This window comes from Frigoribacterium sp. RIT-PI-h (assembly GCF_001297205.1).
Classification (GTDB): Bacteria; Actinomycetota; Actinomycetes; order Actinomycetales; family Microbacteriaceae; genus Frigoribacterium.
This window is the reverse complement of sequence record NZ_LHOZ01000042.1, coordinates 1-56721: the sequence shown is the minus strand read 5'-3', so window position 1 is coordinate 56721 and position 56721 is coordinate 1. Positions and strand designations below refer to the sequence as shown.

59 protein-coding genes and 1 pseudogene (1 of these 60 only partly in view) are annotated in these 56721 nt (G+C 68.3%); 3 read left to right on the top strand and 57 right to left on the bottom strand.

What is annotated here, in order from left to right; genetic code table 11:
- On the top strand, window positions 1–854 hold the 3' portion of the coding sequence (coaA, locus tag AEQ27_RS03650) for a type I pantothenate kinase (protein WP_054145433.1). Its footprint begins 103 nt before the window's first position; only the last 854 of its 957 coding nucleotides appear in the window; the start codon falls outside the window, past its left edge; it ends in the stop codon at window positions 852–854.
- 96 nt (window positions 855–950) lie between these two features.
- Here the strand turns inward: coaA and glmM are convergent, their stop codons facing one another.
- The 11 genes from glmM to infA form a co-directional block, all read right to left on the bottom strand.
- A complete protein-coding gene (gene glmM, locus AEQ27_RS03645) occupies window positions 951–2312 on the bottom strand; it encodes a phosphoglucosamine mutase (RefSeq protein ID WP_054145432.1) in 1362 nt (453 codons plus the stop codon).
- Window positions 2313–2339: 27 nt separating this feature from the next.
- Complete coding sequence (gene rpsI, locus AEQ27_RS03640) at window positions 2340–2825, bottom strand: 30S ribosomal protein S9 (RefSeq protein WP_082059799.1); 486 nt, start codon at window positions 2823–2825, stop codon at window positions 2340–2342.
- 32 nt (window positions 2826–2857) lie between these two features.
- Window positions 2858–3304: a 50S ribosomal protein L13 gene (rplM, locus tag AEQ27_RS03635; protein WP_043593314.1), complete on the bottom strand. Its 447-nt coding sequence runs from the start codon at window positions 3302–3304 to the stop codon at window positions 2858–2860.
- 195 nt (window positions 3305–3499) lie between these two features.
- Window positions 3500–4399 carry a tRNA pseudouridine(38-40) synthase TruA gene (locus AEQ27_RS03630; protein ID WP_235450962.1) on the bottom strand — a complete coding sequence of 300 codons (900 nt, stop codon included), beginning with the start codon at window positions 4397–4399 and terminating at the stop codon, window positions 3500–3502.
- A 112-nt stretch (window positions 4400–4511) separates the two neighbouring features.
- Window positions 4512–7286, bottom strand: a complete 2775-nt coding sequence (locus AEQ27_RS03625) for an ExeM/NucH family extracellular endonuclease (protein ID WP_054145431.1) — start codon at window positions 7284–7286, stop codon at window positions 4512–4514.
- A 161-nt stretch (window positions 7287–7447) separates the two neighbouring features.
- Window positions 7448–8014, bottom strand: a complete 567-nt coding sequence (rplQ, locus tag AEQ27_RS03620) for a 50S ribosomal protein L17 (protein WP_054145430.1) — start codon at window positions 8012–8014, stop codon at window positions 7448–7450.
- Between the two features lie 49 nt (window positions 8015–8063).
- Window positions 8064–9059 (bottom strand): DNA-directed RNA polymerase subunit alpha, encoded by a 996-nt coding sequence (locus AEQ27_RS03615; protein ID WP_043593322.1) that lies wholly within the window; start codon window positions 9057–9059, stop codon window positions 8064–8066.
- A 191-nt stretch (window positions 9060–9250) separates the two neighbouring features.
- Window positions 9251–9649, bottom strand: coding sequence for a 30S ribosomal protein S11 (rpsK, locus tag AEQ27_RS03610; RefSeq protein WP_043593323.1), 399 nt, complete (start codon window positions 9647–9649; stop codon window positions 9251–9253).
- 45 nt (window positions 9650–9694) lie between these two features.
- Entirely contained in the window at window positions 9695–10069 is a 375-nt protein-coding gene (gene rpsM, locus AEQ27_RS03605) for a 30S ribosomal protein S13 (RefSeq protein ID WP_043593325.1), read from the bottom strand.
- A gap of 190 nt (window positions 10070–10259) precedes the next feature.
- On the bottom strand, window positions 10260–10376 hold the full coding sequence (gene rpmJ / locus AEQ27_RS03600) for a 50S ribosomal protein L36 (protein ID WP_043593327.1): 117 nt from the start codon (window positions 10374–10376) through the stop codon (window positions 10260–10262).
- Between the two features lie 68 nt (window positions 10377–10444).
- Window positions 10445–10666 carry a translation initiation factor IF-1 gene (gene infA, locus AEQ27_RS03595; RefSeq protein ID WP_043593329.1) on the bottom strand — a complete coding sequence of 74 codons (222 nt, stop codon included), beginning with the start codon at window positions 10664–10666 and terminating at the stop codon, window positions 10445–10447.
- 299 nt (window positions 10667–10965) lie between these two features.
- On the opposite strand from infA, the gene AEQ27_RS18235 reads away from it, so the two are divergent.
- On the top strand, window positions 10966–12162 hold the full coding sequence (locus AEQ27_RS18235) for an LCP family protein (RefSeq protein ID WP_054145429.1): 1197 nt from the start codon (window positions 10966–10968) through the stop codon (window positions 12160–12162).
- 56 nt (window positions 12163–12218) lie between these two features.
- Here the strand turns inward: AEQ27_RS18235 and map are convergent.
- From map to rpoB, 46 genes and pseudogenes are all read right to left on the bottom strand, one after another.
- Window positions 12219–13046, bottom strand: a pseudogene (map, locus tag AEQ27_RS18230) (type I methionyl aminopeptidase); the annotation flags it as partial.
- Between the two features lie 4 nt (window positions 13047–13050).
- Entirely contained in the window at window positions 13051–13671 is a 621-nt protein-coding gene (locus tag AEQ27_RS03575; protein WP_054145426.1) for an adenylate kinase, read from the bottom strand.
- On the bottom strand, window positions 13668–14990 hold the full coding sequence (gene secY / locus AEQ27_RS03570) for a preprotein translocase subunit SecY (RefSeq protein ID WP_043593336.1): 1323 nt from the start codon (window positions 14988–14990) through the stop codon (window positions 13668–13670). Before secY ends, AEQ27_RS03575 begins: the two co-directional genes overlap by 4 nt.
- A 72-nt stretch (window positions 14991–15062) precedes the next feature.
- The gene (rplO, locus tag AEQ27_RS03565; protein WP_082059801.1) at window positions 15063–15698 is read right to left on the bottom strand and encodes a 50S ribosomal protein L15; all 636 of its coding nucleotides are present in this window, start codon (window positions 15696–15698) and stop codon (window positions 15063–15065) included.
- Window positions 15698–15883: a 50S ribosomal protein L30 gene (gene rpmD / locus AEQ27_RS03560; protein WP_043593338.1), complete on the bottom strand. Its 186-nt coding sequence runs from the start codon at window positions 15881–15883 to the stop codon at window positions 15698–15700. The genes rplO and rpmD overlap by 1 nt, the downstream gene beginning before the upstream one ends.
- Window positions 15883–16623, bottom strand: coding sequence for a 30S ribosomal protein S5 (gene rpsE, locus AEQ27_RS03555; RefSeq protein WP_043593339.1), 741 nt, complete (start codon window positions 16621–16623; stop codon window positions 15883–15885). Before rpsE ends, rpmD begins: the two co-directional genes overlap by 1 nt.
- Window positions 16620–16991 (bottom strand): 50S ribosomal protein L18, encoded by a 372-nt coding sequence (gene rplR / locus AEQ27_RS03550; protein ID WP_043593341.1) that lies wholly within the window; start codon window positions 16989–16991, stop codon window positions 16620–16622. Before rplR ends, rpsE begins: the two co-directional genes overlap by 4 nt.
- Before the next feature lie 2 nt (window positions 16992–16993).
- Window positions 16994–17530 carry a 50S ribosomal protein L6 gene (rplF, locus tag AEQ27_RS03545; RefSeq protein WP_043593343.1) on the bottom strand — a complete coding sequence of 179 codons (537 nt, stop codon included), beginning with the start codon at window positions 17528–17530 and terminating at the stop codon, window positions 16994–16996.
- A 6-nt stretch (window positions 17531–17536) separates the two neighbouring features.
- Window positions 17537–17935 (bottom strand): 30S ribosomal protein S8, encoded by a 399-nt coding sequence (gene rpsH / locus AEQ27_RS03540; RefSeq protein ID WP_043593344.1) that lies wholly within the window; start codon window positions 17933–17935, stop codon window positions 17537–17539.
- Window positions 17936–18076: 141 nt separating this feature from the next.
- Window positions 18077–18664, bottom strand: a complete 588-nt coding sequence (rplE, locus tag AEQ27_RS03535; RefSeq protein ID WP_043593346.1) for a 50S ribosomal protein L5 — start codon at window positions 18662–18664, stop codon at window positions 18077–18079.
- Window positions 18664–19023, bottom strand: coding sequence for a 50S ribosomal protein L24 (rplX, locus tag AEQ27_RS03530; protein ID WP_043593348.1), 360 nt, complete (start codon window positions 19021–19023; stop codon window positions 18664–18666). Before rplX ends, rplE begins: the two co-directional genes overlap by 1 nt.
- A gap of 3 nt (window positions 19024–19026) precedes the next feature.
- Window positions 19027–19395 carry a 50S ribosomal protein L14 gene (gene rplN, locus AEQ27_RS03525; protein WP_043593350.1) on the bottom strand — a complete coding sequence of 123 codons (369 nt, stop codon included), beginning with the start codon at window positions 19393–19395 and terminating at the stop codon, window positions 19027–19029.
- A gap of 34 nt (window positions 19396–19429) precedes the next feature.
- Window positions 19430–19726 (bottom strand): 30S ribosomal protein S17, encoded by a 297-nt coding sequence (gene rpsQ, locus AEQ27_RS03520; protein ID WP_054145425.1) that lies wholly within the window; start codon window positions 19724–19726, stop codon window positions 19430–19432.
- Entirely contained in the window at window positions 19726–20049 is a 324-nt protein-coding gene (gene rpmC, locus AEQ27_RS03515; protein WP_054145424.1) for a 50S ribosomal protein L29, read from the bottom strand. Before rpmC ends, rpsQ begins: the two co-directional genes overlap by 1 nt.
- Window positions 20049–20468 carry a 50S ribosomal protein L16 gene (gene rplP, locus AEQ27_RS03510; protein WP_043593355.1) on the bottom strand — a complete coding sequence of 140 codons (420 nt, stop codon included), beginning with the start codon at window positions 20466–20468 and terminating at the stop codon, window positions 20049–20051. Before rplP ends, rpmC begins: the two co-directional genes overlap by 1 nt.
- 2 nt (window positions 20469–20470) lie before the next feature.
- The gene (rpsC, locus tag AEQ27_RS03505) at window positions 20471–21250 is read right to left on the bottom strand and encodes a 30S ribosomal protein S3 (protein WP_043593357.1); all 780 of its coding nucleotides are present in this window, start codon (window positions 21248–21250) and stop codon (window positions 20471–20473) included.
- Window positions 21250–21642, bottom strand: coding sequence for a 50S ribosomal protein L22 (rplV, locus tag AEQ27_RS03500; protein WP_043593358.1), 393 nt, complete (start codon window positions 21640–21642; stop codon window positions 21250–21252). The genes rpsC and rplV overlap by 1 nt, the downstream gene beginning before the upstream one ends.
- Window positions 21643–21667: 25 nt before the next feature.
- A complete protein-coding gene (gene rpsS, locus AEQ27_RS03495) occupies window positions 21668–21949 on the bottom strand; it encodes a 30S ribosomal protein S19 (protein ID WP_043593360.1) in 282 nt (93 codons plus the stop codon).
- 12 nt (window positions 21950–21961) lie between these two features.
- Window positions 21962–22801 carry a 50S ribosomal protein L2 gene (gene rplB / locus AEQ27_RS03490; RefSeq protein WP_054145423.1) on the bottom strand — a complete coding sequence of 280 codons (840 nt, stop codon included), beginning with the start codon at window positions 22799–22801 and terminating at the stop codon, window positions 21962–21964.
- A gap of 18 nt (window positions 22802–22819) precedes the next feature.
- A complete protein-coding gene (rplW, locus tag AEQ27_RS03485; RefSeq protein WP_043593363.1) occupies window positions 22820–23119 on the bottom strand; it encodes a 50S ribosomal protein L23 in 300 nt (99 codons plus the stop codon).
- Window positions 23116–23778: a 50S ribosomal protein L4 gene (rplD, locus tag AEQ27_RS03480; RefSeq protein ID WP_054145422.1), complete on the bottom strand. Its 663-nt coding sequence runs from the start codon at window positions 23776–23778 to the stop codon at window positions 23116–23118. Before rplD ends, rplW begins: the two co-directional genes overlap by 4 nt.
- Before the next feature lie 3 nt (window positions 23779–23781).
- Complete coding sequence (gene rplC / locus AEQ27_RS03475) at window positions 23782–24432, bottom strand: 50S ribosomal protein L3 (protein WP_167599061.1); 651 nt, start codon at window positions 24430–24432, stop codon at window positions 23782–23784.
- 16 nt (window positions 24433–24448) lie between these two features.
- A complete protein-coding gene (gene rpsJ / locus AEQ27_RS03470) occupies window positions 24449–24757 on the bottom strand; it encodes a 30S ribosomal protein S10 (protein WP_043593369.1) in 309 nt (102 codons plus the stop codon).
- A 397-nt stretch (window positions 24758–25154) separates the two neighbouring features.
- Entirely contained in the window at window positions 25155–25994 is an 840-nt protein-coding gene (locus tag AEQ27_RS03465) for a DarT ssDNA thymidine ADP-ribosyltransferase family protein (protein WP_054145421.1), read from the bottom strand.
- A 109-nt stretch (window positions 25995–26103) separates the two neighbouring features.
- A complete protein-coding gene (locus AEQ27_RS03460) occupies window positions 26104–27096 on the bottom strand; it encodes a DNA topoisomerase IB (RefSeq protein ID WP_054145420.1) in 993 nt (330 codons plus the stop codon).
- A gap of 90 nt (window positions 27097–27186) precedes the next feature.
- Entirely contained in the window at window positions 27187–27399 is a 213-nt protein-coding gene (locus AEQ27_RS03455) for an Rv0909 family putative TA system antitoxin (RefSeq protein WP_054145419.1), read from the bottom strand.
- Window positions 27400–27524: 125 nt separating this feature from the next.
- Window positions 27525–28715 (bottom strand): elongation factor Tu, encoded by a 1191-nt coding sequence (tuf, locus tag AEQ27_RS03450; RefSeq protein ID WP_054145418.1) that lies wholly within the window; start codon window positions 28713–28715, stop codon window positions 27525–27527.
- Window positions 28716–28843: 128 nt separating this feature from the next.
- Entirely contained in the window at window positions 28844–30958 is a 2115-nt protein-coding gene (gene fusA, locus AEQ27_RS03445) for an elongation factor G (RefSeq protein ID WP_054145417.1), read from the bottom strand.
- 87 nt (window positions 30959–31045) lie between these two features.
- Window positions 31046–31516, bottom strand: coding sequence for a 30S ribosomal protein S7 (gene rpsG / locus AEQ27_RS03440; RefSeq protein WP_043593378.1), 471 nt, complete (start codon window positions 31514–31516; stop codon window positions 31046–31048).
- Window positions 31516–31890 carry a 30S ribosomal protein S12 gene (gene rpsL, locus AEQ27_RS03435; RefSeq protein WP_043593380.1) on the bottom strand — a complete coding sequence of 125 codons (375 nt, stop codon included), beginning with the start codon at window positions 31888–31890 and terminating at the stop codon, window positions 31516–31518. The genes rpsG and rpsL overlap by 1 nt, the downstream gene beginning before the upstream one ends.
- A 209-nt stretch (window positions 31891–32099) precedes the next feature.
- Window positions 32100–32675 (bottom strand): DUF6121 family protein, encoded by a 576-nt coding sequence (locus AEQ27_RS03430; RefSeq protein WP_054145416.1) that lies wholly within the window; start codon window positions 32673–32675, stop codon window positions 32100–32102.
- Between the two features lie 41 nt (window positions 32676–32716).
- Complete coding sequence (locus tag AEQ27_RS03425; protein ID WP_054145415.1) at window positions 32717–33172, bottom strand: hypothetical protein; 456 nt, start codon at window positions 33170–33172, stop codon at window positions 32717–32719.
- A gap of 100 nt (window positions 33173–33272) precedes the next feature.
- The gene (locus AEQ27_RS17995) at window positions 33273–34058 is read right to left on the bottom strand and encodes a hypothetical protein (RefSeq protein ID WP_152970121.1); all 786 of its coding nucleotides are present in this window, start codon (window positions 34056–34058) and stop codon (window positions 33273–33275) included.
- A gap of 2 nt (window positions 34059–34060) precedes the next feature.
- Entirely contained in the window at window positions 34061–34723 is a 663-nt protein-coding gene (locus AEQ27_RS03415; RefSeq protein ID WP_054145413.1) for a hypothetical protein, read from the bottom strand.
- Window positions 34720–35769, bottom strand: a complete 1050-nt coding sequence (pilM, locus tag AEQ27_RS03410; protein WP_054145412.1) for a type IV pilus assembly protein PilM — start codon at window positions 35767–35769, stop codon at window positions 34720–34722. The genes AEQ27_RS03415 and pilM overlap by 4 nt, the downstream gene beginning before the upstream one ends.
- A gap of 28 nt (window positions 35770–35797) precedes the next feature.
- Window positions 35798–36637, bottom strand: a complete 840-nt coding sequence (locus AEQ27_RS03405) for an A24 family peptidase (protein ID WP_235450961.1) — start codon at window positions 36635–36637, stop codon at window positions 35798–35800.
- Window positions 36634–38439: a hypothetical protein gene (locus tag AEQ27_RS03400; protein WP_054145411.1), complete on the bottom strand. Its 1806-nt coding sequence runs from the start codon at window positions 38437–38439 to the stop codon at window positions 36634–36636. Before AEQ27_RS03400 ends, AEQ27_RS03405 begins: the two co-directional genes overlap by 4 nt.
- Window positions 38436–39128, bottom strand: a complete 693-nt coding sequence (locus AEQ27_RS03395; RefSeq protein WP_054145410.1) for a type II secretion system protein J — start codon at window positions 39126–39128, stop codon at window positions 38436–38438. The genes AEQ27_RS03400 and AEQ27_RS03395 overlap by 4 nt, the downstream gene beginning before the upstream one ends.
- Entirely contained in the window at window positions 39125–40465 is a 1341-nt protein-coding gene (locus AEQ27_RS17660) for a carboxypeptidase-like regulatory domain-containing protein (protein WP_054145409.1), read from the bottom strand. Before AEQ27_RS17660 ends, AEQ27_RS03395 begins: the two co-directional genes overlap by 4 nt.
- A 172-nt stretch (window positions 40466–40637) precedes the next feature.
- Complete coding sequence (locus AEQ27_RS18665; protein WP_054145408.1) at window positions 40638–41096, bottom strand: type IV pilin protein; 459 nt, start codon at window positions 41094–41096, stop codon at window positions 40638–40640.
- 295 nt (window positions 41097–41391) lie between these two features.
- Window positions 41392–42624 carry a type II secretion system F family protein gene (locus AEQ27_RS03380; protein WP_054145407.1) on the bottom strand — a complete coding sequence of 411 codons (1233 nt, stop codon included), beginning with the start codon at window positions 42622–42624 and terminating at the stop codon, window positions 41392–41394.
- Window positions 42624–44621 carry a PilT/PilU family type 4a pilus ATPase gene (locus AEQ27_RS18595; protein WP_304437568.1) on the bottom strand — a complete coding sequence of 666 codons (1998 nt, stop codon included), beginning with the start codon at window positions 44619–44621 and terminating at the stop codon, window positions 42624–42626. The genes AEQ27_RS03380 and AEQ27_RS18595 overlap by 1 nt, the downstream gene beginning before the upstream one ends.
- Window positions 44622–44667: 46 nt before the next feature.
- Entirely contained in the window at window positions 44668–46329 is a 1662-nt protein-coding gene (locus AEQ27_RS03370) for a GspE/PulE family protein (RefSeq protein WP_054145406.1), read from the bottom strand.
- A gap of 164 nt (window positions 46330–46493) precedes the next feature.
- Window positions 46494–47684: a GNAT family N-acetyltransferase gene (locus AEQ27_RS03365; RefSeq protein ID WP_054145405.1), complete on the bottom strand. Its 1191-nt coding sequence runs from the start codon at window positions 47682–47684 to the stop codon at window positions 46494–46496.
- Between the two features lie 276 nt (window positions 47685–47960).
- Window positions 47961–51842 carry a DNA-directed RNA polymerase subunit beta' gene (locus AEQ27_RS03360; protein ID WP_054145404.1) on the bottom strand — a complete coding sequence of 1294 codons (3882 nt, stop codon included), beginning with the start codon at window positions 51840–51842 and terminating at the stop codon, window positions 47961–47963.
- A 49-nt stretch (window positions 51843–51891) separates the two neighbouring features.
- Window positions 51892–55383, bottom strand: a complete 3492-nt coding sequence (gene rpoB / locus AEQ27_RS03355) for a DNA-directed RNA polymerase subunit beta (protein ID WP_054145403.1) — start codon at window positions 55381–55383, stop codon at window positions 51892–51894.
- A gap of 320 nt (window positions 55384–55703) precedes the next feature.
- Here rpoB and AEQ27_RS03350 point away from each other — a divergent pair, with 320 nt between their 5' ends.
- Complete coding sequence (locus tag AEQ27_RS03350) at window positions 55704–56561, top strand: spermidine synthase (protein WP_054145402.1); 858 nt, start codon at window positions 55704–55706, stop codon at window positions 56559–56561.
- Window positions 56562–56721: the final 160 nt, after the last annotated feature.

The following is a 56721-nucleotide window of genomic DNA, read 5'->3' as shown; positions in this document are numbered from 1 at the left end:
TGCCGCTGACCGAGACCGAGATCGTGCAGTTGCGTGGTCTCGGCGACCGCCTCGACATGCGCGAGGTGCAGGACGTCTACGTCCCGCTCAGCCGCCTCCTCAACCTCTACGCCGCCGGCGCCCGCAACCTGCACCGGGCGACGAGCGACTTCCTCGGTGAGCGCGCCCAACGCACGCCCTTCGTGATCGGCGTCGCCGGGTCGGTGGCCGTCGGCAAGTCGACCGTGGCGCGCCTCCTGCGTGAACTGCTGAGCCGCTGGGACGACACCCCTCGCGTCGAGCTGGTGACCACCGACGGGTTCCTCTACCCGAACGCCGAGCTCGAACGCCGCGGCATCATGAGCCGCAAGGGGTTCCCCGAGTCGTACGACCGCCGCCACCTGCTGCGGTTCGTCTCGCAGGTCAAGAGCGGTGCCGAAGAGGTGCGTGCGCCGTTCTACTCGCACACCAGCTACGACATCATGCCGAGCGCCGAGGTCGTCGTGCGCCGGCCCGACATCCTGATCGTCGAGGGGCTCAACGTGCTGCAGCCCGCCGTCGCCGGCCGGCTCGCCCTCAGCGACCTGTTCGACTTCACGGTCTACGTCGACGCCCGCACCGGCGACATCGAGAACTGGTTCGTCGAGCGGTTCCTCGCCCTGCAGAAGAGCGCGTTCACGCAAGAGCGCTCGTTCTTCCACCGCTTCGCCGACATGAGCGAGCCCGAGGCCAGGTCGTTCGCCTCGGGCGTCTGGAAGTCGGTCAACGAGCCGAACCTGATCGAGAACGTGCTGCCGACCCGGTCACGGGCGACGCTCGTCCTGCGGAAGGCCGCCGACCACAAGGTCAGCTCGGTCCTGCTGCGCAAGATCTGACCCGCGGCGACGACGCCCCGTCCCGATGAGGGGCGGGGTCCGGTCAGGAGGCGCGGGTGGCGTCATCGCGACGACGCACCCCGTCCGCCGCGCGGCTCAGAGGGCGAGTCGCTCACGGACGACGTCGGCCAGCGCGTGGGCGACGCGGTCGGCGGTCGCCTGGTCGGCGGCCTCGACCATCACGCGCACGACGGGCTCGGTGCCCGAGGGGCGGAGCAGCACCCGGCCGGTGTCGCCGAGCTCGGCCTCGAACCGGCGCACGGCCTCGGCCACGCCCTCGTCGGACGCGGCGCGCGAACGGTCGACGTCGCGCACGTTGATCATGATCTGCGGGAAGACCGTCATGACCGAGGCGAGCTCGGCCAGGCTCTTGCCGGTCGCGGCCATGCGGGCCACGAGCGAGAGGCCGGTGAGGATGCCGTCGCCGGTGGTGGCGTAGTCGGCGAAGACGATGTGGCCGGACTGCTCGCCGCCGAGGGTGAAGCCGTGCTCGTTCATGTCCTCGAGCACGTAGCGGTCGCCGACCTTGGTCTGACGCACCGTGATGCCGTGGTCGGCCATGGCACGGATGAGGCCGAGGTTGCTCATGACGGTCGCGACGAGGGTGTCGCCGACGAGCGCGCCGCGCTCTTTCTGGGCCAGGGCGATGATGGCCATGATCTGGTCGCCGTCGACCACCGCACCCGTCGCGTCGACGGCCAGGCAGCGGTCGGCGTCGCCGTCGTGCGCGATGCCGACGTCGGCACCGTGCTCGAGGACGGCCTTCGCGAGGTTGTCGAGGTGGGTGGACCCCACGCCGTCGTTGATGTTGACGCCGTCGGGGTCGGCACCGATCAGGGTGACGGTCGCACCGGCGTCGGTGAAGACCTCGGGCGAGACCGCCGAGGCGGCGCCGTGGGCGCAGTCGAGGACGACGTGGATGCCGTCGAGTCGGTTGGGCAGGGCACCGAGCAGGTGCAGCACGTACCGGTCTTCGGCGTCGGCGAAACGGCGGATGCGGCCGACGTCGCCACCGATGGGCATCAGCTGAGGATCGGCCATGGCGGCCTCGATGCGGTCTTCCACCTCGTCGGGCAGCTTCGTGCCGCCGAAGGCGAAGAACTTGATGCCGTTGTCGGGCGCCGGGTTGTGCGAGGCGCTGATCATCACGCCGAAGTCGGCCCCGATGTCGTCGACCAGGAAGGCCGCGGCGGGGGTCGGGATGACGCCGGCGTCGAGCACGTCGACGCCCGAGCTGGCGAGCCCTGCGCAGACGGCGGCGGTGAGGAACTCACCGGAGATGCGGGGGTCGCGCGCGACGACGGCGACGGGTCGCCGCCCTTCGGCGCGGCGGGCATCGGCGTGATGCCCCTTCGTGAGAACCACCGCGCTCGCCTGGGAGAGCCCCAGGGCGAGCGCGGCGGTCAATTCACGGTTGGCGAGGCCTCTGACACCGTCGGTACCGAACAAACGCGACATCGCGAGACCTGCCTTGTGTGGTGCTGGTTAGCGCTTCGAGAACTGCGAGGCCTTGCGGGCCTTCTTGAGACCGGCCTTCTTGCGCTCGATGACGCGGGCGTCACGGGTGAGGAAGCCGGCCTTCTTGAGCGTGGCGCGGTTGTTCTCGCGGTCGATCTCGTTCAGCGCACGGGCGATGGCGAGACGGAGGGCACCGGCCTGGCCCGAGGGGCCGCCACCGGTGACCTTGACGGCCACGTCGTACGAGCCGAGCAGGTCGAGGACCTTGAACGGGTCGTTGATCAGCTGCTGGTGCAGCTTGTTGGGGAAGTAGTCCTCGAGGGTGCGACCGTTCACGACGATCGTGCCGGAGCCGGGCGTGAGGCGCGCGCGGGCGATGGCCTCTTTGCGACGACCGACGGCGGAACCGCCGACGCTCAGCACGGGGCGGGGCGTCGCGGCGGCCTCGGGGGCCGAGCTCTCGGTGGTGAAGCTCTCGGGAGCCTGGTCGATGGAATCTGCGATCTGAGCCACTGTGTGGGGGTCCTTAAGTCTGAAGGCGGACGCTACTGGGCGACCTGGTCGAGGGTGTAAACCGTGGGCTGCTGAGCAGCGTGGGGGTGCTCGGCACCCGCGTACACCTTCAGCTTCTTGATCTGGGCACGGCCCAGCGAGTTCTTCGGCAGCATGCCACGGATGGCCTTCTCGACCGCACGGGTGGGGTGCTTCTCGACCATCTCGGAGTACGTGGTGGCCGTGATGCCGCCCGGGTAGCCCGAGTGACGGTAGTAGAGCTTCTCGGCCAGCTTGGAGCCGGTGAGGGCCACCTTGTCGGCGTTGATGACGATGACGAAGTCGCCCATGTCCATGTGGGGGGCGAAGGTCGGCTTGTGCTTGCCGCGCAGCAGGGCTGCCACGTGGCTCGCGAGGCGGCCGAGCACGACGTCGTTGGCGTCGATGATCAGCCAGTTCGGCTGAACGTCAGCCGGCTTGGGGGAGAAAGTGCGCGTCACAGTAGTGCTGCTTCCTGGTCGAGGTGAGAGGTTCGTGAATCCCGCTCCGTTGCCGTTGTCACCGCAGAGACGATGAGAACGAGTCAGGTGGAGGGCTCAACTTCGGGCGAAAGCGCGCAGTTGCGCAGACACCAAGAACCCACGATACCCGAGACAGGCGAGACGGTCAACCGCCGCCCGCCTCGCTCGAGGGAGTCACTCCCCCAGCTGGTCGTGTGACCGCTTCACCTGCGTCAGGGCCACCCGGGCGGCCATCTCGTCGTCGGGCGGGTAGCCGACCTCGACCATCGTGAGCCCGTGGGCGGGCACGACACGGAACTCGCCGTTGCGCTGGGCCTCGCGGCGCACGCCCACCGCACGATGCGCCTCCATCGCTCCCTCGCCGACGGCGACGCAGGCGCCCACCAGGTTGCGCACGAGGTTGTGGCAGAACGCGTCGGCCTGCACCGAGGCGACCAGCACGCCGTCGCCTTCGCGCCTCCACGAGAACACCTGCAGCTCGCGGATGGTGGTCGCGTAGTCGCGGTGCCGGCAGTAGGCGGCCCAGTCGTGCAGGCCGAGCAGGCCCGCGGCCGTGGCGTTCATCAGGTCGAGGTCGAGGTGCTGGTCGTACCAGAGCGTGTGGCTGCGTCGGGTGGGGTCGCGTTCGGCCCCACGGTCGGCGATGCGGTACTCGTACCGTCGCCAGAGAGCGCCGAAGCGGGCATGGAAACCGGGAGGCGCGACTCGCGCACCCGAGATCACGATCTCGTCGCTCGCGCCCGCCAACCCGTTCAAGCGACGGGCCAGCACGGTCGGGGCGTCGAGGGGCGACTGGTCACGCATGCCGCGGTGCGGCTTCTGCAGCTGGGCGATCTGGGCGTCGGTGAGGTCGAGGTGCACCACCTGCCCGCGCGCGTGCACGCCGGCGTCCGTGCGGCCCGCCACGGTCACGGTCGGCACGTCGCCCAGCCGGCGGAAGAGCGTCTGCAGCGCGGCCTCGATCTCGCCCTGGACCGTGCGACGGCCGGGCTGCTCGCTCCAGCCCGAGAAGCCGGTGCCGTCGTACGCGACCCCGAGACGGAGGCGCGTCAGGGCCGGGGCGTCGATCGTCACCCGACGATCCTACGGGGCCGACACCGCGCCTCCTCGGACCGCCGGGTGGCCGGACGACGACGGCGGTCGCGACCCGGTCACCCGGGTCACGACCGCCGTCCGGCGTGTCCGCCTAGCCCACGCGGGAGGCGCGGCGGCGGACCACGAGGACCGTGCCGCCCATCGCCAGCAGCACCAGGGCGAGCGCGAGCCACCCGGCCAGGGGCGCGGACCCCGTGAAGGCCAGCGAACCGTCCGCGGTCGGCACCGTCGTGCCCGGCGAGACGGCCCCGGGAGCACCCGGCGTGGTCGGGCCGGCGCCCGCACCGGGCGTCGTGCCCGGGTCGGTGACCGGCGGCACCGGGTCGACGGGAGCCTCGAGCAGCGACACCCCGACGACGACCGGGTCGTGGTCGCTGGAGCGGAACTGGTCGGCCTGGTAGAGCTGCTTCACGTTGTAGTTGAAGCGGCTGTACTCGAGGCCGATGCCCTCACCCGAGTTGATGTTCCAGATGTCCACGCCCGTGACGGCCTCCGCCGCGGCGGGCGAGGCGAGCACGTGGTCGAGCGAACCGCTGAGGCCGCTGAAGACGTAGCTGTACTCGTCGGTCTCGGTGGAGCCGAGGTCGACGTAGCCCGCGGCCCGCAGCACCTGGATCGGGTCCTCCTGGCTGTAGGCGTTGAAGTCGCCCAGCAGGAACACCTTGTCGGTGCCGGCGGCGGCCTCGCGTTCGGCGGCGAAGGCGACCAGGGCGTTCGCCTGGTTCACGCGCGAGCCGTTCGAACCGCCCTGGCCGTCGCCCTGATCGGCGTCCGAGCCCGAACCGCTGCCCTTCGACTTGAAGTGGTTCGCGATCGCGACGAAGGTCGACTCGGCGTCACCGCCGACGGGACGGAAGGCCTGCGCGAGCGGCTGGCGTGCGTTGCTGAACGCGGCGGAGCCGGTCAGGATCGTCGACCCGCCGACGGGTTCGGCGACGGCCTTCTTGTAGATGAATGCGAGACGGATGACGTCCTCGTTGGCGGGCAGCGCCTCCGGTGAGCGCGCGTAGTCCCAGACCTCGCTGCCGGCCGCGGCGTTGAGCGCGCCGACCAGGGTCGCGAGCGCCGAGTCGCGGTCGTCACCGAAACGAGCGGAGTTCTCGATCTCCTCGAGCGAGACCACGTCGGCACCCAGCGCGTTGATCGCCGTGACGATCTTCACCTGCTGGCGGGCGAGGTTCTCGGCGTTCGCGGCACCGCGAGCGTCGCAGCCGCTGTTCACGGTGAGCGGGTTCCCCGCCCGGTCGTCGTAGAAGGTGCACCCGGGGATCGAGTCACCCGTCGTCGTGAAGTAGTTCAGCACGTTGAAGCTGGCGAGCTTCACGTCGCCTCCCACCTCGCGCGGGGCGTCGGTGCGGATGTCCTCGAAGGTGACCGGCAGGTCGCCGTAGGCGGTGTCGCCGGTGAGACGGGCGGTCGGCTGGTACTTCCAGGCCGAGTTGCGGAAGTCGAACACGACCGGCTTCGTGAAGGCCACGGAAGCGCCCACCGTCACCGGGTCCTCGTTCGAGAGGTAGGGCACCGGGATCGACTGGTTGGCGGCCGTGAAGAAGTTCGTCGTGGCGCCGTCGTCGAGGGTCACGGCACGGGCCGCGTTGTCGGCGACCACCGCCGCGTAGCCGGCCGAACCCGGACGGGCGACCTCGGTGGGCTGGATCAGCGGCCGGTCACCCGAGGCGAGCTTCACCTCGCCGTACTGGTTCGTCGTGTAGGTGTCCGCGACGGTGAACTCGCCCTGGGGCAGCACGAGCATGCTCTCGAGCGTCTCACGCTGGGCGTCCGTGGCCGGCAGGCCGACGGTCGCCGCCTGCGGCGCCACGACGGTCGAGGCGTCGAGAGGCCGGAGCGAGGACGCACCCGTGACGGTGATCTGCGTCAGGCCGAAGAACTCGGTGACCGTCCCGTCGACCTCGACGTAGTCGCCGACGGCGACCGAGGAGGCGGTGCTCGCGGAGTACACGAACAGTGCGTCCGACGCGACGTGCGTCGACAGGTCGAGCGCGCCTCCGGTCCCCGGGGTCTGGATGACGTAGCCGTCCAGCCCGCCCGTGGGGTAGGTCGCCGTGACGATGCCGCGCGTGGTCACCGTGCGACCGCCGAGAGGACTCGCGCCGGTCACCCCTTGGATCTGCGCGATCGTGACGTCGGCCTCGGGGGTGGGCTCGGGCTGCGGCTCGGGTTCGGGGCCCGGCTCGCTGCCCGTGCCGCCGGAGTTCTGCGGGGTGATCTGCCCCTGCTGCGTGAAGTCGGCCGCGTTGTCGTCGGTGTCGACGCCGTCGGTCCGCACGTACGAAGTCGGCACGGAGTTCGCCGAGCCGATCTCGGCGGCCCGGGTCTCGAACGTGACGGACGCGCCGTAACCGAGGACGTCGACGACCCCGGGCGTGCCCGTCGGGACGGCACCGCCGGGCAGGGTCAGGCCCGTCGCCTGGTCGGACAGCACGAGGGTGCCGCTGGCACCGCCGGGGTTGAGGCCGGTGACGACGTCGGGCGTGGGGAGGGGGGCACCTGCCGAGACGCCGTTCGTCGCGTTGCCCGCGAGCTGGACGAGGAAGTACCCACCGGGAGCGACGGAGCCGCTGAGGGCGCCGATGCTCGTGAAGGGCGCCGAGTTCGCCGCTGCCCGGTACTGCAGCGACCATCCGGCCAGCGAGACCGACGCCGTCGTCGGGTTGTAGAGCTCGACGAACTTGTTCGTGTACGGCGCGTTCGCGCTGCCACCCTTGAAGTACGCCTCGTTGATGACGATGCCGGAGCCGTCGGGGGCGGCGACGGCCGCGACCGGCACGAGGGGGCCGAGCAGCAGCGAGAGTCCGGCGACGAGGGCGGCGGTGCCCGATGCGGTGTGTCGAGGTCGGGGTGACATGGGTTCCTTCGGTGATTCGTAAGAGGACCCTGTGAATCTAGAGCCCTCGTCCGCCCGGCGGGTTTCCCCCGTGTGTCCCACAGGTAAACGACACCCGTTGTGGGTACGACGGAGGGCCCGTCACCTCACGGTGACGGGCCCTCCGGGTGGTGCTGGTGGGGCTACTTGGCTGCTTCGTCGTCCGACTTGGCAGCGGCGTCGGCCTCGACCTCGTCGGCGGCAGCCGTCTCGGTCTCGGTCTCGACGGGAGCGGACTCCTCGACCGTCTCGGTCTCGTCGACGGGGGCCTCGGTGGGCTCGTCGTCGGCGGACTCGGCGACCGGAGCCGCCGTGGCGGTGGTCTTCGAGTTCTTGACCTTGGGGGTCACGGGCTCGAGGACGAGCTCGATCGACACCATCGACGCGTTGTCGCCCTTGCGGAAGCCGAGCTTCGTGATGCGGGTGTAGCCGCCGTCACGGTTCTCGACCAGCGGGGCGATCTCGGTGAAGAGGATGTGCGCGGCCTCTTTGTTGTTGCGCAGGGTCTGCATGGCGCGACGACGCGAGTGCAGGTCGCCACGCTTCGCGAAGGTCACGAGACGCTCGGCGACGGGACGGAGGCGCTTGGCCTTGGTCTCGGTCGTCTTGATCGTCTTGTGCTCGAAGAGCGAGGCGGCGAGGTTGGCCAGCATGAGGCGCTCGTGCGCCGGGCCGCCTCCGAGGCGGGGTCCCTTGGTGGGCTTGGGCATTGTCTGTTCCTAAGTGGTGTCGAGAGTGGAGGGCGTCGGGCGGAGAGACCTAGTTGGTGGTCTCTTCTTCGTCGTAACCGCTGTAGAAGTGGGCTCCGTCGAACCCGGGGACCGTGTCTTTCAGCGAGAGGCCGAGCTCGACGAGCTTGTCCTTCACCTCGTCGACCGACTTCTGACCGAAGTTGCGGATGTTCATCAACTGGGTCTCGGACAGGGCGACCAGCTCGGACACCGTGTTGATGCCCTCGCGCTTCAGGCAGTTGTAGCTGCGGACCGACAGGTCGAGGTCTTCGATCGGGGTCTGCAGTTCGCTCGACAGGACGGCGTCGACCGGCGCGGGGCCGATCTCGATGCCCTCGGCGGCCGTGTTGAGCTCGCGGGCCAGACCGAACAGCTCGGTCAGCGTGCGACCGGCCGACGCGATGGCGTCACGCGGCGAGATCGACGGCTTCGACTCGACGTCGACGACCAGACGGTCGAAGTCCGTCCGCTCACCGGCACGCGTCGCCTCGACACGGTAGGTGACCTTGAGCACGGGCGAGTAGATCGAGTCGATCGGGATCTGACCGGCTTCGCTGAACTCGCTGCGGTTCTGCACGGCCGACACGTAGCCGCGGCCACGCTCGATCGTGAGCTCGAGCTCGAACTTCGCCTTGTCGTTCAGCGTGGCGATGACGAGCTCGGGGTTGTGGATCTCGACACCGGCCGGAGCCGAGATGTCGGCGGCCGTGACCTGGCCGGCACCCTGCTTGCGCAGGTAGGCCGTGATGGGCTCGTCGTGCTCGCTGGCGACGACCAGCTGCTTGATGTTGAGGATGACCTCTGTGACGTCTTCCTTCACACCGGGGACGGTCGTGAACTCGTGCAGCACGCCGTCGATGCGGATGCTGGTGACAGCAGCGCCGGGGATCGACGAGAGAAGCGTGCGGCGCAGCGAGTTGCCGAGGGTGTAACCGAAGCCGGGCTCGAGCGGCTCGATCACGAAGCGGGAGCGGAACTCCGAGATGTTCTCCTCGGTGAGGGTGGGGCGCTGTGCAATGAGCACTGTTTATTCCTTTCGGCGAAGAGTCCGCTATATGACTCTTGGCGGTACGACAGGTGGCTGGCCCGTCGGGTCTGTTGAGTTGTGGGCACCTCGGGCGAACACGCGGGAGGCGGTGCTGACGCGGGGGTGCCCGCCGACCCGGCGGACCCCGATGACGGGGCCCGTGCCGGGTGCGGCGGGCGGGAACTCAGTTAGACGCGACGACGCTTCGGCGGGCGGCAGCCGTTGTGCGCCTGGGGGGTGACGTCGTTGATCGAACCGACCTCGAGGCCTGCGGCCTGGAGCGAACGGATCGCCGTCTCGCGACCCGAACCCGGGCCCTTGACGAAGACGTCGACCTTCTTGACACCGTGCTCCTGCGCCTGGCGGGCAGCGGACTCGGCGGCGAGCTGCGCGGCGAACGGGGTCGACTTACGCGAACCCTTGAAGCCGACGGCGCCGGACGAGGCCCAGCTCAGGACGGCGCCCGAGGGGTCGGTGATCGAGACGATCGTGTTGTTGAACGTGCTCTTGATGTGGGCCTGACCCACGGCGACGTTCTTCTTCTCTTTGCGGCGGGGCTTACGCGCGGCCGTCTTCGGTGCTGCCAATTTTTTCTCCTACAACCTTGAGGGGCGTACGGCGGGAGCCGAGGCCTATCGAGCCTTCTTCTTGCCGGCGACGGTGCGCTTCGGGCCCTTGCGGGTACGAGCGTTCGTCTTGGTGCGCTGGCCGCGGACGGGGAGGCCACGGCGGTGGCGGATGCCCTCGTAGCTGCCGATCTCGACCTTGCGGCGGATGTCGGCGGCCACCTCGCGGCGGAGGTCGCCCTCGACCTTGTAGTTGCCCTCGATGTAGTCGCGGAGCAGGACGAGCTGGTCGTCCGTGAGGTCCTTGACGCGGATGTTGCCGTCGATCTCGGTCTCGGCGAGAGTCTTGAGCGCGCTGGTGCGGCCGACTCCGTAGATGTAGGTCAGTGCGACTTCGACGCGCTTGTCGCGCGGGATGTCAACGCCTGCTAGACGTGCCATGATGGCCTCTTTTCAGAGATGGTGGAGGTCTGTCACAGCACCGGTGCCCGGGCCTCCGACCCGGGGTGTCCCCCGCCTCCGCCCACCCTGTCGGGTGGTCGTGACGAGTTCTGGTGCTGCTGGGAGGGTGTTGCTGTGTGACCCGGCTCGGCCGGGTCGGCATCGGCACGCCGCCGGAGCGGCGGACGAGTCAGCCCTGGCGCTGCTTGTGGCGCGGGTTGCTCTTGCAGATGACCATGACGTTGCCCTTGCGGCGGATGACCTTGCAGTGCTCGCAGATGGGCTTGACGCTGGGGTTGACCTTCATCGTTGTTTCCTTGATCTCGCTGGCTTCGTGCCCCACGGGTGCGTGGGGCCGTTCCTTTCCAGCACGCCCTACTTGTAGCGGTAGACGATCCGGCCGCGGGTCAGGTCGTAGGGGCTGAGCTCCACGATCACACGGTCTTCGGGCAGGATGCGGATGTAGTGCTGCCGCATCTTGCCGGAGATGTGCGCGAGGACCCTGTGTCCGTTGGTCAACTCAACGCGGAACATCGCGTTGGGCAGAGCTTCGATCACTGCGCCTTCGATTTCGATGACACCGTCTTTTTTGGCCATAGCCTCACTGTCGCTAAGAATAGGGGTGTTGGTCGTGCGGGGATGCGATGCCCAGGCGCGCAGAAACGCACATGGAACACCAAAGATCGATCCTAGGTGATGCCGGTATAGTTCAGCAACCCGGCCGGTCAACCCGACACGCCGGAGCACCCGTCGACCTCTGGCGACCACGTCGGTCGTCGTCTCGTCGGATACGCGTCACGACTGCCGGGAGCACCATGCCTGACCGCTCGACCACCCGCTCGTCCCCCCGGGGGGTCGCTCGCCACGGTCGGCTCCGCCGCCGGGGCCCCGTTCGCATGCTGCTGGCCCTGGTCGCGGGGGCCATGGCCGTCGTGCTCGTGAGCGGTGTGTCCATCGCGGCGATCGCGGTCCGCACCGCGACCTCCGGGGTGCAGACCGTCTCCCTGGGCAACGAGGACGAGGTCGCCGGCGTCGACATCTCGGCCATCGAGGGCGGCGCCAACATCCTGCTGGTGGGCAGCGACGAGCGCGACGACGGCAGCCAGGTCGACGCCGGCGAAGTGGACGGCGTCCGCAACGACGTGACGATCCTGGCCCACCTCTCGGCGGACCACACGCAACTGACCGCCGTGAGCTTTCCGCGCGACCTCATGATCGACGTGCCCGAATGCGTCGGCGACGACGGGCAGGTCTCCCCCGCCGAGGACCACGTGCAGTTCAACACCACCCTCGGACGCGGTGGACTCTCGTGCACCGTCAAGACGGTCGAGGGCATGACCGGCCTGGCGATCCCCTACGCCGGCAAGATCACCTTCGACGGCGTCATCGAGATGTCGAACGCGATCGGCGGGGTCGACGTCTGCGTCACGCGGACGATCCGTGACACCGACTCGGGCATCGACCTCGGCGCGGGCACCCACTCCCTGCAGGGCGCCGAGGCGCTCGCGTTCCTGCGCACCCGACACGGCGTGGGCGACGGCAGCGACATCGCGCGCATCAGCTCGCAGCAGGTCTTCCTGTCGTCGATGATGCGCGAGATCATCTCGGGCGGGACGCTCGGCGACGTCACGACGCTCTACAAACTCGCCTCGGCCGCCCTGAGCAACATGACGCTGTCATCGACCCTCGACTCCCCCGACACGCTCGTGCGCCTGGCCCTCGCGCTGAAGGACATCCAGCCCGCAGGGATCGTCTTCGTCCAGTACCCGGTCGTCGACGACCCGCGCGACTCCAACCGGGTGGTCGAATCCACGACCGATGCCGCAGCCCTCAATGCCGCTCTCAACGCCGACGAGAAGTTCCCCCTCGGCGACGACGGCGCGGGGCGCGGTTCGGTCACGGACGGTACCGCGCCGGGGGAGCCCACGCCCCCCGCCGTGCCGAGCGAGACGTCGTCACCGTCCGATGCGGCCGCCGGATCCACGGCCCCGGTCGACCCGTCGACGACGGCCGCACCGACGACGACACTGCCGTCGACGATCACGGGGCAGTCCGCGGCCGAGGCCACCTGCAGCGTCGGCTCGTCCCGCTGAGCCGCACCGCGCCTCCTCGGCGTCGCCGAGACGGACCGAGGAGGCGCGGGGCCGGCGATCGGGACGGGCGTCACACCCAGCGGCGCCAGTCCCGCGGCACCACCGTCGAGTGCCGTGAGCACCCGGAGGCCGGCGGCGTGCACCGCGATCGAGTGCTCCCAGTGCGCGGGCAGCGAGCCGTCGCGTGTGCTGACGGTCCAGCCGTCGTCGTGGGTGACCGTGTCGATGCCGCCGGAGGTCACCATGGGCTCGATGGCGATCACCAGGCCCGGCCGGACGGCGGGGCCACGTCCGCGGACGCGGTAGTTGAAGACCGGCGGGTCTTCGTGCATCGATCGCCCGATGCCGTGACCGGTGTAGTCCTCGATGATGCCGTAGTCGCCCTGCGCGTCGATGTAGTCCTCGATGGCGCCACCGACCTCGTTGAGGTGCGAAGCCGACGCCAAGGCGGCGATGCCGTGCCAGAGGGATTGCTCGGTGACCTCGTTCAGACGACGGCGCTCGGCCACCACGTCGGGGCGGTCGGCGTCGTCCAGGACGAAGGTGCGTGCGCTGTCGCCGTTCCACCCGTCGAGTTGCGCGCCACTGTCGATCGAGACGAGGTCGCCCGCCGCCAGGACGCGGGAGCCCGGGATGCCGTGGACGACCTCGTCGCCGACCGACGCGCACACCGTGTGGCGGTAGCCGGGAACCAACATGAAGTTGGGTTCTCCCCCACCGTCACGGATGGCGGCCTCGGCGACGGCGTCGAGCTCGAGGGTCGACACGCCGGGTCGCACGACGGACTGGACGGCATCGAGCGACGCGGCCGTCAGGAGTCCCGGCGCGACCAGTCGTCGGAGTTCGTCGGCGGTCTTGTAGATGCCGGAGCGGCGGAACGCCACGAGGTCAGGAAGCCGAGGCGACGGACGTGAACCCGCGGGCGGCGAGAGCCGACTCGATGCGCCCGGCGACCTCATCGATGCTGCCGAGCCCGTCGACCTCGACCAGCAGGCCACGCTCTCGGTACGTGTCGATCAGTGGAGCGGTCTCGCGGAGGTAGACGTCCTGGCGGTGGCGGATGGCGTCCTCGGTGTCGTCAGAACGCCCCTGGTCGAGGGCACGCTTGCGGAGACGCTCGACGATCTCGTCGCGGTCGGCGACGAGCTGGACCACGGTCGTCAAGGACTGACCCTGCTCGGCGAGGTGCTCGTCAAGGAACTCGACCTGCTGGAGCGTGCGCGGGTACCCGTCGAGAAGGAAGCCCTCGGCCGCGTCGTCCTGCGAGAGCCGGTCGGAGATGAGCTCGTTGGTGAGGCTGTCCGGGACGTAGTCGCCCGCGTCGAGGATCGCCTTGACCTTGAGGCCGAGTTCGGTCTCGTTCTTGACGTTGGCGCGGAAGATGTCACCGGTCGAGATCGCCGGGATGCCCAACGATTCGGCGATGGCGACCGCTTGGGTGCCCTTGCCGGCCCCGGGGGGACCGACGATGAGGAGGCGCGGGCTGAGTCGGGTCTCAGCGGCACTCATCGGAGCAGACCCTCGTAGTGACGCTGCTGGAGCTGCGAGTCGATCTGCTTGACCGTCTCGAGACCGACGCCCACGATGATCAAGATGCTGGCACCTCCGAAGGGGAAGTTCTGGTTCGCACCGACCGTGGCCAGAGCGATCAGCGGGATGAGTGCGATGATGCCGAGGTACAGGGCACCTGGCAGGGTCACCCGCGTCAGCACGTAGTCGAGGTACTCGGCGGTGGGGCGACCGGCACGGATGCCAGGGATGAACCCGCCGTACTTCTTCATGTTGTCGGCGACTTCTTCGGGGTTGAAGGTGATCGCGACGTAGAAGTACGTGAACCCGACGATGAGCGCGAAGTACAGCACCATGTAGAGCGGGTTGTCACCCGAGGTGAGGTTCGCCTGCACCCAACTGACCCACGCCGGCGGAGCCGTGCCGTCGGAGGGCTGGTTGAACTGTGCCACCAGGGCAGGCAGGTAGAGCAACGACGAGGCGAAGATGACCGGCACGACGCCCGCCATGTTGACCTTGATCGGGATGTACGTGTTGTTTCCGCCGTAGGTTCGCCGCCCGACCATTCGCTTGGCGTACTGGACGGGAATCCGCCGCTGGGACTGCTCGACGAAGACGACGAGCGCCATGATGATCAGACCGACGGCGATGACGAGCAGGAAGATCTCGAAGCTCCGCGACTGGGCGATGCTCCAGAGGGCGGTCGGGAAGCGGGCGGCGATCGAGGTGAAGATCAGCAGCGACATGCCGTTGCCGATGCCGCGCTCGGTGATGAGTTCGCCCATCCACATGATGAGGCCGGTACCGGCGGTCATCGTGACGACCATGAGCATGACGGCGTACCACGCGTCGTTCGTGATCAGCTGGCTGCACTCGGCGATGCCCGACGAACCGAAGAGGGCTCCGGAGCGGGCCACGGTGATGAGGGTCGTGGACTGGAGGACTCCCAGGGCGATGGTGAGGTACCGCGTGTACTGCGTGAGCTTCGCCTGCCCCGACTGGCCCTCTTTGTAGAGGGTGTCGAAGTGAGGGATGACCACGCGCAGCAACTGCACGATGATCGACGAGGTGATGTAGGGCATGATGCCCAGCGCGAAGACCGACAGCTGCAGCAGAGCGCCACCGCTGAACAGGTTGACGAGCTCGTAGAGACCCGAGGTGCCCTGGTTGCCGGCGAGGCAGGCCTGGACGTTCTGGTAGTCGACGAACGGCGCGGGGATGAAGCTACCCAGCCGGAAGAGCGCGATGATGCCGAGCGTGAACCCGATCTTGCGACGCAGGTCGGGGGTGCGCATGATGCGCGCGACAGCTCTGAACACGTGGGGCCTCCCGGTATGAAGGATGGACGACTGATGGGGGTGGCCCTGGCGGACCACCCCCTCAGGTGATTTTTACTTGCTGACGGACCCGCCGGCGGCGACGATCTTGTCTTCGGCGGAGCCGGAGACCTTGTCGACCGCGACGGTGAGCTTGACGCTCAGATCGCCCTGTCCGAGGACCTTGACCTTCTCGTTCTTCCGAACGGCACCCTTGGCGACGAGGTCACCGACGGTGACGTCACCACCCTGCGGGTAGAGCTCGTTCAGCTTCTCGAGGTTGACCACCTGGTACTCGACGCGGAACGGGTTCTTGAACCCGCGCAGCTTCGGAGTACGCATGTGGAGCGGCATCTGGCCACCCTCGAAGCCGACCTTGACCTGGTACCGGGCCTTCTGACCCTTGGTGCCACGACCGGCCGTCTTGCCCTTCGAGCCCTCACCACGACCGACGCGCGTCTTCGCCTTCTTGGCACCGGGAGCCGGACGAAGGTGGTGCACCTTGAGCACCTGGGGACGCGCGACGTCGTCGGAGGACGTCGTCGAGGCGGGAGCGACCTTGGTGGTCGAGCCCGTCGAAGCAGCGGCCTTGTCGGCGGCGGGCTTCTTGGCTGCGGCCTTGGGAGCTGCAGCCTTGGTGGTCGTCGCCTTGGGGGCGGCGGCCTTCTTCGGGGCGGCCTTCGCGGCGGCCTCGTTCTTCTCGTCAGCCATTAGTCAATCTCCTCGACCTTCACGAGGTGGGCGACCGTGTTGACGTAGCCGCGGTTCTGCTTGGTGTCCTCGCGAACGACCGACTGGCCGATGCGCTTGAGGCCCAGGCTCCGCAGCGTGTCACGCTGGTTCTGCTTCTCGCTGATTACGGACTTGATCTGGGTCACCTTGAGGTTGGCGGCCATCAGGCACCTGCCTTCTCGGTTGCGGCGGTACGAGCTGCCTGCTCGGCACGGACCATGAAGGCCGGCATGACAGCGTCGATGTCGAGTCCACGACGGGCGGCGACGGCGCGCGGCTCTTCGAGCTGCTGCAATGCCTCGACCGTGGCGTGGACGATGTTGATCGTGTTCGACGAACCGAGCGACTTGCTCAGGACGTCGTGCACGCCGGCGCACTCGAGCACGGCGCGGACGGGACCACCGGCGATGACACCGGTACCGGCCGAAGCCGGACGCAGCATGACGACGCCGGCAGCGGCCTCACCCTGCACGGGGTGCGGGATCGTGTTGCCGATGCGCGGGACGCGGAAGAAGTTCTTCTTGGCCTCTTCGACGCCCTTGCTGATGGCCGTGGGGACCTCTCGGGCCTTGCCGTAGCCGACACCGACCAGGCCGTTGCCGTCACCGACGACGACGAGCGCGGTGAAGCTGAAGCGACGACCGCCCTTGACGACCTTCGACACGCGGTTGATCGTGACGACGCGCTCCAGGAACTGGCTCTTGTCGTCACGGTCGCCGCGTCCGCGGCCACCCTGGTTGCGGTCACCGCGACCCTGGCCGCCGCGGCGGTCGGTGCGACCACCCTCGCGGTTGTTCGACTCCGAGCCGGCAGCGGTCTCGACGGGACGCTCGACGACGGCCTCGGCCGGCGCCTTGGTCGCTTCGGTCTCTGCGGGGGGAGTGGTGTTCGTAGCGTCGCTCACAGGTTCAAACCAGCCTCTCGGGCGCCTTCGGCGATGGCCGCGACGCGTCCGGCGTACTTGTTGCCGCCGCGATCGAACACGACGGCCTCGATGCCCGCAGCCTTCGCACGCTCGGCGACGAGCTCGCCGACCTTGCGGGACTTCGCGGTCTTGTCACCGTCGAACGTGCGCAGGTCGGCCTCGAGGGTCGATGCGCTGGCGACGGTGAAGCCCTTGCTGTCGTCGACGACCTGCACGAAGACGTGCCGGGCCGAACGGGTGACGACGAGACGGGGGCGCTCTTCGGTGCCCACGACCTTCTTGCGCAGGCGGGTGTGACGGCGCTTGGTGGCAGCCGACTTGCTTTTTCCTCGTGTACCGAGACCCATGATTACTTACCTGACTTTCCGGCCTTGCGGCGGACGACCTCGCCGGCGTAGCGGACACCCTTGCCCTTGTAGGGCTCGGGCTTGCGCAGCTTGCGGATGTTGGCAGCCATCTCGCCGACGGCCTGCTTGTCGATCCCGACGACGGTGAGCTTGTTGTTGCCCTCGACCGTGAAGCTGATGCCCGCGGGCGGCTCGACGGTGATGGGGTGCGAGTAGCCCAGGGCGAACTCGACGTTCGAGCCCTTGGCCTGGACGCGGTAGCCGGTTCCGACGACCTCGAGGCCCTTGGTGTAGCCCTCGGTGACGCCGATGATCTGGTTGGCGATCAGGGTTCGCGTGAGGCCGTGGAGCGAACGCGACTCGCGCTCGTCGTCCGGACGGGTCACGACGACCGTGCCTTCTTCGATCTTGGCTTCGATGGGGCTCTTGACGACGAGCGACAGCTCACCCTTGGGGCCCTTGACGCTGACGGCCTGGCCGTCGATCTTCACGTCGACCCCGGCAGGGATCGAGATGGGGAGTCTTCCGATTCGAGACATGACGAGTTACCACACGTAGGCGAGGACTTCTCCGCCTACGCCCTTCTTCTGGGCCTCACGGTCGGTCAGCAGACCGGAGGACGTCGACAGGATGGCGACACCGAGGCCACCGAGCACCTGGGGGATCTCGGTCGACTTGGCGTAGACGCGGAGGCCGGGCTTCGACACGCGCTTGATGCCCTTGATGGAGCGCTCACGGGCGGGGCCGTACTTGAGGTCGATCGTGAGGGTCTGGCCCACGCGGGCGTCTTCGACCTTCCACGACTCGATGAAACCCTCGCGCTTGAGGATCTCGGCGATGTGGGACTTGAGCTTGCTGCTCGGGAGCGACACGGTCTCGTGGAAAGCCGAGTTCGCGTTGCGCAGTCTGGTCAGCAGGTCTGCGACCGGATCTGTCATCGTCATGCGGTTTGTCACTTTCTCGTCCGGTTTCGACATCCGGTACACCGGATGCCGACCTGGGCGATCGATTGGTCGACGAGCGGTTCTCGTCGACCTCAGGGGAACGGCCGGCAACTCTACGAAAGAGTTGCCGACCGGACGATCTTAGTTGGCCGAGTCGGCCGAACGGAACGGGAAACCGAGCGCCTTGAGCAGCGCGCGCCCCTCGTCGTCGTTCTTGGCGGTCGTGACGACCGTGATGTCGAAGCCACGGACGCGGTCGATGCGGTCCTGATCGATCTCGTGGAACATGCTCTGCTCGTTGAGACCGAAGGTGTAGTTGCCGTTGCCGTCGAACTGGCGGTCGCTCAGACCACGGAAGTCACGGATGCGGGGAAGCGCGAGCGACAGCAGTCGGTCGAGGAACTCCCAGGCACGGTCGCCACGGAGCGTGACGTGTGCACCGATGGGCTGGCCCTCGCGGAGCTTGAACTGCGCGATCGACTTGCGAGCCTTGGTGACCTGGGGCTTCTGGCCGGTGATGGCCGTCAGGTCCTTGATGGCACCGTCGATGATCTTGCTGTCGCGAGCCGCTTCACCGACACCGGTGTTGACGACGATCTTCACGAGTCCGGGCACCTGGTGCACGTTCGTGAAGCCGAAGTCGGACTTCAGCTGCTCGATGATCTCGGCGCGGTACTTGGCCTTCAGCCGCGGGAGGGCCGTGGCGGCCTGCGTGGTGGTGTCGGTCATCAGAGGTTCTCACCAGACTTCTTGGCGTAACGGACGCGGACGGTCTTGGACACGCCGTCCTTGGTGACCGTCTCTTCGCGGAAGCCGACGCGGGTCGGCTTCTTGGTCTTGGGGTCGACGACGGCGACGTTCGACACGTGGATCGGTGCCTCGTGCGTCTCGATGCCACCGGTCTTGGAACCACGCTGGGTCTGGCCGACACGAACGTGCTTGGTGACGAAGTTGACGCCTTCGACGACCACGCGGTTGCGCTCGACGAGCACCTCGAGGACCTTGCCCTGCTTGCCGCGGTCTCCGCCGCGGGCCTGCGAGGCACCGGTGATGACCTGCACGAGGTCACCCTTCTTGATGTTTGCCATGACTTAGATAACCTCCGGCGCCAGCGAGATGATCTTCATGAACTTCTTGTCGCGGAGTTCGCGACCGACCGGTCCGAAGATGCGGGTTCCGCGGGGATCTCCGTCGGCCTTCAGGATCACTGCGGCGTTCTCGTCGAACTTGATGTAAGAGCCGTCCGGACGACGGACCTCTTTCTTGGTGCGAACGATGACGGCCTTGACGACGTCACCCTTCTTCACGTTGCCACCGGGGATGGCGTCCTTCACCGTGGCGACGATCACGTCACCCAGGCCGGCGTAACGGCGGCCGGAGCCACCGAGGACGCGGATGGTGAGGATCTCTTTTGCCCCGGTGTTGTCGGCGATCTTGAGGCGGGATTCTTGCTGAATCACTTGTGTCTCCTTCTACGCAAGCAGGCCGCGAGGCCTACTTCGCCTTCTCGAGGATCTCGACCAGGCGCCAGCGCTTGGAGGCGCTGAGCGGACGGGTCTCGCTGATCACGACGAGGTCGCCGACACCGGCCGAGTTGGCCTCGTCGTGGACCTTGACCTTGGACGTGCGGCGGATGACCTTGCCGTACAGGGGGTGCTTCACGCGGTCCTCGACCTCGACGACGATGGTCTTGTCCATCTTGTCGCTGGTGACGTAGCCGCGACGCGTCTTGCGGTAGCCGCGGACCTCGACGGCAGCCGAGTCGACCTCGGTCTTGTTCTCGGTGGCCATTACTTGCTCTCCTCGGCGGTCTCGTCAGCCGTCTCGGCCGGCTTGTCAGCCTTCTTGGTCGACTTCTTGGCAGCCTTGGGGGCCGCCTCGACCGGGGCGGGGGTGGCACGGATGCCGAGCTCGCGCTCACGCAGGACCGTGTAGATGCGAGCGATGTCGCGCTTCACGGCACGCAGGCGGCCGTGGCTCTCGAGCTGGCCGGTGGCCGACTGGAAGCGGAGGTTGAAGAGTTCTTCCTTCGCCTTCTTCAGCTCATCGACGAGACGCTCGTCTTCGAATGTGTCGAGCTCGACAGGACGGAGCTCCTTGGAACCGATCGCCATTATGCGTCGCCCTCCTCGCGCTTGATGATGCGTGCCTTGAGGGGCAGCTTGTGGATTGCACGAGTGAGCGCCTCTTTGGCGATCTCCTCGCTCACGCCGCTGAGCTCGAAGAGCACGCGACCCGGCTTGACGTTCGCGACCCACCACTCGGGCGAACCCTTACCGGAACCCATGCGGGTCTCGGCGGGCTTCTTCGTGAGGGGACGGTCGGGGTAGATGTTGATCCACACCTTTCCGCCACGCTTGATGTGACGCGTCATCGCGATACGAGCGGACTCGATCTGACGGTTGGTCACGTAAGCGGGCGTGAGGGCCTGGATGCCGTATTCACCGAAGCTGACCTTGGTGCCACCAGTGGCCTGGCCACTACGGCCGGGGTGGTGCTGCTTGCGGTGCTTGACACGACGGGGGATAAGCATGGTTACGCCTCAGCTCCTGTGGTGGCGGGTGCCTTCTGCTCGCGGGGAGCGCGGTCGCCCCCGCCGCGGCGGGCGCCGTCACGGTCGTTGCGGCGCTCGGGGCGAGACGACTTCTGGTTCGCCTGCTCGCGCGCGAGCTCCTTGTTGGTGATGTCGCCCTTGTAGATCCAGACCTTGACACCGATGCGACCGAAGGTGGTCTTGGCCTCGTAGAAGCCGTAGTCGATGTTGGCGCGGAGGGTGTGCAGGGGGACGCGACCCTCGCGGTAGAACTCCGAGCGGCTCATCTCGGCGCCGCCGAGACGACCCGACACCTGGATGCGGACACCCTTGGCACCGGCACGCTGAGCGCCCTGGAGCCCCTTGCGCATCGCCCGACGGAACGCCACGCGAGCAGCGAGCTGCTCGGCGATGCCCTGGGCGACGAGCTGGGCCTCGGCCTCGGGGTTCTTGACCTCGAGGATGTTGAGCTGGATCTGCTTGCTCGTGAGCTTCTCGAGGTCGCCGCGGATGCGCTCGGCCTCGGCACCACGACGACCGATCACGATGCCCGGACGGGCGGTGTGGATGTCGACGCGGACGCGGTCACGGGTGCGCTCGATCTCGATCTTGGCCACGCCGGCGCGGTCGAGCGAGGTCTTGAGCAGGGTGCGGATCTTGACGTCCTCGGCGACGTAGTCGCTGTAACGCTGTCCCGGCTTGGTGCTGTCGGTGAACCACCGCGACACGTGGTCGGTGGTGATGCCCAGACGGAAGCCGTACGGGTTGACTTTCTGGCCCATTACTTGCTCGCCTTCTTCGTAGCGTCGGCAGCCTCGACCTCATCAGGCGTCGAGAGGACGATCGTGATGTGGCTGGTGCGCTTCAGGATCTTGAAGGCGCGGCCCTGTGCACGCGGCTGGAACCGCTTGAGGGTGGCGCCCTGGTCGACGAATGCACGACTGATGTACAGGTCCTGCTCGTCGAGGTAGCTGTTCGAGGCGTCCGCCTTGACCCGAGCGTTGGCCATGGCCGACGCGACGAGCTTGTAGACGGGCTCGCTGGCACCCTGAGGCGCGAACTTCAGGATCGCCAGAGCCTCGGCGGCCTGCTTGCCGCGGATCAGGTTGACGACACGACGGGCCTTCATGGGGGTGACGCGGATGTGACGCACGCGTGCGATCGACTCCACCATTTCTCTCCTCCTTCACGTCGCCGCGCTAGCGGCGACGACCCTTCTTGTCGTCCTTCACGTGACCACGGAAGGTGCGGGTGGGCGCGAACTCACCGAGCTTGTGGCCGATCATGCTCTCGGTCACGAACACGGGGATGTGCTTGCGTCCGTCGTGCACGGCGATGGTGTGCCCAAGCATGTTGGGGACGATCATCGAACGGCGCGACCAGGTCTTGATGACGTTCTTGGTGCTGGCCTCGTTCTGCGAGACGACCTTGCGAAGCAGGTGGTCGTCAACGAAGGGGCCCTTCTTAAGACTGCGTGGCATCTTCTACAACTCCTACTTACGCTTCTTGCCAGCGTTACGACGACGGACGATGAGCTTGTCGCTCTCTTTGTTGGGGTGACGCGTGCGGCCCTCTTTCTGGCCCCACGGGCTGACCGGGTGACGTCCACCGGAGGTCTTGCCCTCACCACCACCGTGCGGGTGGTCGACGGGGTTCATGGCGACACCACGCACGGTCGGGCGGACGCCCTTCCAGCGCATGCGGCCGGCCTTGCCCCAGTTGATGTTCGACTGCTCGGCGTTGCCGACCTCGCCGATCGTGGCGCGGCAGCGGGCGTCGACGTTGCGGACCTCGCCCGACGGCAGACGGAGCTGCGCGTAGGGGCCGTCCTTGGCGACGAGACGCACCGAGGCGCCGGCCGAGCGGGCCATCTTCGCGCCTCCACCGGGCTTGAGCTCGATGGCGTGGATGACGGTACCGACCGGGATGTTCTTGAGCGGCAGGTTGTTGCCGGGCTTGATGTCGGCGGCGGCACCCGACTCGACGACGTCGCCCTGCTTCAGCTTGTTCGGCGCGATGATGTACCGCTTGGTGCCGTCCACGAAGTGCAGGAGCGCGATGCGAGCCGTGCGGTTGGGGTCGTACTCGATGTGAGCGACCTTGGCGTTGACGCCGTCCTTGTCGTTGCGACGGAAGTCGATCACGCGGTACTGGCGCTTGTGGCCACCACCGATGTGACGGGTCGTGATGCGACCGGCGTTGTTGCGGCCACCGGACTTCGAGAGCGGGCGCAGCAGCGACTTCTCGGGCGTCGAACGCGTGATCTCCGCGAAGTCGGCGACCGACGAACCGCGGCGACCCGGGGTCGTGGGCTTGTAGTTACGAATTGCCATGATTTATGCCTCTGCTCCCTAGCCGACAGCCGTGAAGATGTCGATGGAACCGGACTTCAGCGTGACGATGGCGCGCTTGGTGTCCTTGCGCTTGCCGGTGCCGAAGCGGGTGCGACGGGTCTTGCCCGTTCGGTTGAGCGTGTTGATGCTGTCGACCTTGACGTCGAAGATCTTCTCGATGGCGAGCTTGATCTCGGTCTTGTTCGAACGCGGGTCCACGAGGAAGGTGTACTTGCCCTGGTCGATCAGGGAGTAGCTCTTCTCGGAGACGACGGGCGCGATGATGACGTCGCGGGGGTCTTTTCCGTAGCCGCTCATGCGGTGGCCTCCTTCTTGGTCTTCGAGGCGACGAAGCCGTCGAAGGCGCTCTTCGTGAAGACGATGTCGTCGCTGACGAGGACGTCGTAGGCGTTCAGCTGGTCGAACGTGATCACGTGGACCGTGGGCACGTTGCGGACGCTCTTGAGGGTCAGCGTGTCGTCGCGGTCGGTGACGACCAGGACGTGCTTGCTCGAGGCGATCGACGCGAGCAGGTCGAGGGCGACCTTGGTCGAGATCGAGTCGGCGACGAAGCTCTCGACGACGTGGACGCGGGCGCCACGAGCGCGGTCGGACAACGCACCGAGCAGGGCTGCGGCGATCATCTTCTTGGGGGTGCGCTGGGCGTAGTCGCGGGGCTGCGGACCGTGGACGATGCCACCGCCGGTCATCTGGGGAGCGCGGATCGAACCCTGACGGGCGCGACCGGTGCCCTTCTGCTTGAACGGCTTGCGGCCGGCGCCGGAGACCTCGCCGCGACGCTTGGTCTTGTGCGTGCCCTGACGTGCTGCGGCCTGCTGGGCGACGACGACCTGGTGGATGAGCGGGACGTTCGTGACGACGTCGAACAGCTCGACGGGGAGCTCGACCGTGCTGGTCTTCTGGCCCTTGGCGTCGACGACGTCGACCGAGGTGGCCGATGCGGTAGTGGTGGCCATGAGCTACTTCCCCTTCACGGCGGTACGGACGAAAACGATGCGGCCACGAGCACCGGGGACGGCGCCCTTGACGAGCAGCAGACCCTTCTCGGCGTCGACGGCGTGCACCGTGAGGTTGAGGATGGTGACGCGCTCGCCACCCATGCGACCGGCCATGCGCATGCCCTTGAAGACACGGCTGGGGGTCGAGGAGGCGCCGATCGAACCGGGCTTGCGGTGGTTGCGGTGCGCACCGTGCGATGCGCTGACGCCCTTGAAGTTGTGACGCTTCATGACACCGGCGAAGCCCTTGCCCTTGGAGGTTCCGACGACGTCGACCTTCTGGCCGGCTTCGAAGGTGTCGACCGTGAGCTCTTGACCGAGTGCGTACTCGGCGGCGTCAGCGGTGCGGACCTCGGTGAGGTGGCGGCGGGGCGTGACGCCCGCGGCGTCGAAGTGACCCGTGGCGGGCTTGTTCGACTTGCGGGGGTCGATCTGGCCGGCCGCGATCTGCACGGCGGTGTAGCCGTCCTTCTCGAGCGAACGGACCTGGGTCACGACGTTCGGGGCGATCTCGACGACGGTGACGGGGACGAGCTTGTTGTTCTCGTCCCAGACCTGGGTCATGCCGAGCTTCTTGCCGAGCAGGCCCTTGACGTTCTTGGTGGTGCTGATGGTCATGGTCGCCCCCCTACAGCTTGATCTCGATGTTGACGTCGGCAGGCAGGTCGAGACGCATGAGCGAGTCGACGGCCTTCGGCGTCGGGTCGACGATGTCGATGAGGCGCTTGTGCGTGCGCTTCTCGAAGTGCTCGCGCGAGTCCTTGTACTTGTGGGGCGAACGGATCACGACGACCACGTTCTTCTCGGTCGGGAGCGGCACGGGGCCGACGACCGTAGCGCCCGCGCGGGTGACCGTGTCGACGATCTTGCGCGCGGAAGTGTCGATGACCTCGTGGTCGTACGACTTAAGTCGGATGCGGATCTTCTGTCCCGCCATGTGTGACTCTCTCTCGTTCGGACGTCGCGCACCTCGGGGGCCGCCTGACGCTGTTCGCTGGGCGAACATCTGTTGGCACTACGTGTCTCTCGCGTACCGCTGTTCTTGTGTCAATCCATCTGCCGAAACCGGCCGGTGCCCGCGAGGAAGGACCCGGGGAGGGCCATCTTCGCCACCGCCACCTGCGACCAGGGCTTCGCCCCGGCGCACCGCGACCAGTGGTCACGGCGGTGGTTTCGTTGTGAGATGCGTCCTGCTACCCGCGGCCCAGACGCCTCGCGTCTGTGCACTGCCTGGCAGTGATCCGACACCCGGCGCAGAGGCCAGGCTCGAAATGTTGAACTAGACGATTTTGCCACACGCCTGCATTTGCTGCAACCCGGGCGTGTCGCGGATCTCAGACCGCTTCGACGACCGGAGCCGGCCGGAACCAGGGCGGGTAGACGGCGACGCGCGGTGCGTCGGCGCCCAGCTCGGCGAGCGTGTCCTTCACGGCGTCGCGGACCTTGTCGTTCGGGACGCCCACGAGGGTCACCGAGGAGAAGGGCACCGACCCGGGAACGAGCACCTCGGGTCCGAGCAGGTCGGGGTCCTTCAGGCTGAAGCGGCGGACCATCGACGATGCGTCGTCGAGTCCTGCGGCCGCGCGGACGCCCTCGACGGCTGCATCGCCCTCGGTCACGACGAAGTCGTCGCCGAGCGAGGCGACGGGCACGACGAGCATGACGAAATCGATGGCGCGGGCCTCGCGTGCGGCATCGGACCATTCGTAGCCCTCGGCACCGGTGCGGACGGCGTCCCAGGCGGTCGCGTGGGGCGACAGCGAGAACGGCACGTGAGCCGCGACGGGCTGCCCCGAAGCGGTCGTGACGGACGCGCGGAGGGCCCGCGTGGCTTCGGAGCTGACGTCGAGCACGGGAGTGGCACCGGCCTGCAGCGCCCCGGCCTCGAGGATGGCGGGCAGGTTCGACACGTGGGTCCAGTGGTACGCACGCTGGGTCGAGAACTCGGGGACGGGAGTGGCGGCCGACTGGGCGGCCACGGCCACGGCGGCCGAGTCACGGGCGAGTGCGGGCGTGCTGCGCAACGACTCGGGCTTGCGGTTGGAGGGGCGGCGGCGGGTGGTGACCGACCGTGCGGCGGTCGAGGGCATGCCGTCGGCGACGCCCTCGCGCTTGCGGGGAGCACAGATGTCGCACAACTCTCGCTCGAATCCGTGGATGCACTCGTCAGTCACTGCAGTTGTTCCTCTCGGGCGACCCGAACGGGACGCGACCCTCTAGGTTACGTCACGACGGGGACCGTCCGCAGACCGCAGACCGTGGACGACGACGGCAGCCCGGGGCTCAGCGGAACAGCAGCGCCCGGACCTCGGATTCCGCGGCGTGCAGGCGCGCCGGGTCGATGGTCTCACCGTGGCGGTACGCATCGACCAGCCTGGGGTCGACGTAGGAGGACTTGGCTATCGCCGGGGTGTTGCCGAGCACGGCGGCCGCGTCGCGCATCGCCTGCGCGAGAGACCTCGATTGGCGGGAGGCCGACGCCTGCGGCCCGGAGCGGGCCAAGCTGACGGCGGCGGCGACGGTGCCGTGCAGAGTACGGAAGTCCTTGGCGGTGAACTCGTCACCCGCCCTGTCCTTGACGTACTCGTTGATCTCGGTCGCTCGCAGCGGATGCCAGGCCGCGCGCGCCTCCTCCGCTCGCCCGACGTCGGCCTTCCAGGCGAGCAACCGGGCCCGCCCGCCGCGCCGTTTCAGGCTGCGGACGACGGACGCGAGGTCGGCATCCCGGATCTCGGAGTCCCAGTCCTGACCGCTCTTGCCGGGAAAGGCCAGTGACACCGTGTGACCGGAGACGGTCGCGTGCGCACAGAGCAGGGTCGAGAGCCCGTGGCTGCCGTGCTCCTGCGCGTAGCGTTCGGACCCCACACGCAGGGAACCGGTGTCGAGCATGCGGAAGGCGGCGGCCAGGACACGTTCTCGCCCGGCACCGTCGAGGCGGAGGTCACGCGTCACGAACCGACGGGCGGTCGGCAGGGACTCGGCGAGGGCCAGCGCCCGGTCGAACTTGATGCGGTCCTTCTGCTCACGCCACGTCGGGTGGTAGATGTACTGACGTCGACCTGCGGCGTCCACGCCCGTCGCCTGGATGTGGCCGTTCTCGTACGGCGAGATCCAGACGTCGGTCCAGGCCGGCGGGATGGCGAGGTGCTCGATGCGTCCTCGCAGCTCGGTGTCGGCGACGGCCGTTCCGTCGGCGGTGCGGTACGAGAATCCCCGTCCGGCACGGACCCGGGTCAACCCGGGTCGACTCGAATCGGTCCTCCGGAGGCGCGGCATCGGTCGAGTGAACACCGCCCGTCGCCGAAGGGGCTGGGCGGGGTACAGCGAAGCCCCCGCCGGGGAGACGGGGGCTTGGCGGGAGACGAACTACTGGTTGCCGAGCTTCTTGTCGGCCTGCTCTTTCGCCTGGTGGATCTTGTCGGTGTGCTTGCCACCGGTGGCCTTGTCGGCTGCAGAAGCGACGGCGTCGAGGATGTTGTCGCTGACTCCCTCGGCCTTCTCGCTCTTGAGTGCGTCCTGCACCTTGCCGTCCTTGAGGAAGGCCTGGGCCTTCTTGGTGATGTCGTCGAAGCCTGCCATGACGTCCTCCTGTCGGCGCCGGACCGTCCGACGTCTGGTCCATCGTGCTCCGAGAACGAGAAAGAGGTCAGACCCCGTAGGGCCTGACCTCTCTCGTCAGATCAGCAGTTCTGCGTGAACAGGACTTACTTGTTGATCTTGGTGACCGTACCGGCACCGACCGTGCGACCACCCTCGCGGATGGCGAAGCGCAGACCGGCTTCCATGGCGATCGGCTGGATCAGCTGGACGCTGATCTCGGTCGTGTCGCCGGGCATGACCATCTCGGTGCCCTCGGGCAGCGTGATGACACCCGTGACGTCGGTGGTGCGGAAGTAGAACTGCGGACGGTAGTTCGCGTAGAACGGGTTGTGACGGCCGCCCTCGTCCTTCGACAGGATGTAGACGTTCGCCTCGAACTCGGTGTGCGGCGTGACCGAACCGGGCTTGACGACGACCTGGCCGCGCTCGACGTCTTCGCGCTTGGTGCCGCGAAGGAGGAGACCGGTGTTGTCGCCGGCCTGAGCCGAGTCGAGCAGCTTGCGGAACATCTCGATGCCGGTGACGGTGGTCTTGACGGTCGGGCGGATGCCGACGATCTCGACCTCTTCGTTGACGTTGAGCTGACCGCGCTCGACACGACCGGTGACGACGGTGCCACGACCGGTGATCGTGAAGACGTCCTCGATGGGCATGAGGAAGGGCTGGTCGGTGGCGCGAACGGGCTCGGGCACGTTCTCGTCGACGGCGTTCATCAGCTCGGCGACCGTCTCGGCCCACTTCTCGTCGCCCTCGAGGGCCTTGAGAGCGGAAACCTGGACGATCGGGGCGTTGTCGCCGTCGAACTCCTGGCTCGAGAGGAGCTCGCGGACCTCGAGCTCGACGAGCTCCATGATCTCTTCGTCATCGACCATGTCGGCCTTGTTCAGGGCGACGACGATGTAGGGCACGCCGACCTGGCGGGCGAGCAGCACGTGCTCACGCGTCTGGGGCATGGGACCGTCGGTGGCGGCGACGACGAGGATCGCACCGTCCATCTGAGCCGCACCGGTGATCATGTTCTTGACGTAGTCGGCGTGGCCGGGAGCGTCGACGTGAGCGTAGTGGCGCTTCTCGGTCTGGTACTCGACGTGCGAGATGTTGATCGTGATGCCGCGCTGCTTCTCTTCAGGCGAGTTGTCGATCTGGTCGAACGCCGACGCCGTGTTGAGGTCGGGGTACTTGTCGTGCAGGACCTTGGTGATCGCCGCGGTGAGCGTGGTCTTGCCGTGGTCGACGTGACCGATGGTTCCGATGTTGACGTGCGGCTTGGTCCGCTCGAACTTGGCCTTAGCCACTGTGGGTCCTCCTCAGGACTCGGTTGCGGTGCGGCCGGGGGCCGGGTCGATGACCCGGCCTACCGGACGCCCCGCGGATTGGTGTGTGTACATGTTACGTGGTCGTCGGACGACCACGCGGTTCAGGACTATTCGCCCTTGTTCTTCTGGATGATCTCTTCGGCGACGGCCGAGGGCACCTCTTGGTACGACTCGAACGTCATCGAGTAGACGGCCCGGCCCGAGGTCTTCGACCGCAGGTCTCCGACGTAACCGAACATCTCCGACAGCGGCACGCTGGCCCGAACGACCTTCACACCACTGGCGTCTTCCATCGACGAGATCTGCCCGCGTCGCGAGCTGAGGTCGCCGATGACGTCGCCCATGTATTCCTCGGGCGTACGGACCTCGACCGCCATGAGCGGCTCGAGGAGAACGGGCTGGGCCTTGCGAGCCGCCTCTTTGTAGGCGATCGACCCAGCGATCTTGAACGCCATCTCGGACGAGTCGACGTCGTGCGCCGCACCGTCGAGCAGCAGCGCACGGACGCCCACCGTCGGGTAGCCGGCGAGCACGCCGACCTGCATGGCGTCCTGGATGCCGGCATCGACCGAGGGGATGTACTCGCGGGGGATGCGGCCACCGGTGACCTTGTTGACGAACTCGTAGGTCGACTCGGCCGTGACCTCGAAGGGCTCGAGAGCGATCTGCACCTTGGCGAACTGACCCGAACCACCGGTCTGCTTCTTGTGGGTGTAGTCGTAGCGCTCGATGCCCTTCTTAAGGGTCTCGCGGTACGCGACCTGGGGCTTGCCCACGTTGGCCTCGACGTTGAACTCGCGCTTCATGCGGTCGACCAGGATGTCGAGGTGGAGCTCGCCCATGCCCTTGATGACCGTCTGGCCCGTCTCGGCGTTGAGCTCGACGCGGAACGTCGGGTCTTCTTCGGCGAGCTTCTGGATGGCCAGCGAAAGCTTCTCTTGGTCGGCCTTGGTCTTCGGCTCGATCGCGACCTCGATGACGGGCTCGGGGAACGTCATCGACTCCAGGACGACCTGGTCGGACGGGTCGCACAGGGTGTCACCGGTGGTGGTGAACTTGAGCCCGATGACGGCGTAGATGTGACCGGCGGTCACGCTGTCGACCGGGTTCTCCTTGTTGGAGTGCATCTGGAAGATCTTGCCGATGCGCTCTTTCTTGTCCTTGGTCGAGTTGATGACCTGGGCGCCGGACTCGATCGAACCCGAGTAGACGCGGACGTAGGTGAGGCGACCGAAGAAGGGGTGCACCGCGACCTTGAAGGCGAGAGCCGAGAAGGGCTCGGTCGACTCGGGCTTGCGGATGATGATCTTCTCGGCGTCGCGGACGTCGTGACCCTCCATGGGAGGCACGTCGAGCGGCGAGGGCAGGTAGTCGATGACCGCGTCGAGCATCGGCTGCACGCCACGGTTCTTGAAGGCCGAACCGCAGAAGATCGGGTAGAGCTCGGAGTTGACCGTCATCTTGCGGACGGCACCCTTGATCTCGGCGATCGTGAGCTCTTCGCCACCGAAGTACTTCTCGAGCAGCACGTCGTCGGACTCGGCGACCGTCTCGAGGAGCTTGGCACGGTACTCGGCCGCCTTCTCCTTGAGGTCTTCGGGGATCTCTTCGATCTCGTACTTCGCACCCAGCTCGACGTCACCCTTGGCGTCGCCGCGCCACGTGAGGGCACGCATCTCGACCAGGTCGACGACACCCTCGAAGGAACTCTCGGCACCGATCGGGAGCTGCATCACCAGCGGCTTGGCGCCGAGGCGGTTGACGATCGTGTCGACCGTGAAGTAGAAGTCGGCACCGAGCTTGTCCATCTTGTTGACGAAGCAGATGCGGGGCACGTCGTACTTGTCGGCCTGACGCCAGACGGTCTCGGACTGGGGCTCGACGCCCTCTTTGCCGTCGAAGACGGCGACGGCACCGTCGAGCACGCGGAGCGAACGCTCGACCTCGACCGTGAAGTCGACGTGACCGGGGGTGTCGATGATGTTGATCTGGTTCTTGTTCCAGAAGCAGGTCGTCGCAGCCGACGTGATGGTGATGCCGCGCTCTTGCTCTTGCGCCATCCAGTCCATCGTGGCCGCACCGTCGTGGACCTCACCGATCTTGTGGGTGATGCCCGTGTAGTACAGGATGCGCTCGGTGGTCGTCGTCTTGCCAGCATCGATGTGAGCCATGATGCCGATGTTGCGGACCTTGTTCAGGTCGGTGAGCACATCTTGTGCCACGGGTTCCTCCGAAGGGATAGGTGGGGTAGTGGGGGGGACGAGGAGGTGCGGTGCGCGTCGTGCGCACACCGCGCCTCCTCGTGCCGGTTACCAGCGGTAGTGCGCGAAGGCCTTGTTCGACTCGGCCATCTTGTGCGTGTCTTCGCGACGCTTCACAGCGGCGCCGAGACCGTTCGACGCGTCGAGGATCTCGTTCATGAGACGCTCGGTCATCGTCTTCTCGCGACGAGCCTTGGCGTAGCTGGTGAGCCAGCGGAGGGCCAGGGTGTTGGCGCGGTGGGGCTTGACCTCGACGGGGACCTGGTAGGTCGAACCGCCGACGCGACGCGAGCGGACCTCGAGGGTCGGGCGCACGTTGTCGAGCGCCTTCTTCAGCGTGGCCACCGCATCTTGGTCGTTCTTGGCGGTGACGCCGGCGAGAGCACCGTAGACGATGCGCTCGGCGAGGCCCTTCTTGCCGTCGAGGAGGATCTTGTTGACGAGCTGGCTGACGATCGGCGCACCGTAGACCGGGTCGGCGACGACAGGGCGCTTGGGCGCGGGTCCTTTACGAGGCATTACTTCTTGTCCTTCTTCGCACCGTAGAGGCTGCGAGCCTGCTTGCGGTTCTTCACGGCCTGGGTGTCGAGGGCGCCACGGACGATCTTGTAGCGCACACCGGGGAGGTCTTTCACACGACCGCCGCGCACGAGCACCATCGAGTGCTCTTGCAGGTTGTGGCCCTCGCCGGGGATGTAGGCGGTGACCTCGGTGCCGTTCGAGAGCTTCACACGGGCGACCTTGCGGAGCGCGGAGTTCGGCTTCTTGGGGGTGGTGGTGTACACACGCGTGCACACGCCACGCTGCTGGGGGTTGGACCGCAGGGCGGGGGCCTTGGTCTTGACGACCTTCGGCGTACGTCCCTTGCGGACCAGCTGCTGAATAGTTGGCACTGGTTCTCCTCGTCGGATCTCGACGCTGTTCTCTCGAACACGCCGAGTCGCGCTGCTCTCGCATCGCTCTGCTCTGTCCGGCTGATCAGCCGGCATCCTCGTCTCGGTGGCCGAGACGGTCTGCCCGTCTCGGCCGCGAGGTCGAGGGGGCTTTTATTCGGGCGCGCGGTCAGGCGCACACCCGAAAGAGCTTATCTTGCGGTAGTGCCTTAATCAAATGGTCGGGGGTCGGCGTGCCCCGGGTCGATGCGGGACACGGCGAGCGTGCCCCCGACGACGAGTCCGGCGCAGATCGCCGAGCCGATCACGAAGGGCGACACGGCGTATCGGGCGGCGAAGAGCAGCACCCAGACGAGTTCCTCCCGCACGAGGCCGTAGACGACTCCCCCGACGGCGAGCATCAGGACGTACACGAGCGCTGCGGTGACGATCGCGACGGCGAGGAGGCGCGGTGGGGGCCCTCCAGGGCCGGTCACCTCGTCACCGGTGCCGGAGCGCGTTCCGTCCGCGGTGCCCGGGCGGGCGAACACGGCGGGCTGGGCGGGGAACGTGCCCCGCACCTCCGGAGCCCTGTCGTCGCGGGCGTCGGAGAGCGCCGCCGACCGCAGGAGCGACAGCAACACGACGAGCACGGCGGCGGCGACCATCAGGGGGCCGAGGAGCGTGCCGGCGTCGGGCTCGTCGATCGGGTCGCGGTCGAGCAGCAGCGCCTCGAAGCCCGCGACCATGATGACGAGCGCACCGAAGAGGACGGTGCCCATGACGGCGTAGACGGCTCGGGACATCCTTCGAGGCTACGCGTCCGCGGGAGGCGCGGTGGGCGTCGTCAGGCGACGGCCTCGGTCTGGGGTCGAGGGGCGTGGGTCTCGCTCGCCTGCTGGGTGTGCTGCGCGTGCTCCATCGCCGCCAGGGTGACGACGGCCAGGGCGGCTGTGATGACCGGGACGGAGTCCATCAGCGGGACGGGCTGGGTCGTCGGCTGCATCGTCGGTTCGGCTGCGACCGCGAGCGGCACGCCGGACGTCGAGGCGACGGCGCGAGCGGTTCGGCGGGGCCGGCGGGCCATGCGGACGAGGACGATCGCGGCGATGATCGCCCAGAGTGCGTTGACGATGGTCGAGGGCAACGCACCGTGACTGGCGACATTGATCGAGATGCACACCGAGCCGACCAGGTTGGCCAGTTGGTAGACGGGCCCGTTGGGCAGCTTGCCCAGCGAGAACAGGGCGTAACCGGCCAGGACGACGACGGCGCCGACCCAGCCCAGGACCTCGAAGACCACGCCTCTTCTCCTCACGATCGCGCAGCGGACGATCGATCATAAGGTGGCCTGGACGGGGTCCGGAACCGGGGGCCGAACCCCAGTCCGAGGGGGTCGCGAGCTACTGGCCGGCGGCGGTGTCCGAGCTCGTGCCGTCGGTGCCCTCGGCCGTGGCGGCGGGGGGCTCGGCGGCCTGGTCGGCCTGGGGCGCAGCGGCGTCCTGGCGGCCGTACACGAGGCCGCCCCCCGCCCGCCGGTCGGGGGTGCCCGCCGCGGCGCCGCCCCCGGAGCTGCCGGTGCTGGCGAAGGCCGTCACGAGGAACAGGCGCGATCCGCCCTGGAGCTTGCCCAGGAAGTCACGGGCCTGGGCGTAGCTGCCCTGGATGCTGACCGTGAGGGGGATGGACGAGAAATTGGCTGCCGTGACGAGCGGGTCGGTGACGAGCTCGGGGGCGGTCGGCAGGGCCGGCGCGGCGGGGGCGGCGGGCGCCCCGGCGGCCGGGGGGGCGGCTGACGCTTCGGGGGGCGCGGTGGCGGCGGCGGCGGCGTCGGACCCGACCGGCTCGTAGGACACCGCATCGGAGGAGGTGAAGCCCGTGATGGTCGTGCCCGACGCGTCGGCCAACTGGTCGAGCTCGGTCAGGAAGGACGACAGGGCTGCCTGGGACGGCACCGACGTCGTCAGCGTCCCCAGGTCGGACTTGAGCGTCGGCAGTTCGGCGTTGTCCTCCTCCAGTTGGGTGAGGCTCTCCCGGAGTGCCGCGTTCTGGGCCTCGACGTTCGCCTGCTGTTCTCCCGCCGCCGTGGTCGCCGAGAGTTGCGGCTGCACGCCGACGAGGAATCCGAGGACGCTCACGACGACGCCGGTCAGCGCCGCCGCGATCAGGAACATGCGGTTGCGATCCACGATCACTCACCGGCCTTCGGGTCGAAGCGGCCGGAGAAGGCGTCCGCCGTGATGTGCATGGTGATGTCGGCGCGGTACTGACCGTCTTCGAGGGTGACCGAGCCGGGTTGGGCGTCGGCGAAACCCGGCAGCGTGGCCAGGCCGTTCAGCCAGTCGGGGACGGACGGCAGGGTCGGGCTCGTCGCCTGGAAGGTGAGCGTCGCGACCCGGGCCCCCTGCAGGGGCGCGGTCGACTGGGCGTACATCGCCAGGGGCGAGGCCTGGTCGAGCGAGACGCTGATGATCGTGACGCCCACGGGGAGCGTGCCCTGGACCTTCTCGAGGTAGGCGGGCCAGTCGATGTCGGTCGACCCACCGACCTTCTGCGCGCCGATCGCGAGGTCGACCTTCGCCTGGGTGGCCTTCAGGTCCGAGTACTTCGTCTGCGACATGAGCAGCGACTGCGTCTCGGCCTGAGCCATCACCAGGGCGTCCTCGGCCTGAACGCGCTGCAGGAAGGCCGCGCCCGAGCCGATGGCGGCCCGGACGCCGACGACCAGCACCCCCGCCCAGGCCCGACGGGTCAGGGCTGCGGTGCGACGCTCGGCGCGGACCTCGGGAGGCAGCAGGTCGACGCGGGGCGCGCCTCCTACGGTGATGCCGGTGTCTTTTCCGCGGGTTCTCATGCTGCGCTCCCCAGGGCCAGGCCGAGGGCCACGGTCAGGTCGGTCGAGCGGGACCGCAGAGCGGTCTCGTCGAGGTTCTTCGCGAAGCCCACGGTCGCGAAGGGGTCGGCGAGGGCGACCGGCAGGCGGGTGACCTCGCTGAGCGCCTCGGGCAGGCCCGGCAGGGCCGCTCCCCCGCCGGCGATCATGATGCCCGCGACCGTCTCGGTCGGGCGGGTGTTCACGTAGTACTGGATGGTGTTGCGCAGCGAGCCGAGCAGCTCGTTGACCGACTCGAAGATGGCGGCCGAGGCGGCCTGCTCGTCGGGCGTCGTCACGGTGGTCGCGAGCCCCCGGCTGAACTTGATGCCCTCGGCCACCTGGGCCGAGACCTCGAGCTTCGTCGCGACCGCCTGGGTCACGTCGTCGCCGCCCGAGGGGATGATGCGGACGAACTGCGGGACGCCGTCGGCGATCATGATCACCGACGTCGTGCTGTGACCGATCTCGACGAGGGCGACCGTGCCCGCGATGCGCGGGCGGGTGACCAGGAGGCGCGTGTTCGAGAACGGGATCAGGTCGACCCCCAGCGTGGTCAGGCCGGCGAGCTTGCTGGCCTGCACGTTGCCGAGCACGGCGTCCTTGACCGCGGCGATCAGGAGCCCGTGGACGACGGGACCGTTCTCGCCGAGCCCTTCGGCGTAGGGGTAGAAGTCGAGCAGCGCGTCCGCCACCGGGACGGGCAGCATGTCCTGCACCTGGAACGGCAGCATCTCGCGGATGCGCTGACGCGAGGCCTTCGGCACCGTCATGTCGCGGGCCAACACCCGCTGGTTGCCCATGCCCAGCACGACGCGCTTGCTCTTGAAGCCGCCGGCCGACCACAGCTGCTTGAGCGTGCCGGCCATGGTCTGCGACTCGATGACCTCGCCCCGGCTCGCGGCGCCCTCGGGCAGGGCGACCTCGCTGAAGCGGACGATCGTCGGCTTGGACTTGTCGGCGTCGGCGACCTCGACCGCGCGCACGAAGCGGCTGCCGATGTCGATGCCCACGATGTTCTTGCCCATCAGTTCTGCTCTCTGTCAGCTCGCCCGGTCATGCCAGGCCGAGGAGGGTGAGGTACGCCGTGGCGACGGTGCCGCCGGCGAAGACGCCGACCCAGGCGCCCGCGAGCATCCAGGGTCCGAAGGGGATGCCGCCCGTGCGCTGGACGCGACGGGTGACCAGGAGGACGACGGCGAAGAGGCCGCCGAGCAGGAAGGCCGCGAAGGCGCCCACGGCGAACTCGCCCCAGCCGAGCCAGGCGAGGTAGAGGCCGAGCACGCCGGCCAGCTTGACGTCGCCGAGACCCATGCCGCCCGGGTACGACAGGGCGGCGATCAGGTAGAAGGCGCAGAGGGCCGCGGCGCCGAGGGCCGCCCGGACCAGTGCCGACCAGTCCCCCACGAGCAAGCTCGCGACGCCCAACAGCACCCCGCCGACGGCGTACGACGGCAGGACGATGCGGTCGGGCAGACGGTGGTGCTCGAGGTCGATCACCGCGAGCGCGACGCTCACCCCGGCCAGCCAGAGGAAGGCGCCGAGCGAGAGGAGGCGCGACACGAGCGGCAGCGCCTCGGTCGGCACGTGGGCGAGCGGCCAGAGGCGGGCGGCGACGAGGACGAAGAAGAGGCCGGTGGCGAGTTCGACGATCGGGTAGCGGGCCGAGATGGACGTGCGGCAGTCGCGGCACTTCCCGCCGAGCGCGAGCCAGCTGAGCACGGGCACGTTGTCGCGGCGCCGGATTGGCGTGGAGCAGCTCGGGCACGAGCTCGCCGGGCGCGCCACGGAGAGCCCTGCGGGCACCCGGTACACGACCACGTTGAGGAACGAACCGATGAGCAGGCCGAAGCATCCCGCGACCAGGACGGCGATGATCCAGGGCGCGGCGATCACGAGGCTGCCCCCGTCGAGGTGAAGGCCGGCTTGACCTCGGTCTGCGTGGTGACGCCGTACGAGGTCGTGACCGGGCTGAGGAACTTCGGCGGGGCGAGGTAGCGCAGCCGGGTGTCGTACGCGTACGCCTTGATGTAGCCGTTCGAGCCGTTGCGGACGACGCCGCGGTAGGCCTGGGTGATCGAGCCCTTGACGGTGAGCGTGCCGCGGTCCCCGCCGCTGGCGTAGTTCTGGACGAGGAACGAGTGCTGAACCGAGATGATGGCCGCGTCGACCTCGCGGTCGGTGTCCCCCAGCAGCGACTTGCCCTTGCCGTCGACCGGGTTCCAGACCCAGGCCACGCCGTCGCTGGCGAGGCCGAGGATGTTCGTGCTGGCGTTGGTCGCCGAGTAGACCAGGTCGCCCGTGACGTAGAGGTAGTTCTTGGCGGCGATGGTCAGCTGGCCCTGGAACGTCCCCTTGACGAACACGTCGCCGCTGCGCGCGCCGTAGGCGCAGGCCCCCTTGCCGGGACCGCCCGCGGTGGCCGAGGTCGGGACCGACTCCTTGGAGATCGGATAGCCGACGTGGTTGTCGTCGCACGACGTCTCGGTGAGGTCGGCCTTCGACGCCGCGGCGTTGACGTTCTGGGCGGCACCACCCGTCGAGGGGACCGGGATGTCCTGGACGTAGATGAGATTGTTGGCCGGGACCGAGATGGTCGCCCCGGCCGGCGAGCCGAGTTGGCCCGGCGCCGTCCCGGGGAGACCGCAGTCCGCGTCGGCGGTGCCCTTGGTCGCGGCGTCGTTCGAGATGCGGGTCATCTTGCTGTTGGGCGACTTGACCGTCATCTTGCCGTCGGCCGAGAACACGATGTCGGTCGGACCGGTGTAGAGGCAGCCGGGGCGCGGGACCTCGGTCGGCAGGTCGGTGCGGGTCTCGCGGATCTTGTCGCTGTTGGTGTCGGGCATCGTGACGCTCGCCACCTGGTCGGGCCCTGCCCCCCGGGCACGCTCCTTGTCGAACACCTGACCGCTGCAGGCCGTGCCGTTCGAGTCGACCTTCGCGTACGACTTGCCCGGGGTCGGGTTCGCGGTGCTGACGGATTCCTTGAACGTGGCCGAGCACACGCGCATGGTGTCGTTGGAGTGCGCGGGGCCATAGATCGTGTCGCCGCCGCTGAAGGAGATCTCGCCGCACTTGTCGGCCTGCGTGCGGGATTCCCAGGCCTTCTTCGTGCAATTCTTGTTCGTGCTGCCGGTGAGCAGAGGGTCCTGCGACTCGATGTCGGTGAAGTAGAGGTAGTCGATGAACCCCTTCTGGCGCAGGTCGGCGATGACGCTGCGCGTGGCGCTGCCGACCTTGCCCGTGGCGCGGACGCGCAGGGCCCCCGAAGCCACGTAGGCGGAGTTGTCGACCTCGTAGCGGAACTGCGCGCGGTCGCCGCTGCCGGGGACGCTCGCCCACGTGCCCGACACGCCGAAACCGAACGCCTTGTTGGCCTGCTGCCCGGCCGGGAGGGTGAGCTTGCTGCCGGTGGCCTTGCTGAACGGCGCGTTCGCGTCGCCGTACTGCTGGTAGCTGTTGTCGTTCGCCAGCCGGGCCTGGTACTCCTCGACGCCGGCATAGGCGGCTGCGAGCGCGCCCACCCAGTCCTGGTCGGCCGCGGACTTCTTGAGGCCGCTCGTCGCCACGGTCAGAGCTGTCGCCGCCATGATCACGAGGACCATGCCGAAGATGAGGACGATGGCCATCGCCATGCCGCCCTCGCGGTCGGAGTGGTCGAGTCGGTCGAGCCCCAGGCGTCGTCGTAGGGAGGTCATGTGGTGGCTCCTCCGACGAGGTTGGACAGCGAGACGGTGGTCTGGAGCGTGACGGCCTGGCTCGACGCCGTGGCGGTCCGGTCGATCGTCACGCTCACCTGGACGGCGGCGATCGCCGGCAGCTGCGTCGCGGAGAGCGCGCCGCCGGAGTCGGGCGTCAGGACGGCGCCCGTGAAGTCGTAGTACGTGAAGAGAGGCGCGTCGCTGCTCGCGGGGGCCACCACGGAGCCTCCGAGCGTGCGCTTCGTCGGGGTCGAGACGAACTGCCAGAAGTCCGTCTTGAGCGGGGTGCCGACCACCGTCATCTCGACCAGGCTGCGGTCCGCGGCCACGCCGAAGGTGACCTTGCGCGGCACGGTCGTCAGCGAGTCCGCTCCGTTGACGGCCGTGGTCAGCGTCAGGCTTTCGGTCGTGGCCAGGCTGAACGAGGTCGCCTCGGTGCCACCGGGCGTGGGGATGGTGCGGGCGGCCCGCACCACGCGGCTGACCTCGTTCATGACGTTCGACGCGACGCGGGTGTTGGCGTCGACGCCGCGGGCCTGGGCCGTCGCCTTGGTCAACGAGATGAACGTCGTGGTGACGACGGCCACGATGATGCCGAAGACCATCATCGCGACGAGCAGCTCGGCCAGGCTGAGGCCGGCGTCGCGCCGTACGTCGCCGACCGCGAGCGTCCGCAGGCGGCTCACGAGGTCGGCCTGGGGTCGAGGGTGACGACGTTCGCGGTGGTGCCGGAGCCGCCGAAGATGCCGCCGATGATGCTGCCGATGAGGCCGCTGATGGTGAGGGGGTTGAGCGACGACGGCGACCTGCCCGACGAGACGGCCCACGTGCCGTACGGCAGTGCGATGGTGACCTCGTTCTTCGACGTCTTATTCTTGACGTCGAAGGTGTAGGTCTGCGTGGACGCGCAGCCGGGGTCGCCGTTCAACGCCGTCGTCGAGCGCGCCTGGATGATCGTGTCGCTACCCGAGTTCAGTTTGACCGTCGTGACGCCCATCGGCAGGCCGTACGCCGCGGCCCCCGCCGACGCGGCCACGAACGGCTGTCGGACGGCCGTCCTGCCGGCGGCGTTGGCGGGCCAGGCCCCCGGGTCGGGCGACAGGCAGCTGCCCCCGTCGCTGCCCACGGGGCGGTAGGTGCCAGCGATCATCTGGTACCCCGTGGTCTTGGGGAAGAGGTAGACGTCGCTGACGGCACCGGTGACCACGTAAGGCTCCGGTCCGCCCAGGACGGTGGTCTTGAGGTCGTTCGGCAGGACGACCGCGCCTCCGCTGTAGGTCGAGGCGTAGGTCATGGCGAAGTCGTCGCCGAGGTCGTAGGTGAACGAGACGCCCGCGGAGTCGCCCTTGGCGACGACGATGCCCGTCTTGACCGGCGCGGAGGCCTGGTAGGCATCCCGCCAGGGGGCGGCGTCGGCTCGGGACACGGTGACCTTGTAGCTGCCGGGGAGCACCTTGACGGCCACCGAGCAGCCGTCGGCGTTCGTGGGTGCGGGCTTGGACGCCGAGGTCAGCGCCTTGCCGGGGGCGGCCGACTTGTCGTCGGGCTCGACGGTCACGACGATGCCCGGGACGCCGGCACCGGTGGTGTCCTTCACGCCGATGAGGATCGTGCCCGTGTCCTGGTCGTTGAGCCGGTTGTTCGGCGCCAGGATCGTGTCGCTCCGGACGGGCTGCATGCCCTGACGCATGCCGGGCCAGGTGACCGCGACCTGCAGGCGCTTGTAGAAGAGGGCCCCGTTGCCGGAGGCGGCGGCGGGGGTGCAGGACGTGTCGACCCCCGTGGTCGTGATGAAGGCCGCCGTCTGGTCGACCGTGAAGACCGTGCCGTTGACGGTGGTCGTCGTCGAGCCCGACGAGACCGAGATGACGTCGGACACGCCGCGAGCCGTGTCGACGGCTTGGGCGGCGAGGTTGGCCGCGACCTCCCGGTTGCGGTTGTCGCTCGTCATCGCCAGGGTCGTGCCGACCGCGACGATCGAACCGACCGAGACGACCGCGAAGACCAGGAGGGCGACGACCACCTCGACGATCGACAGGCCGGCCTCGCGCGCCTCGGGGTCGAGGAGGCGCAGGCGGGCGGTGGGGCGCCGGCACCCGGGCCAACCTCCCGGGCGGGGCGGGGGGGGGTTCTGGGTTGGCGGGGGGGCGGGGGCCGGGGCCCGCCGACCGGGGGCTGGGGGCGGGGGGGCGGGGTCACCAGGGGGTCTGCCCGCCGCAGGCGCCGGCCTGGGCGCCGGAGTTGGTCGAGATGCGGAACGTGTTTCCGGTGGAGCCCTTGGCACTGACGCAGAAGTTGCTGGCGGTCGAGCTACCGGCGTACGTCGGAACGACGGCCCCCGTGCCCGTGTAGTCGGCACTCTGGGTGTAGCCGTACTTGCCGAGGTTCGCTGCGGTCAGCGCGGGTGCCGTGGTGGACGTGTTGTCGTTCGTGTAGCTCGCGACGATGGCCGTCTTGATGTTCGAGAGGTCGCTCTTCACGGCCGAGTCCTTGGCGTTGTTCTGCACGCCGAGGTACACCGGGATGGCGATCGCGGCGAGGATGCCGATGATGATCACGACGACGAGGAGCTCGATCAGGGTGAAGCCCTTGTCCTTTTCTTCGGCGAGGTTCTGACGGCGGGCGCTGAGCTTGCCCATGAGGGTGAAGTACATGTCGCTGGTCCTGTTCGGTCGGGTGCGGGAGTGGTGTCCGAGTGATCGGGTCGGCGGTCACTGTGCTCCCGCCGAGATCGATGGTGCCAGCTGGGAAAGTGCCCGAGAATCCCTTGGAAGGGGGGTTTTGGGCTGCGACACGGCCCCAGTTCGGGTATCCCCCGAAAGGCCGAAAAGCGCTGGTCAGCACCCGTTTGCGGGGTAGACCGCCCGGTCGCGAGACGCCCGGCACGAGAAGGAGGCGCGAGCCGGCCTCGTGAGCCGGCCCGCGCCTCCTGCGGGGGTGCCTGGTGCGTTACTTGATCAGCGACGTGATCTGGAAGATGGGCAGGTAGAGCGCCACGATCATTCCGCCGACGACGACGCCCAGGAAGGCGATCAAGAGGGGCTCGATCAGGGCCGTGAGCGACTCGGTCGTCGACTTGACCTCTTGGTCGTAGAAGTCCGCGACCTTCTCGAGCATCGTCTGCAGCGAGCCCGAGTCCTCACCGACCGAGATCATCTGCGTGACCATCGACGGGAAGACCCCCGACTCGGTCAGCGGTCCGGCGATGGACTCGCCCTGCCGCACCGACTCGGCCACCTTGACCAGCGCCTCCTCGAGGACGTAGTTGCCCGACACCTCGCCCACGATGCGCAGTGCCGTGAGGATGGGCACGCCGGCCCCGATCATGTTCGAGAAGTTGCGGCTGAACCGAGCGATCGCGATCTTGCGGAACAGCGCGCCGAAGACGGGCAGCCTCAGCTTCAGCGGGTCGAGGAACGCCCGCACCTTGACCGAGTTCTTGTTCGTCCGCCACCAGATCGAGAACGCGATGCCGACGACGATGCCGGCCGGCACCACGTACGGCATCGCCCGCGAGGCGTAGACGAGCATCATCGTCGGCAACGGCAGCTGCCCGCCGAGGTTCGTGAACATGTCCTGGAAGATCGGCACGATGAACAGCAGCATGATGACGACCGCGACGAGCGACATGACGAGCACGACGACCGGGTAGGTCATGGCCGACTTGATCGTCGACCGCAGCGCCACCTCTTTCTCGAAGTTCTCCGCCGTCGACTCGAGCGCCTTGTCGAGGAACCCGCCGGTCTCGCCCGCCTTGATCATGTTGATCATCAGCGGCGGGAAGTCCTTGTCGTGCTTGCCGACCGCGTCCGAGAACGAGACACCGGTCTCGACGTCGTCGCGCACCTCGGCCATGATCTTGGCCAGCCGCTTGTTCTCGACCTGGTCGGCGAGGATCGTCAGGGTGCGCAGCAGCGACAGCCCCGAGCCGATCATGGTCGCCATCTGGCGCGACATGACCGCGATGTCCTTCATCTTGACCGCACGGTCGCCGAGCCCGGGGATCGACACCTCGCGCTGCAGACCCGTGCCGGCGCCCGCCTCGCTGATCGAGATCGGCTGCACGCCCATCGTGCGGAGGCGGGTGATGACCGCGCCCTCGCTCGACGCGTCGACCTTTCCCTTGACGACCTTGCCGGCCCCGTCACGCCCCTTGTAGGCGTAGGCGACTGCCCCGGCCATCAGGCGGCCCCGCCCGAGAACGAGTCGCCGAAGTCGATGCCGCTGTCGAGGCCCTGGCTCTCGGACTTGTTGATCACACGCGTCACGAGACGGTCGAACCCTTCACGATCGTGCACCTTTTCCATGGCGGCCTTGTGCGTCACGACGCCGGTGTTCACCAGGTCGGCGAGCTTCTGGTCCATCGTGTGCATGCCGAGGTCGCGGCCGGCCTGCATCGACGAGGCGATCTGGTAGGTCTTGCCCTCGCGGACGAGGTTGCCGATGGCGGGGGTCATCATCATGATCTCGGTCGCCACGACCCGGCCCCGACCGCTGGCCTTGGGCAGCAGCGTCTGGCAGACGACGCCCTGCAGCGTCGAGGCGAGCTGCGTGCGCACCTGGTCCTGCTGGTACGGCGGGAACACGTCGATGACGCGGTCGATCGTCTGCGCCGCGCTCTGCGTGTGCAGGGTCGCGAACACCAGGTGGCCGGTCTCGGCGGCGGTCAGCGCGACCGAGATGGTCTCGAGGTCGCGGAGCTCGCCGATCAGGATGACGTCGGGGTCCTGCCGCAGCACGTGCTTGAGCGCCGCCGCGAAGCTGTGCGTGTCGTGCCCGACCTCGCGCTGGTTCACGAGCGACTTCTTGTGCTGGTGCATGAACTCGATCGGGTCCTCGACCGTCACGATGTGGTCGGCGCGCGTGCGGTTGACGAGGTCGATCAGTGCCGCGAGAGTTGTCGACTTGCCCGAACCCGTGGGGCCCGTGACGAGCACGAGACCGCGCGGCAGCTTGGCGAAGGTCGACACCGACTCGGGCACGCCCAGGTCGCCGAGCTGCTTGATCTCGGTGGGGATCAACCGGAACGCCGCCCCCAACGAACCGCGCTGCTGGTAGAAGTTCACGCGGAAACGCGCCTCGTCCGAGAGCGAGTAGGCGAAGTCGAGCTCGAGCTCGTCGTCGAACCGCTGCTGCTGCTCGGGCGTGAGCAGGCTCTCCAGCGCCGTGCGGACGATGGCCGCATCCCAGACGGTCCCGCCGGCGAGGGCCGGTCGCAGGGCGCCGTCGACGCGGATCGTCGGCATCGCGTCGGTGGTGACGTGCAGGTCGGACGCGTTCTGCAGCACGACCTGGATCAACGCCGAGACGAGCCCGGCGTGCGCGTGGTCGCGCGGGTGGCGGTGCAGCTCGATGCCGTGGAAGTCGGCCGCGTCCTCCGGGGTGGTGGGGGCGGCGGGCGGCGCGTCGGCCGCGACGTGCTGCGGGGCCGGGGCGTCCCAGGGGGCGACTGCGGACGGGGACGCCGGGGTGCCGGCGGCGGTCGGGAAGACGACGCCCTCGGCGGCGAACGGCGAGGCCGACGAGCTCGTCGCCGTCGTGCCGGCCGTCGCCGGGATCGCGACGGTGGGGGCGGTGGCGGTGAGGTCCGTCGCGGAGTCGGCCCGCGCCTCCTGCGTGGGGTCGGCCTGAGCCCGGGAGGCGCGGATCGGCTCCTCGAAGCGTGGGTCGACCCAGCCGGGCCGCGGCGTCGTGGGCAGCACGTGGCCGGCGGGCGGCGGGCTGAGCGGTGCCGGGGCGGGCACCGCAGGAGTCTCGGAGGACGGCGCGGCGACCGACGACGGTGCGGACAGGGACGACGGGGCCGCGGCCGACCGGGGCAGGACCGGCGAGGGACCGGTGTCGGGGACGAGCAGGGCCTCCTGGTCGGCGAGCGCGGCCTTGTCGACCAGGGCCTCGGCGAGTCGAGCGGCGCGGCGGCTCGAGGGGGCGCGCGTGGGCGTCCAGCCCATGACCGGGTCCTGACCACCGTCGAGGCTGTAGACGGGAGCCGAGGCGGTACCGCCGGCGGACGCGGGGGCGGGCGGGAACGACGACGCGTCGGCCGGAGCCGTCGACGACGTGGTCGCGGAGGCGGCCGCGGACCGGACCTCGTTGCCCGGACGCCCCGGCGTCCACCCCGCGAGGGCGGCGGCCTCGGCAGCCGAGTCGTCGGGGAGGTCGTAGATCGAAGCGCTCATGAGAGGGCCTCCTCGTTCTCGGTCCGGGCTCGGCCGGAGACGGGCGTCACGCGACGACCCGCAGGATCTCTTCGACGCTGGTGAGGCCGAGCTTGGCCTTCTCCCAACCGTCCTGACGCAGGCTCAACATGCCCTGCTCGCGGGCGACGCGGCCGATCTCGGCGCTGGACGCGCGGGCGACGGCGAGGCGTTCGATCTCTTCCGAGACGCTCATCACCTCGTGCAGCGCGATGCGACCGCGGTAGCCCGTGTTCGAGCACTGCTGGCAGCCGACCGGCTGGTACACCGTGGGGTTCTCGTCCGGACCGACGCGGAACTTCAGGTGTGCCAGCTGCAGCGGCGAGTACGCCGTGGGCGTCTTGCACCGGTCGCAGAGACGACGCGCGAGGCGCTGGGCGACGACGCAGTCGATGGCCGACCCCACGAGGAAGGGCTCGATACCCATCTCGGTGAGACGGGTGATCGCGCTCGGGGCGTCGTTCGTGTGCAACGTGCTCAACACGAGGTGGCCGGTGAGCGACGCCTCGATCGCGATCTGCGCCGTCTCGTGGTCGCGGATCTCGCCGAGCAGGACGACGTCGGGGTCGGACCGCAGGATGCTGCGGAGCGCACTCGCGAAGGTCAGGCCCGCCTTGGGGTTGACCTGCACCTGGTTGATGCCCTTCATGCGGTACTCGACCGGGTCCTCGACCGTGATGACGTTGATCTCGGGACGGGCGACGGCGTTGAGCGTCGTGTACAGCGTCGTCGACTTGCCCGAACCCGTGGGGCCGGTGACGAGGATCATGCCGTAGGGCTTCGAGTACGACTCGGCGTAGACGTCGAAGTTGCGCTCGAGCAGGTTGAGGTCGCGCAGGCTCATCGAGGTGTTCGAGTTGTCGAGGATGCGCATGACGACCTTCTCGCCCCACACGGTCGGCAGCGTCGCCACCCGCAGGTCGATCTGGCGCCCGCCGTGGCGCACCGACATGCGGCCGTCCTGCGGCTTGCGACGCTCGGCGATGTCGATCTCGCTCATGATCTTGAGGCGCGAGATGACGCCGTTCTGGATCGCCTTCGGTGCCGGTTGCATCTCGTGCAGCACACCGTCGATGCGGTACCGGATGCGCACGTCGGTCTCGGACGGCTCGATGTGGATGTCGGAGGCGTGGTCGGTGATCGCCTGGCTCACGAGCAGGTTGACGAACCGGACGATCGGCACGTCGTCGTCGGGGCCGTCGGTGATGTCGGCCGCCGTCTCGTGCGCCCTCTCCTCTTCGAGGGTCGACGTCAGGTCGTTCAGCTCGTCGTCGGCGCGGAGGTAGCGGTCGATGGCGGCGCGCAGGTCGTTCTTCTCGGCGACGACGGGGTCGACGCCCATGCGGAGGCCGGCACGGACGTCGTCGATGGCGAAGACGTCGCCCGGGTCCTCCATGGCGAGGATCAACGAACCGTCGCGCACCCCGATCGGCAGGACCTTGTGCCGTCGGCACACGGCCGCGGGCACCATCGTCACGGCCGATCGGTCGACGGGGTAGTCGATCAGCTCGACGAAGTCGAGGTCGGCGGCGGGGGCCCGGGCCCTCGCCACCTGCATCTCGGTGACGACGCCTCGGGAGAGGAGGTCGCGGATCGACGCCTCTTCCTCGGCCGGGCCGCGCGGGATCACGTCGAGCTGCTCGATCGGCAACAGCCCGTGCAAGATCAGGATCTCGGTCATGGAAGCCACGCGTACCTCCTCGGAAGTACAGGGCCTCGGGGGTAGGACGACGAGGCCGTTCGACGCTCGGGGTCGGGACCGAGCTTGCCTCACGCTACGGCCGGGGTGCCACCGCCGGCACGTCCCAGAGCGGGTGCCCCTCGAAGGGGTGCGACGATCGAGCCGGGTCGGACTCAGTAGGTGCGGACCACCGTGGCGGAGCGCCTCGCGGAGACGAACCCGGCCCGGTCGTACAGGCCCAGGGCACCCGTCGGGCTCACGGAGTCCACGTCGAGCACGGCCACCTCGAGCCCTTCGGCGACGTGCGCCTCCAACGTCGACGCGAGCAGCGACTGCGCGAGGTGCCGTCCGCGCCAGGAGCGCCGGACGCCGACGTACTCGACGTAGGCGCACCGCCGACCCAGGGCCGCCCAGTCCTCGGGGTCGACGTCGCTCAGCACGAACGCCACGACCTGCTCGGCACCCTCGGGATCGCCGAGCGGACGCGCGACGGCGAGCAGCGAGAGGTCCTGGCGGAACGTGCTGGCACCGACCATCCGAGCCCAGCGGTCCTCGCTCGTCGGCTGGCTGCCCCAGTGGTCGCGGAAGGCGTCGTTGCGGGCCTGACGCGTCGCCTCGACCCACTCGTCGGTCATCGTGACCAGGCGGACGGCCGGGTCGAGCGCGACGCGGTCGATCGGTTCCGCCAGGTCGCGACGCAGCTCGGTCCACCACCGCGACTCCTCGAACCCGGCGTGACGGAACGCCGCCCGCGAGGCGAGGGCGTCCTCCTCGACGTCGGTCACGAGACCGGCGGGCAGCACCTCGTCACAGGTGGCCAGGTGCTGCTCGCCCCGGGCCCGTTGCCAGTCGAGGACACGGCGGCCGAGACCCTCGCCACGTCGGTCGGGGTCGACCCCGCCGGGGACCCCCCCCCGCCCGGGGGTGACCCGGGGCGGGGCGCGGTGGCTGAGCCCCCAGGCGACGAAGCGGCCGTCGGTGTCGACCCCGACGATGCTGTCCCGCTCGAGGTCGATGCCGGGCGACGTGAGGTCGTCACGCACGACCTCGAGCGCATGACCCCGGTCGGGGTGGTCGACGGACCCGATCCGGGCACAGAGGGCGTGCAGCGGCTCGAGGTCGTCGAGGGTGAGCGGGCGCCAGGTGATGCCCGCGACGGGCTCGGGCGGCGCCACGACGTCGGGTGCGGTCACCCGCTCTCGGACGGGACGGTCGGCCGTGCCGACGCTGACCCCCTCGGCGGCCTCGCCTCGGGCGACGACGACCGGGGAGGAGGTGGCCGGTTCTCCTGGGGCGGAGGCCGGCGTGGCGGTCTCGGCGCGGGACGCGGTGGGGGCGGTCTCGGCGGGCTGGTCGTCGGGCATCCGTCCATCCTGCCGGGTCGACTCCCGCCTCGGCGAGCCGAACCCGACCTCACCCCGACCTGAAGACGTGCACTTCCCGACAACTCGTCGCCGACACGCCGCCCATCTCGGCACCAGACGCCCGCGAGGCCCGGACTTGTCGCGAAGTGCACACACGGACGGGGCGGGGACGACGAAGGGCCCCGGTCCGCACGATGTGCGAGCCGGGGCCCTTCGAGGCGAGGCCTTCAGGAGGCGCGGTGCGGGTCAGACCCTCACCGCGCCTCCGTCAGTCGCTCAGTTGTAGGTGCCGGGCGTGAAGTCGTCCGACGAGAACGAGTCGAAGTCCACGAAGCTCAGGTCGGCTTCGTTGAACGACGCATCGTCGGTGAAGACGCGGTTGGGGTACCGCTCGGCCTTCGCCTCTTCCGTCGCCTCGACCGACACGTCGCGGTAACGCGACAGGCCGGTGCCCGCGGGGATGAGCTTTCCGATGATGACGTTCTCCTTCAGACCGACCAGCGGGTCGCTCTTGCCTTCCATGGCCGCCTGCGTCAGGACGCGGGTCGTCTCTTGGAAGGACGCGGCCGACAGCCACGACTCGGTCGCCAGCGAGGCCTTCGTGATGCCCATGACCTCTTGGCGAGCGGACGCGGTCCGCTTGCCCTCGGTCAGTGCCGCACGGTTGATCTCGTTGTACTTCGACCGGTCGACGAGCTCACCGGGCAGCAGGTCGGTGTCGGCGTGGTCGACGACGGTGACCTTGCGGAGCATCTGACGGACGATGACCTCGATGTGCTTGTCGTGGATCGGCACACCCTGCGAGCGGTAGACGTCCTGGACGCCACCCACGAGGTGCTGCTGCACCGCACGGACGCCCTTGACGCGCAGGACCTCTTTCGGGTCCACCGCACCGGCGATGATCTGCTCACCGAGCTCGACGTGCTGACCGTCCTCGACGAGGAGGGTCGAACGCTTGAGCACGGGGTAGATCACTTCTTCGTCGCCGTTGTCCGGCTGCAGGATGACGCGGCGAGCCTTGTCGGTGTCCTCGATGGTGATGCGACCGGCCGAGTCGGCGATCGGGGACGCACCCTTGGGGGTACGTGCCTCGAACAGCTCGGTCACGCGGGGCAGACCCTGCGTGATGTCGTCGGCCGAGGCCGAACCACCGGTGTGGAAGGTACGCATGGTCAGCTGCGTGCCGGGCTCACCGATCGACTGGGCCGCGATGATGCCGACGGCCTCACCGATGTCGACCAGGTTGCCGGTGGCCAGCGAGCGGCCGTAGCACTGGGCGCAGACACCGACGGCGGCCTCACAGGTGAGGACCGAGCGGACCTTGATGGTCTCGACACCGGCCGCCACGAGCTCGTCGATCAGCACGTCTCCGACGTCGGCGCCGGCCTCGGCCAGCACCGTGCCCTCGGCGTCCACCGCGGCTGCCGCGAGCGACCGTGCGAACACGGTGTTCTCGACGGTCGCGTCGCGCACCATGACGCCGTTGGCGTCGGGTGCGGCGATCGGCATCTCGAGGCCACGCGAGGTGCCACAGTCGTCTTCACGGATGATGACGTCCTGCGACACGTCGACGAGACGACGGGTCAGGTACCCCGAGTCGGCCGTACGGAGGGCCGTGTCGGCCAGACCCTTGCGGGCACCGTGCGTCGCGATGAAGTACTCGGCCACCGACAGACCCTCGCGGTACGAGGAGATGATCGGGCGGGGGATGATGTCACCCTTCGGGTTGTTCACCAGGCCTCGCATGCCGGCGATGTTGCGCACCTGCAGCCAGTTACCACGTGCCCCGGACGTCACCATGCGGTTGATGGTGTTGTCGATCGGGAAGTTCGCCCGCATCTCGGCGGCGACCTCGTTCGTGGCCTCCGTCCAGATCTTGATCAGGTCGGCACGACGCTCGGCGTCGGAGATGAGGCCCTTGTCGAACTCGGACTGCACCGCCGCGGCCTGCTTCTCGTAGCCCGCGACGATCTCGGGCTTGCGCGGAGGCGTGAGCACGTCGGACAGCGCGACGGTGACACCCGAACGCGAGGCCCAGTAGAAGCCCGCGTCCTTGATGTTGTCGAGGGCTGCGGCGACGGCGACCTTCGGGTAGCGCTCGGCGAGGTCGTTGACGATCGTCGAGAGCATGCCCTTGTCGGTCACCTGCTGGACGAACGGGTAGTCCGCCGGCAGGTTCTCGTTGAAGAGCGCACGACCGAGGGTCGTCTCGAGCAGGATGTCCTGCCCGACCTCGTAACCCTCGGGAGCTTCACCCTCGGCGAAGTGCACGCCGTTCATGCGGATCTTGACCATCGCGTTGAGGTCGAGCGAACCCTGGTCCTTCGCGAGGATCGCCTCGGCGACCGACGAGAAGGCACGGCCCTCACCCTCGGCACCTTCGGTGACGGTCGTCAGGTAGTGCAGACCGATGATCATGTCCTGTGCGGGCAGGGTCACCGGGCGGCCGTCGGACGGCTTCAGGATGTTGTTCGAGGCGAGCATCAGGATGCGTGCCTCGGCCTGGGCCTCGACGGACAGCGGCAGGTGCACGGCCATCTGGTCACCGTCGAAGTCGGCGTTGAACGCCGCGCAGACGAGCGGGTGCAGCTGGATGGCCTTGCCCTCGACCAGCTGGGGCTCGAACGCCTGGATGCCGAGACGGTGCAGCGTGGGCGCACGGTTCAGCAACACGGGGCGCTCGCGGATGATCTCTTCGAGGACGTCCCAGACCTGCGGGCGCGAACGCTCGACCATGCGCTTGGCCGACTTGATGTTCTGAGCGTGGCTCAGGTCGATCAGGCGCTTGATGACGAACGGCTTGAACAGCTCGAGGGCCATCTGCTTGGGCAGACCGCACTGGTGCAGCTTGAGCGTCGGGCCGACGATGATGACCGAACGACCCGAGTAGTCGACGCGCTTGCCGAGCAGGTTCTGGCGGAAGCGACCCTGCTTTCCCTTGAGCATGTCGCTCAGGGACTTCAGGGCGCGGTTGCCGGTACCGGTGACGGGGCGACCGCGACGACCGTTGTCGAACAGGGCGTCGACGGCCTCTTGCAGCATGCGCTTCTCGTTGTTCACGATGATCTCGGGAGCACCGAGGTCGAGCAGGCGACGGAGGCGGTTGTTGCGGTTGATCACGCGACGGTAGAGGTCGTTCAGGTCGCTGGTCGCGAAGCGGCCACCGTCGAGCTGCACCATCGGGCGCAGCTCGGGCGGGATGACCGGGACGACGTCGAGGACCATGGCGGCCGGCGAGTTGCCGGTGGCCAGGAACGAGCTGACGACGCGCAGGCGCTTGATGGCGCGGATCTTCTTCTGACCCTTGCCTTCGGAGATCTGCAGGTGGAGGTTCTCGGCCTCGGTGGTGAGGTCGAAGGCCTCGAGGCGCTTCTTGATCGCCTCGGCGCCCATGTGGGCCTCGAAGTAGATGCCGAAGCGGTCCTGCAGCTCGTGGAAGACGGCGTCCTCGGGCTTGAGGTCGCCGACCTTGAGGTTGCGGAAGTCCTCCCACACGCGCTCGAGGCGGTTGATGTCCTCGTCGAACGACTTGCGCGTCTGCGACATCTCTTTCTCGGCGGCGTCCTTCGCACGACGCTTCTGGTCGCTCTTCGCGCCTTCTTCCTCGAGGACGGCCAGGTCGTCCTCGAGCTTCTTCAGGCGATCGGCGATGCGCGTGTCGCGCTGCGACTCGAGCTGCTTGATCTCGAGGCGGAGCTCGTTCTCGAGCCCGGGCATGTCGGCGTGACGGCCCTCTTCGTCGATCGAGATGACCATGTAGGCCGCGAAGTAGATGACCTTCTCGAGGTCCTTCGGGGCCATGTCGAGCAGGTAGCCCAAGCGCGAGGGGACGCCCTTGAAGTACCAGATGTGCGTGACGGGGGCGGCGAGCTCGATGTGGCCCATGCGCTCACGACGCACGGACGACTTCGTGACCTCGACGCCGCAGCGCTCGCAGACGATGCCCTTGAAGCGGACGCGCTTGTACTTGCCGCACGCACACTCCCAGTCACGCGAGGGCCCGAAGATCTGTTCTCCGAAGAGACCGTCCTTCTCGGGCTTCAGCGTGCGGTAGTTGATGGTCTCCGGCTTCTTGACCTCACCGTGCGACCAGGCACGGATGTTCTCGGCAGTGGCGAGGCCGATCCGCAGCTCATCGAAAGTTGTTGCTTCGATCAAAATTTAATCCCTTGTCAGATGTATCGACGTGTCGTTGTGGGAAGGGGGCTTAGATCTCGTCGACGTTCGACGATTCGAAGCGGGAGGAGATGTTGATGCCGAGCTCTTCGGCGGCACGGAAGACCTCGTCGTCCGTGTCGCGCAGGCTGACCGTCTGGCCGTCGGCCGAGAGGACCTCGACGTTCAGGCACAGCGACTGCATCTCTTTGATGAGGACCTTGAAGCTCTCGGGGATGCCGGGCTCCTGGATGTTCTCGCCCTTGACGATGGCTTCGTACACCTTCACGCGGCCGAGGATGTCGTCCGACTTGATGGTCAGGAGCTCTTGCAGCGCGTACGCGGCGCCGTAGGCCTCGAGGGCCCAGACCTCCATCTCACCGAAGCGCTGGCCACCGAACTGTGCCTTACCACCCAGCGGCTGCTGCGTGATCATCGAGTACGGACCCGTCGAACGCGCGTGGATCTTGTCGTCGACGAGGTGGTGCAGCTTCAGGATGTACATGTAGCCGACCGAGATCGGGTTCGGGAACGGCTCACCCGAGCGACCGTCGAACAGGCGCGCCTTGCCGGACGAACCGATCAGACGCTCACCGTCGCGGGTCGGCAGGGTCGAGTCGAGCAGACCCTCGATCTCGCGCTCGGCGGCACCGTCGAACACCGGGGTGGCGACCTTCGTACCGGGAGCGGCGCTGAGCGCCTCTTCGGGCAGGTTCTTCGCCCACTCCTGGACGCCCTCGACGTTCCAGCCCTGCGCCGCGATCCACCCGAGGTGGATCTCGAGCACCTGGCCGAAGTTCATGCGGCCGGGCACGCCGAGCGGGTTGAGGATGATGTCGACCGGGGTGCCGTCCGCGAGGAAGGGCATGTCCTCGACGGGAAGGATCGTCGAGATGACGCCCTTGTTGCCGTGACGACCGGCGAGCTTGTCACCCGCGGTGATCTTGCGCTTCTGGGCGATGAACACGACGACGCGCTGGTTGACGCCCGAGCCGAGCTCGTCGTCTCCGTCTTGCGAGTCGAAGACCTTGACGCCGATGACCGTGCCCTGCTCGCCGTGGGGCACCTTCAGGGACGTGTCGCGGACCTCACGGCTCTTCTCGTTGAAGATCGCACGCAGCAGACGCTCTTCGGCGCTGAGCTCGGTCTCGCCCTTGGGCGTGACCTTGCCGACGAGGATGTCGCCGGGGCGCACCTCGGCACCGATGCGGATGATGCCGCGCTCGTCGAGGTCGGCCAGCAGGTCGGGGCTGACGTTGGGGAGATCACGGGTGATCTCTTCCTTGCCGAGCTTCGTGTCGCGGGCATCGACTTCGTACTCTTCGATGTGGATCGACGAGAGCGTGTCGTCCTTGATGAGGTTCTGCGACAGGATCATCGCGTCCTCGTAGTTGTAGCCCTCCCACGGCATGAACGCGACGAGCAGGTTCTTGCCGAGCGCGAGCTCGCCGTTCTCGGTCGCGGGACCATCGGCGATGACCTCGCCGACCTCGACGCGCTGGCCGGCGTCGACGATCACACGGTGGTTGTAGCTGGCGCCCTGGTTCGAGCGGTCGAACTTGCGCAGGAAGTAGTCCTGCGTGCCGCCGTCGTCGAGCTGGACGGTGACGACGTCGGCCGACACCTCGGAGACCACGCCCGCGGCGTCGGCGGTGACGACGTCACCGGCGTCGATCGCGGTGTAGCCCTCCATGCCGGTGCCGACGAGGGGGCTCTCGCTGCGGACGAGCGGGACGGCCTGACGCTGCATGTTGGCACCCATGAGGGCGCGGTTCGCGTCGTCGTGCTCGAGGAACGGGATCAGCGACGTGGCCACCGACACCATCTGGCGCGGCGAGACGTCCATGTAGTCGACCTCGGCCTTGTCGACGAGCTCGACCTCGCCGCCCTTCTTGCGGACGAGCACCTTGTCGTCGACGAAGTCGAACTTGTCGTCGAGGGGGGCGTTCGCCTGGGCGACGACGTAGTCGTCTTCTTCCGACGCGGTGAGGTAGTCGATCGTCGTGGTGACGTTGCCCTTCTCCACGCGACGGTACGGCGTCTCGATGAAGCCGAACGAGTTGATGCGCGCGAAGGACGCGAGCGAACCGATCAGACCGATGTTCGGGCCTTCAGGGGTCTCGATCGGGCACATGCGGCCGTAGTGCGAGGGGTGGACGTCGCGGACCTCGACGCCGGCGCGCTCACGCGACAGACCGCCGGGGCCGAGCGCGCTCAGGCGGCGCTTGTGCGTCAGACCCGAGAGCGGGTTGTTCTGGTCCATGAACTGCGACAGCTGCGAGGTGCCGAAGAACTCCTTGATCGCGGCGACGACGGGGCGCACGTTGATCAGGGTCTGCGGCGTGATCGCCTCGATGTCTTGCGTGGTCATGCGCTCGCGGACGACGCGCTCCATGCGCGACAGACCGGTGCGGACCTGGTTCTGGATCAGTTCGCCCACCGCGCGGATGCGACGGTTGCCGAAGTGGTCGATGTCGTCGACGTCGAGGCGCAGCTGGACGGGCTCGCCGTCGCGCGTGCCGTTCATCGTCTTCTCTTCGGCGTGCAGCGACACGAGGTACTTGATCGTCGCGACGATGTCGTCGACGGTCAGGACCGAGTCGCCCAGGGGCGCGTCGATGCCGAGCTTGCGGTTGATCTTGTAGCGACCCACCTTGGCCAGGTCGTAGCGCTTGTGGTTGAAGTAGAAGTTGTCGAGGAGCGCGCGCGCGGCCTCGGCGGCGACCTGCTCGCCCGGACGGAGCTTGCGGTAGATGTCCTTGAGCGCCTCTTCCTTGGTGAGGATGGCGTCCTTCTCGAGGGTGGCCTCGATCGAGGCGAAGCCCTTGAACTCTTCCATGATCTCTTCGCTCGTCAGGCCGAGGGCCTTGAGGAAGACGGTCACGCTCTGCTTGCGCTTGCGGTCGATGCGGACGCCGACCTGGTCGCGCTTGTCGATCTCGAACTCGAGCCAGGCACCGCGGCTCGGGATGACGCGAGCCGAGTAGATGTCCTTGTCGCTGGTCTTGTCGGAGGCGCGCTCGAAGTAGACGCCCGGGCTGCGGACGAGCTGCGAGACGACGACACGCTCGGTGCCGTTGATGATGAAGGTGCCGCGCTCGGTCATGAGCGGGAAGTCACCCATGAAGACCGTCTGGGTCTTGATCTCACCGGTGAGGTGGTTCATGAACTCGGCGTTCACGTAGAGCGGCGCGGCGTAGGTCTTGCCACGCTCTTTGCACTCGTCGATCGTGTACTTGGGCTCTTCGAGCTCGGGAGCCGTGAACGAGAGCTGCATGGTCTCGCCGAGGTCTTCGATCGGCGAGATCTCTTCGAAGATCTCTTCCAGGCCCGAGTGGAGGGCGAGGTCGGTGCGACCCTGCTCGGTCGCCTCGGCGAGACGGTCCTTCCAGATGTCGTTGCCGACGAGCCAGTCGAAGCTCTCGGTCTGGAGCGCCAGCAGGTCGGGGACCGTCAGCGTGTCGGTGATCTTGGCGAACGAGAGCCGCGATGCGTTGCGACCGTTCTTGGGTGAGTTGGTGGATGCGTTGTTCGCAGCAGCCAAGGAAGTAACCTCCGTGGACCCCGTCGGGTCATCACTGTCGGACAGTATGTGGTGAGTGAGTGAACGGCCCTACCCGGCGGACACCATCCACCCCGCCGTCATATTCGGGGGTGGGTGTCTCGAGACGTTGTCGACCGCAATATGACGACAGGACGCACGGGGAGCGCAAAGGTCCATACTAGGTCGCCCCGGACACGCCTGGCAAGCCCTGTCGTTGACCTTTCGCCCGAGCTTCGGTATAACCCGGGCGCATGCACAGGCATTCCACGGGATCGGGGGCCGCGCGCGCCTCCTCGTCCCCGGGATGGGAGGCTGGAGGCATGGCCGCACAGCACGACGAACCGCCCGTCGAGATCTCGATCGGGGCGGGCCTCGCCCGCGTGGACGAGGACCGGCATCGCCCCGGTTCGTACACGCTCGTCGTCGACGGCACGCCCCAGTCGCACGTCGACCTCGACGACCCGACGCACCTGGCCTTCGAGTACGTCCGGCGCATCGGGCACGCCGTCGACCTGCTGCCCGAGGGGCCGGTCACCGCGCTGCACCTCGGCGCCGGCGCCCTGACCCTGCCTCGCTACGTCGAGGCGACCCGGCCGGGCTCGCGCCAGCAGGTGATCGAGCTCGAGGCCGACCTCGTGGCCCTGGTGCGCGAGACCCTGCCGCTGCCGCGTGGGGCCTCGATCCGGGTGCGCTACGGCGACGCCCGCGAGGTGATGGTGAAGCTGCCCGCCGGGCTGCGCGGCACGGTCGACCTGCTGATCGTGGACGTGTTCGGCGGCTCGCAGATCCCCGCACACGTGACCTCGCTCGAGTTCTACACGGCGGCGGCCGAGTTCCTGTCGCCGACCGGCATGCTGATCGTCAACTCGGCCGACGGTGCGGGGCTGGCCTTCGCCCGGGGCCAGGCGTCGACGCTCGCGACCGTGTTCGAGCACGGGGTCGCGGTCGCCGATCCCGCGACGCTCAAGGGGCGGCGCTTCGGCAACGTCGTGCTGATCGGCTCGCCGTCGCCGCTGCCGACCGACCGCATGCCGCGGCTCTACTCGTCGGACCCGCTGCCGGCCAAGGTCGTCCACGGCCGCGAGCTGCGCGACTTCGTCGCCGGGGCGCCGGTCGTCACCGACGCCACGGCCGTACCGTCGCCCGAGCCGTCGCGGAGCGTGTTCGGGGCGCGCTGATCGGTACCGCGCGCCGGAAGCCACACAACGCCCCCCGCCACGATGTGGACACGACGCCACGCTGAAAGGTGGCGGCGTGTCCACATCGTGGCGGCGTGAGGGTGCGGCGGCATGGCGGCAGAACCGCGACGGCACGCGCGCGGCACGGGCCAGGTGCGGC

What these genes read in the sequence shown, in the direction of transcription:
- glmM (WP_054145432.1), bottom strand. Translation starts at nt 2,312, where the DNA reads ATGTCGCGTTTGTTCGGTACCGACGGTGTCAGAGGCCTCGCCAACCGT.
- AEQ27_RS03625 (WP_054145431.1), bottom strand. Translation starts at nt 7,286, where the DNA reads ATGTCACCCCGACCTCGACACACCGCATCGGGCACCGCCGCCCTCGTC.
- rplQ (WP_054145430.1), bottom strand. Translation starts at nt 8,014, where the DNA reads ATGCCCAAGCCCACCAAGGGACCCCGCCTCGGAGGCGGCCCGGCGCAC.
- rpsM (WP_043593325.1), bottom strand. Translation starts at nt 10,069, where the DNA reads ATGGCACGTCTAGCAGGCGTTGACATCCCGCGCGACAAGCGCGTCGAA.
- rpmJ (WP_043593327.1), bottom strand. Translation starts at nt 10,376, where the DNA reads ATGAAGGTCAACCCCAGCGTCAAGCCCATCTGCGAGCACTGCAAGGTC.
- infA (WP_043593329.1), bottom strand. Translation starts at nt 10,666, where the DNA reads ATGGCCAAAAAAGACGGTGTCATCGAAATCGAAGGCGCAGTGATCGAA.
- AEQ27_RS18235 (WP_054145429.1), top strand. Translation starts at nt 10,966, where the DNA reads ATGCTGCTGGCCCTGGTCGCGGGGGCCATGGCCGTCGTGCTCGTGAGC.
- AEQ27_RS03575 (WP_054145426.1), bottom strand. Translation starts at nt 13,671, where the DNA reads ATGAGTGCCGCTGAGACCCGACTCAGCCCGCGCCTCCTCATCGTCGGT.
- rplO (WP_082059801.1), bottom strand. Translation starts at nt 15,698, where the DNA reads ATGGCTGACGAGAAGAACGAGGCCGCCGCGAAGGCCGCCCCGAAGAAG.
- rpmD (WP_043593338.1), bottom strand. Translation starts at nt 15,883, where the DNA reads ATGGCCGCCAACCTCAAGGTGACCCAGATCAAGTCCGTAATCAGCGAG.
- rplR (WP_043593341.1), bottom strand. Translation starts at nt 16,991, where the DNA reads ATGGGTCTCGGTACACGAGGAAAAAGCAAGTCGGCTGCCACCAAGCGC.
- rplF (WP_043593343.1), bottom strand. Translation starts at nt 17,530, where the DNA reads ATGTCTCGAATCGGAAGACTCCCCATCTCGATCCCTGCCGGGGTCGAC.
- rpsH (WP_043593344.1), bottom strand. Translation starts at nt 17,935, where the DNA reads ATGACGATGACAGATCCGGTCGCAGACCTGCTGACCAGACTGCGCAAC.
- rplE (WP_043593346.1), bottom strand. Translation starts at nt 18,664, where the DNA reads ATGACCGACACCACCACGCAGGCCGCCACGGCCCTCCCGCGGCTGAAG.
- rplX (WP_043593348.1), bottom strand. Translation starts at nt 19,023, where the DNA reads ATGGCAAACATCAAGAAGGGTGACCTCGTGCAGGTCATCACCGGTGCC.
- rpsQ (WP_054145425.1), bottom strand. Translation starts at nt 19,726, where the DNA reads ATGGCCACCGAGAACAAGACCGAGGTCGACTCGGCTGCCGTCGAGGTC.
- rpmC (WP_054145424.1), bottom strand. Translation starts at nt 20,049, where the DNA reads ATGGCGATCGGTTCCAAGGAGCTCCGTCCTGTCGAGCTCGACACATTC.
- rplP (WP_043593355.1), bottom strand. Translation starts at nt 20,468, where the DNA reads ATGCTTATCCCCCGTCGTGTCAAGCACCGCAAGCAGCACCACCCCGGC.
- rpsC (WP_043593357.1), bottom strand. Translation starts at nt 21,250, where the DNA reads ATGGGCCAGAAAGTCAACCCGTACGGCTTCCGTCTGGGCATCACCACC.
- rplV (WP_043593358.1), bottom strand. Translation starts at nt 21,642, where the DNA reads ATGGTGGAGTCGATCGCACGCGTGCGTCACATCCGCGTCACCCCCATG.
- rpsS (WP_043593360.1), bottom strand. Translation starts at nt 21,949, where the DNA reads ATGCCACGCAGTCTTAAGAAGGGCCCCTTCGTTGACGACCACCTGCTT.
- rplB (WP_054145423.1), bottom strand. Translation starts at nt 22,801, where the DNA reads ATGGCAATTCGTAACTACAAGCCCACGACCCCGGGTCGCCGCGGTTCG.
- rplW (WP_043593363.1), bottom strand. Translation starts at nt 23,119, where the DNA reads ATGAGCGGCTACGGAAAAGACCCCCGCGACGTCATCATCGCGCCCGTC.
- rplD (WP_054145422.1), bottom strand. Translation starts at nt 23,778, where the DNA reads ATGGCCACCACTACCGCATCGGCCACCTCGGTCGACGTCGTCGACGCC.
- rpsJ (WP_043593369.1), bottom strand. Translation starts at nt 24,757, where the DNA reads ATGGCGGGACAGAAGATCCGCATCCGACTTAAGTCGTACGACCACGAG.
- AEQ27_RS03460 (WP_054145420.1), bottom strand. Translation starts at nt 27,096, where the DNA reads ATGCCGCGCCTCCGGAGGACCGATTCGAGTCGACCCGGGTTGACCCGG.
- AEQ27_RS03455 (WP_054145419.1), bottom strand. Translation starts at nt 27,399, where the DNA reads ATGGCAGGCTTCGACGACATCACCAAGAAGGCCCAGGCCTTCCTCAAG.
- rpsG (WP_043593378.1), bottom strand. Translation starts at nt 31,516, where the DNA reads ATGCCTCGTAAAGGACCCGCGCCCAAGCGCCCTGTCGTCGCCGACCCG.
- AEQ27_RS03430 (WP_054145416.1), bottom strand. Translation starts at nt 32,675, where the DNA reads ATGTCCCGAGCCGTCTACGCCGTCATGGGCACCGTCCTCTTCGGTGCG.
- AEQ27_RS03415 (WP_054145413.1), bottom strand. Translation starts at nt 34,723, where the DNA reads ATGAGAACCCGCGGAAAAGACACCGGCATCACCGTAGGAGGCGCGCCC.
- pilM (WP_054145412.1), bottom strand. Translation starts at nt 35,769, where the DNA reads ATGGGCAAGAACATCGTGGGCATCGACATCGGCAGCCGCTTCGTGCGC.
- AEQ27_RS03400 (WP_054145411.1), bottom strand. Translation starts at nt 38,439, where the DNA reads ATGACCTCCCTACGACGACGCCTGGGGCTCGACCGACTCGACCACTCC.
- AEQ27_RS18665 (WP_054145408.1), bottom strand. Translation starts at nt 41,096, where the DNA reads ATGTACTTCACCCTCATGGGCAAGCTCAGCGCCCGCCGTCAGAACCTC.
- AEQ27_RS03380 (WP_054145407.1), bottom strand. Translation starts at nt 42,624, where the DNA reads ATGGCCGGGGCAGTCGCCTACGCCTACAAGGGGCGTGACGGGGCCGGC.
- AEQ27_RS18595 (WP_304437568.1), bottom strand. Translation starts at nt 44,621, where the DNA reads ATGAGCGCTTCGATCTACGACCTCCCCGACGACTCGGCTGCCGAGGCC.
- AEQ27_RS03365 (WP_054145405.1), bottom strand. Translation starts at nt 47,684, where the DNA reads ATGCCCGACGACCAGCCCGCCGAGACCGCCCCCACCGCGTCCCGCGCC.
- AEQ27_RS03350 (WP_054145402.1), top strand. Translation starts at nt 55,704, where the DNA reads ATGGCCGCACAGCACGACGAACCGCCCGTCGAGATCTCGATCGGGGCG.